Origin of the sequence: Rossellomorea sp. YZS02 (genome assembly GCF_033963925.1) — a bacterium.
Taxonomy (GTDB): domain Bacteria; phylum Bacillota; class Bacilli; order Bacillales; family Bacillaceae_B; genus Rossellomorea.
This window is the reverse complement of record NZ_JAXBLY010000015.1, coordinates 57,672-115,143: the sequence shown is the minus strand read 5'-3', so window position 1 is coordinate 115,143 and position 57,472 is coordinate 57,672. Positions and strand designations below refer to the sequence as shown.

The following is a 57,472-nucleotide window of genomic DNA, read 5'->3' as shown; positions in this document are numbered from 1 at the left end:
GGGTATGTGGTTGAGGTTGAGGTGATTGAGATATGGGAGAGCTTGTGTATTTATGATTTATCTCTCTTATTTTTGAAAATTTGACCTTTAATTTTGTATTAGGAGTTACTTAAGGTCTTTTTTCAATTGAAGATAGAAGATTGATAGAATATGCCCTTACACATGGGGGCAGTTATTTTGTACAAAGCCGGACAGGAAGTCCTAATTGCGTCATAATCCAAAGTAATTGTGTCATATTTTTATTAATTGCGTCAAAATCAGGTTCAATTGCGCATTTTACCCTTTCCATCCAAACAAAAGCCAGACTCCTTCTCAAACGGAGTCCAGCTTCATTCATTTCTTATCCCATAAGCTTCTGCAGCTGCAAATACTGAACCGCATAAGCCGTTTTCGCATCATAAATCCGCTGTTCTTTTATGAGCTGGAGGGCTTCCTCCACTGTCACTTCAATTAATTCGACAAATTCATCCTCATCCGTCTCTCTTGACTCCTGAATGGAATAAAGGTCGCGAGCCACATATAAGTGGACAAGTTCATCGGCAAATCCCGGTGACGTATAAAACGAAATCAAATGTTCAAGATCCCCGCATCCATATCCCGTTTCTTCTTCCAGCTCACGAAGGGCCGTTTTATCAGGTTCTTCCCCCGGCTCAAGCTTCCCTGCAGGAATTTCAATAATGGATTTCTCCAGAGCTTTACGATACTGCTCCACCATCACCAATTTCCCTTCCGGTGTTAACGCAATGACCGCCACGGCCCCAGGATGCTTAATGAGTTCCCTCTTGGATGTTTTCCCATTTGGAAGCTCCACTTCATCCACTTGAAGATCAATGATCTTTCCTTGATAGATACTTTCCGTGTTGAGTGTTTTTTCTTCAAATTTTTTCATCATTCAACTCTCCTTGTTCTGTCATCCACCTTGTCCTCATACATTTTACCATATCCAATTCTAGGATCGAGGTGAAAACCCTTGAAGGTGATCGCTGAAAAAGACCGGATCATCCTGGTAGGTAAAGCTTGGGAAATCAAGGCAAAGCTGAAGCAATATAATCAACACTACGCCACGGTAAAGGAATGGATCGAAGCCAATCGTTGAAGGCAGCCGTTTTCTTTGTTTATTCGTCCCCACTTTCGTTAATATAATAGAGAGTGCTAATGTCGAAAGGACGGATACTATGGAAAAAAGACAAATAGGTAACTCCGCTTTACATGTATCAAAAATGGGGCTCGGCTGTATGTCCCTTGGAACCGAAGAAAGTGCAGCCAAGGACATTGTGAAACATGCTTTAGATAATGGAATCAACTATCTTGATACCGCTGATTTATACGACTTTGGCCAAAATGAGGAAATCGTCGGTAAAGCCATCTCTGAGGTGCGGGGCGATATCATTCTGGCAACTAAAGTCGGGAACCGCTGGGATGACGTGGAAGACGGCTGGCGCTGGGACCCTTCCAAATCGTATATCAAGTCTGCCGTTAAGGACAGTCTTTCCCGCCTGAAAGTCGACTATATTGATCTTTATCAGCTTCACGGAGGGACGATTGAAGACCATTTCGAAGAAACGATCGAAGCTTTTGAAGAATTGAAGAAAGAAGGGCTGATTCGCTATTATGGCATTTCTTCCATCCGGCCGAATGTCATCAAACGTTTCTTGACTTCTGCTTCCATTGAGAGCGTGATGATGCAGTACAGCCTGCTCGATCGCCGACCGGAAGAATGGATGGACCTCCTGGATGAAAATAAGGTGAGCATCGTGGCACGAGGTCCTTTGGCTAAAGGGCTTCTTTCTGAAAAGATGCTTTCCAAAGCATCCGCCAAAATGAAAGAGGATGGCTATCTGGACTATTCTTATCAAGAGCTTGAAGAAACTCTGAAGTCCATCCATGGAAAAATGGGGGACAACCGTTCAATGAACGAACTTGCCCTTCAATATATTCTCGCTCATGAGCCGGTGGCTGCTGTCATCCCTGGAGCAAGTTCTGTTCAACAGCTTCAGGAAAACGTCGATGCTGTCAATTCAGGACCCCTATCTTCCAATGAGCTTGAGATGCTAAAACAATTAACAAAATTATCACGATATGAGCAACACAGAGATTGAATGAAAACTAAGCGGGTCAGGGTTTCTTAATTCCCTGCCCGCTTATTATTTTCATGCCAGCTTAACGCCTTTTTCTCAAGGTCCTTCACAAATTGATCTTTCCCTTGAATGTAGCCCTCCATATCCTGCGGGAACTTCTTTGCAAGCATTGACTTCAGTTCACCATACCGTCGGGCTTCCCCGTCATGCTCTCTTAAATAATCGCGAAACGCTATGTGCCTGATCACATGATGAATTCCATAAGGGAAAATGTGAAGATGGACGGCTCTCTCATTACCTTCTCCCTTATAAAAATAGCGGCGATTCGTGATGCCATTCTCACCTTTCCCCACAAAATCCAGTTGATTGAATTCGTCTGTCAGGTAATCAACACCCTCGAAGTCGGGCACTTCAATTAATATGTCTATGATCGGTTTAGCGGCTAATCCCGGTACGGAAGTCGACCCTATATGATGAATGGCTGCATCGGGAAGAAGCTTAGTCAGGATGCGTTTTTCCTTTTCAAATGTCTCTTTCCAGACAGCTTGATGAGGCACCACTTTTACATCCCTCATCAATCCTTGTAATTCTTCCAATTCATATTGCTTTCATTTAACAACTCTTCAAAGCTTTTATTTTTCTCACGCTGTTTCTTCTCTTCTATTTTCCGGAGTCGCTCTTCTTCCTTCTTCACAGACTCTACCTTTTCAAGCTCTGCTTTCTTTTCTTTCAATTGTTCAAAGAGGTCGCCACTGATTGAGTTTTTTAACGTCATTTCTGCTTCCTGTTTCTTTTTCTTAGACATGTCCTGATTCCCCCTATCTGTCATAGTTATAATTCTTTTTATGATTTTAGTCAAAAGTCAGGCTCAAAAAAAGCCGGTTAAAAGGGGGAATACACCTCCTCCTAACCGGCTGTTTACATCAATAGGCTTCGAGTTTCACATCTTCCCCGATGATCAGCTTGGCATCCGTGGATGATTGGATATCTTCCACCGAGAAGCCGTTTGCCACTTCACGGAGGAGTAATCCTTCCTCCGTTACATCCATCACGGCACGATCCGTGATGATGCGGTGCACAACGCCTTTACCTGTCAATGGCAACGTGCATTCCTTCAGGATCTTGCTCTCACCCGCCTTATTGACATGCTCCATGATGACGATGATACGCTTGGCCCCATGGACGAGATCCATCGCTCCGCCCATTCCTTTAATCATCTTCCCCGGAATCATCCAGTTGGCAAGGTCCCCGTTTTCGGCTACTTCCATTCCTCCGAGGATGGCGATATCGATATGCCCTCCTCGTATCATTCCGAATGACTCAGAGCTATCAAAGTAAGAGGAGCCCGGAATCGCTGTGACAGTCTCTTTTCCGGCGTTGATAAGGTCGGCATCCACTTCGTCTTCCCCCGGATAAGGGCCTATACCGAGTAATCCATTTTCCGATTGAAGGACAACCTGTTTGTTTTCTGTTATATAGTTGGCCACCAGTGTAGGCATCCCGATTCCTAAATTGACATAGAAACCATCTTCAATTTCCTTTTCTGCTCTTCTTGCTATTCTTTCACGCATTTTGGCACGCTCCATTCCGTTCCACTCTCCTTCCTATGCTTGCTTTACTGTTCTTCTTTCAATGCGCTTCTCCTGCTCGGCCTGAATCAGGCGCTGAACATAGATGCTTGGTGTGTGGACTTCATTCGGATTGATGTCACCGATTTCAACAAGCTCCTCGACTTCGGCGATCGTCACTTTCCCGGCAGCTGCAATCATCGGATTAAAGTTTTGAGCCGTTTTGTTATAAATCAGATTCCCCATCTTGTCGGCCTTCCACGCCCGTACAAGCGAGAAGTCTGCCGTATAGGCTTCTTCTAGTAAATATTCTTTCCCATTGAATGTCCGTGTTTCTTTTCCTTCCGCTACCGGCGTCCCGACACCTGCAGGCGTGTAGAAGGCAGGGATCCCTGCACCACCTGCACGGATTTTCTCCGCAAGAGTGCCTTGAGGAACGAGTTCCACCTCAAGCTCTCCCGATAAAACCTGTCTCTCAAATTCTTTGTTTTCCCCGACATATGAACCTATCATTTTATCAATCTGCTTATTTTGCAGTAATAAACCCAGTCCCCAGTCGTCTACACCACAGTTATTTGAAATGACGGTCAGGTTTTTCACACCCTTTTTCACAAGGGCAAGGATGAGCTTTTCAGGGATCCCGCACAGACCGAATCCTCCAACCATTAATGTGGCTCCATCGTGGATGTCTGCCACGGCTTCGTCGTATGACGTGTATACTTCTTTCATTGTATTCCCTCCTCGAATTTGGATTTTTTCAATTTCTTATTTATGAAGTTCAACAACTGTTGCTACTCCCTGTCCACCACCGATACAAAGGGTAGCCAATCCGTTTTGAACGCCTCTTTTTTTCATTTCATGGATCAACGTCACCAGAATTCGTGTTCCACTGGCTCCAATCGGATGACCTAGAGCAATGGCTCCCCCATTCACATTCAGGGCATCTTTCTTGAACTGAAGTTCCTTATCCACGGCTAATGATTGAGCAGCGAATGCTTCATTTGCTTCAATTAATTCCATGTCCTCAATTGTCATCTTTGTTTTTTCCAATACTTTCTTCACCGCGGCCACAGGTCCGATTCCCATGACGCTTGGATCCACACCTGCATTTGCGTTCCCTTTGATCGTCACTAGAGGCGTGATGCCAAGTTCGTCTGCTTTCTTCCTGGACATGACGACAACAGCAGCTGCTCCATCATTGATGCCCGATGCATTGCCGGCTGTCACAGAGCCATCTTTTTTGAAGGCAGCCCGAAGTCCAGATAACTTCTCGGCAGTTGAGCCTTTACGCGGGAACTCATCCTGACTGAACACGATGGGATCCCCTTTTCGTTGCGGAATGGAAACCGGAACGATCTCATCATCGAATCGGCCGGATTCGATGGCAGCAGCAGCTTTCTGCTGACTCCATGCAGCGAATTCGTCCTGTTCTTCTCTTGTCAGAGAGTAACGGTCACATAGATTCTCTGCCGTCACACCCATATGGTAATCATTAAAGGCACACCATAAGCCGTCTGATATCATGCTGTCGACGACTTTCTGGTCCCCCATTTTGTAACCTTCCCTTGCTCCCTGCAGTAAATATGGAGCCTGACTCATATTTTCCATTCCACCTGCAACGATGATGTCAGCATCCCCTGCGAGGATTGCCTGCGTTGCGAGATGAACCGTTTTTAATCCTGATCCACATACTTTATTTATCGTCATGGCAGGTACCTGCTCAGGCAGTCCTGCTTTGATGGATGCTTGACGGGCGGGATTTTGACCCAATCCTGCCTGCAACACATTCCCCATGATCACTTCATCCACATCACTACCGCTTAAACCAGCCTTTTCAAGGGCATCTTTAATCACGATCGCTCCAAGTTCCGGAGCGGAAATACCTTTTAAAGATCCGTTAAAGCTTCCGATGGCTGTGCGTACTGCACTCACAATGACAACTTCATTCGACATCTTTCTTCCTCCCTTTCTCTTCTGACTGATGTGCTTGCCTATTCGTTACTTACTGAAAACAGTTCCACTTTAACTCATTCTATGTAAGCGGTTAAATTCCTCTAAATTTGTCAAAAAATTTTTATATTGATTTATATGTCGAAATTTTCTTAAAATGAAAGAGGGAGGGAAATTATGAATTTACCTAAAAAAGCTACGATTATCGAAGTAGGTCCGAGAGACGGCTTACAAAATGAGAAGAATTTTGTCCCGACGGATGTTAAAAAAGAATTTATCCTTCGTTTGAAACAATCGGGAATCAACGAAATGGAACTGACTTCGTTTGTGTCCCCGAAATGGGTTCCACAAATGCAGGATGCGAGTGACATTGTCGATTCCTGCATGACACTGAATTCACGCGATATGGTACTTGCTCCTAATAAAAAGGGGATGGAACGGGTTTACGAAACAGGCTGCCGGTCTGTCGCAGTGTTTGTTGGCGTGAGCAACACGTTCAATCAAAAAAACATCAATAAGACAACGGATGAAGCCCTTAAAGACCTTGCGCCGCTTATTACTGAGTTAAAAGAAAAGGGCTATTTCGTGAGAGCCTGCATTTCTACCGCTTTCTACTGTCCATATGAAGGGAGGGTCAAGCCTCTTGACACTCTTTCACTTTGTAAGCGATTTGTTTCTTTGGGAGTGGATGAACTGAGCGTCGCCGATACGATCGGCCGTGCCAATCCGTCTGAAGCGTATCATCTTTTTACAAGGTTGAAGCAGGAAATACCTCATACATTACTGACAGCACATTTCCATGACACCCGCAAAATGGCCCTGGCGAATATCCTGGCGTCCCTTCAAGCGGGGATTGACCGCTTCGATACAAGTGCCGGCGGGCTTGGGGGCTGCCCTTTCGCTCCCGGTGCGACCGGAAACGTGGCAACCGAGGATGTTGTGTATATGCTCGAAGACATGGGGATTATCACAGGGATTGATCTGGAGAAGCTTGCACATGCCATCGAAGTCGTTAAACCGCATGTCAGCCGCCCGATCGAAAGCGGTTACTACCGTCTCCATGAATTGAATCATTAATGCATAGGCCCTTTCTCCTTCGAGCATTCTAAAGATGATACCCTCTAAGGAGATGAGTTACATGAGCCAAAAACGCGATAAAGGATTCAGTCAAAAAGGGAAACCGAATGCAGATACGGTTTCAAACACCATGGCGAAAGAAGATCTTGATAAAGCCATCCATCCAACTAAAGGACAAAATGCTAAATCATAAGTCCTGAATTAAACACCGATTAAAAAGAAGTGTCTCTTCCTGAGGCACTTTTTTTCATCCTCAAAAATTCCGCTTATTTCCTTTATTTGCTACAATAAAAATAAACGATATTCCTTTGAGGTGATGACACATGAGAAAAAAATGGGCCATACTCGGCGGCACCCTTTCTTCTATCGGGCTGCTTGGGGTTTATATTACGAATCGATTTATGTATTTACCGAAAAAGGGGGATGACTTCATCCGGGCTCGGGAAACCGAATCGACCCGGCTGATCGAAGAAGAGTATGACTCCCTTCCTAAAGAAGAAGTCCTTATTCCTTCTCGGTACGGTTATGATATTAAAGCGATAATCGTGAAGCCCCACCCTCATAAAAAATTCATGATCTTTTCCCATGGAGTGACGGAAAACAAGTGGAATTCCATCAAGTACATGAACCTTTTCATCAAACAGGGGTTCAACGCCGTCATTTATGACCACAGGCGCCATGGGGAATCAGGGGGGAAGACAACGAGCTATGGATACTTTGAGAAATATGACCTGAAGGCGGTCGTGGATGAACTGATCCGCCGGGAAGGGGACGATGTATTCTTCGGAATCCACGGGGAATCCATGGGGGCTGCGACTCTGCTTCTTTATGCCGGAAGTGTTGAGGACCGGGCTGATTTTTATATTGCCGATTGTCCCTTCTCCGACTTTGGGGAACAGCTTGCCTACCGGATGAGTGCAGAAGTGAAGATGCCTGCAAAATTCCTCCTCCCCCTCGTGGATGGTACGCTGAAGCTGCGACAAGGCTACACATTAAAGGATTTATCACCTATTTCGGTAGTCCAAAACATTCAAAAACCCGTATTATTCATTCACAGCAAGAACGATGATTTCATCCTTCCTCAAATGACCAAGGAGCTTTTTGAGAAGAAACAGGGTCCAAAGGAGCTTTTCCTTGATTTCAGCGGGACCCATGCCCAGTCGTATAATGATAACCCGGAAGAATACGAGGAATTGATCCAACGGTTCTTAGAGCAATTTGTTATAGAGGGAAAGGATGTCGTCTCATGATTCCAACTGATTTCAGGTTAAAAATGCAAACGATGTACGGAGATGCGGGGGATGATTGGATTACGGTAACGGAAGAACTCATGGAGTCATTAAAAAATCGACTCCAGTTAACCTACGGTGATCCTTTTTCACTGAGCTATAACTTCGTGATTCCGGTCCAAATCGGGTGTGAGCGGGACGCCGTGTTAAAGATCGGGTATCCGAACAGTGATTTCTCCAATGAGTTTCATGCTCTGCAGGATTTTCAAGGAAAGGGAATGGTGAAGATGCTCGACTTCAATAAGGAAGAAGGCTGGATTCTTTTAGACCGCCTCATGCCGGGATCTTCCCTCCTCTCTATTAATGATGAAAAAGAGGTGCTCTCTGTCTTCTCCCATACTGCCAAGCGACTTTGGCATAAGCCTGTCAGCAACCACCCCTATCCTACGGTTCAGTCCTGGTCAAAGGGAATTGGAAGGTTACGGGAACGATTTAACGGGGGAACTGGCCCCATTCCTCATGAGCTCGTCGCTAAAGCTGAAGCCCTTTATCCGGAATTGCTGAGTTCTTCCACAGATCTCTATCTTCTTCACGGTGATCTCCATCACGGAAACATTCTCTACTCTGATTCTTCAGGCTGGACAGCCATCGATCCCAAAGGGCTGCTTGGAGAGAGAGAATATGACTGCATTCAGTTCATGTTGAATGAGTGGGAAAAGTGGGATACTCCCATCGAACTGCTTCGGTATAGGACCGGGACCTTGGCTTCCCTTCTTTCCCTCTCCTACGAGCGGTTGATCTCATATGGATTTTGTCATGCAGTTCTATCTGCATGCTGGTCTGTGGAGAGCGATTTGGATGGATGGAAAACCGGGGTTTCTTTGGCGGGGATGTTTGAAGAGCTATTGGAGAAATAACGTTTTTTATTTTACATATAATGGAATTTACTGTTAGGAAAGGAGCAAAAACAGAACATGGAATGGGAGAGGTTCTCTATGAGGGAAATCGCATTGGCCTTTGGAAATATTTTTGGAGGAATTGCGCTTATCGCGATCCTTGCTTCTTTGTGGGGAAGATTTGAGACCTGTTTTCTTCATAGGCTTACTCTCTTCCGCCAACATCTCTTCCTTTTCGCCCTCACCCTTTTCATTGAAGTTCTATCCCTTCTTTTCATCTATATCTTTTTCCACATGGCCATCCAGGATGCCTTGTTCATTTCAAGCGTCTTCTTCCTATTTGTCACTCGGGTGATCCCGTATCACTCCCGTTTTAATATGAATACGGAAATGTTGTTTTTAAAGAAATTCGGCCTATCCTCACCGATTCAGGTTTTCAGACCCGTACTCTCCCCTTTTTTCGTTGGGACCCTCCCGTATTCCACCTGTGGATTCATTATTGCGTTTGGTTGGCGGTATTTTTTTTAAAACAGTGAAAGCCTCCGGTTGGCGCCGACCGGAGGCTTTCACTTCTATTCCCGTGGAAACATCAGAAAGCTCATTCTTCCATTAATGATCTGACCGGGGCTTTTTAATTGAAACGTGTTGCTTTCTTGGGAAAAGTCGATTTTCAACTCTTCATCGAGGAAGACCATCTTTGACTTTTCTACGAGTATCGGGTAGCTGTTCGTTTCTACTTCTATATCTTCACCATCTGCGGGATGCTCGACAAACCATAAAGTAGGAATGCCGCTCACTACACAGCCACAGCCTTCTGTATCATACTTTAGCTTGAGATGACCTTTTTCGTTTTCTATTTTATCCTGGATCTTTCGGATTGCTTCGTTCGTCAGTTCGATTTTCATTTGATGACCTCCTCTGCCCTTTATCCTACCACATTTTATTTGTTCCTTTTAGAATATTGCTTTTTTGCTCTTTTCACCTTACTATCGATAGTGGGGATTCTTTTGTATTTTCTAGAAAGGGTGGTTTTTTATGACAAAAGCTCAAATTAAAGTGAATGATAACGGTTCTTTTCGCGTTAGCGGCGATGTGGAACTGATCGATGCTGATGGGAATGTGTTTCCAACCAAACAAGTGTTTACCCTTTGTCGCTGCGGCTTATCTGCCAACATGCCGTTTTGCGATGCTTCACACAAGGGGAAATTCGATTCCTGCGTTCGTGCTGAAAAGATATTGGACGAAGAGTAGTTTGAATGAAAAGAGAGACTTCGCGCGAAGTCTCTCTTTTCATTCAAAAAAACGAATGTCCACAACGCTTGCCAGTGGAATATAGTGTACCTCTTCAAACCTGTCGACCACGTGCAGCTTGCCTTCCATTGAGTCGACATGGTGAATGGTGCCAATCAATAATTGATGACGGTACTTCACATAATGAGTAATCGACACCAGCTTCGCGAACTCCATCGCTTCCGCCACGACTTCATTCATCCTGTCAAGCTCCTGCTCGTCAAGTTCGATCCTCTTTTCGTGTGTATCTTCCTTGGCCCAATCCCTTAGGAGTTTTACATGCTCCGGGAGCATCATGGATGTCCATTTGATTCTTCCTCGATCGCGGATCAACTCTCTCACCTCCCCATTCTTTACGATTTATGTCCGCCCACCAGGCGGGCACGATGCCTTGCTGTTCCTGCTTCCGTGTAGGAGACGGCGCGGAGAAGGGCCCCTGATCCATATCTATTCCGGATGCGATCCACCACATACCCAAGCTCACGTTTTTCCCAACGGTCAGGCTCAAAAAGGGACACTTGCATCGCTCCGTCCTCCACTATATTTGAAAGAGTGATGTTGATTTTGCGGACGGTTTTTCCATTGTAGTTCTCTTCGAATAGTTCCAGGCACACCCGGTACAAGTCCATGGTGATATTGGTCGGTTCCACTATCGTCCTTGACCGGTGGAAGCCGCCGCCGAATTCTTCGTGGCTGTAGCCTATTCCAAAGCTGACGGTCCTCCCAGCCTTTCGATGGGTCCGGGCGCGTCTCGCGACTTCTTCGCACATTTCTAAAATGACGCGTTTGATTTCCTTTTTCTCCTTATAATCCCTGAGGAGAATCTGACCCTTGCCGAAGCTGATCTGTCCATCCATGATCGGGGCCCCGATTTCGGACAGATCCACTCCCCATGCATGGTGATAGAGCTGGTTCCCCATCACGCCGAACTTCTCCTCAAGCTTCCCGAGGTTATACTTTGCCAACTGCCCGACAGAGAAGATTCCCATCCGATTGAGGGTCTTTTCAAGGCGTCCGCCTATCCCCCACATCTCGCGTAACGGTGACAGGGGCCACAGCTTCTCCGGGACGTCTTCGTATGTCCACTCGGCAATCCCCTCTTTCTTTGCTTCAAGATCCAGGCACAGCTTGGACAGAAGCATGTTGGGGCCGATCCCGATGGCGCATGGAAGTTGGAATTCCCTTTCCATATCGTCTTTGATTTTCCCGGCGATGGTGGTCGCATCCCCCCAGAGATTCGTCGCTCCATCAATCTGGATGAAGCTTTCATCCACGCTGTACGTATGGATGGCATCCTTCGGTACATAACGATGAAACAGACGGGTAAGCTCCGTCGAAATCCGTACATACGTCGCCATTTTCGGCTCTACAAGCCGGATTCGCGAGTCGTTCGGAATTTCAAACATCCGCGAACCCGTTTTGATACCAAAGTCCTTCTTCATCCTGGGCGAGGCAGCCAGCACGATGCTTCCCTGCCGGCTTTTATCCCCCACTACAGCCAGGTGGCATTCAAGAGGATCCAGCCCCTCCATGACAGCCGAACAGCTAGCATAAAAGCTCTTCATATCGATGCACAAAATCTTGTGGTGTGGCAGCACACTGTAATCGACAGTCATATCTTCGCCCTCCATTTTACCTAAAATAGAACAAACGTTCTTATATAGTATAGTTATGATTCTATACGAATATACGTTCCCTTTCAACTTAAATTACTGGAAACGGAGAGAATAATAAGAAAAGCGGAGGCGGCTTGGTCAGGCCCGACAAGCATGAAAGACACACACCTAAGTCAGATCCTGTCGATATTTTTGTTATGAATGACATAGTCACATTTTCCTATATTTGTTAAAATTCAAAAGAACGATCATTGTGAATATAAGGAGGAGTAACATGCCGAAAGTAATTGTGATGTATGAAAAGCCAAAAGATCAGGAAAAGTTCGAAGAGTATTACTTCAACACCCATATGCCGATTGCAGAAAAGGTGCCCAATGTAAGAGAGGCTAGAGTACAACGGGTATTATCGAATCAAAACACTGATTTATCCCTATACTTAATAACAGAAATAGAGTTTGAAAACAAAGGTGCCATGAAAGAAGCATTTGCGTCAGAGCAGTGGAAAGCCGTCGGGGATGACGTGCCAAACTTTATGAAATACTTAGAAAAACCGCCGATTATCACGATCGTAGATTAAACGCTATAATAAAGGCCGGAATCCACCATGATTCCGGCCTTAGTTCATTACCCTTTTCCGGCTTGGAAGCCAGGATATTTCGTCATGCCACCGTCGGCAATGAGAGTCGTTCCCGTAACATAGCTCGCTTGATCGGATGCTAGGAAAGCCGCACAGGAAGCAACCTGCTCGGGTTCTCCGATATAGCCAAGAGGGATAAGTTTCTCCACTCCTTTTTTCTTTTCCGGATCTGAAAATTTTTCCGCATTGATGGGCGTATCGATTGCTCCGGGAGCGATATTGTTCACCCGGATTCCATCGGGCGCGAATTCCAGTGCGAGACTCTCCATTAATAATTTCACTCCACCCTTACTGGCAGCATAGTGAGCAAAATGAGGCCACGGTATGATTTCATGTACGGAAGAAACATTGATGATGGATCCTTTAATACGATGATCAAGCATGTATTTTGCCGCTTCACGGCACCCAAGGAATGTCCCTGTCAGATTCGTATTGATGACCCTTTGCCAATCTTCTATCGGCAGGTTTTCAGATGGGACTTCATTTTCGATTCCAGCGTTATTCACGTAGATATCCAAACTGCCGTAAGTATCATGGGCAAATTGGACAAAGCCTCGGACGTCCTCTTCTTTTGACACATCTCCCTGGATGATGGAGGCTGTTCCCCCTGCTTCTTCAATTTCTTTTACTAATTCTTCAGGGTTCTCTTCATCTTTGAAATAATTAATGACCACCTTACAACCTTCAGACGCGAACCGTTTAGCAATCGCCTTTCCGATACCAGTTGCAGCTCCCGTTATAATGACAACCTTATCTGTCAGATCTGAATACATATCCATTCCTCCTTAATCTTTCGTAAATCCTAATAGCACACCGCCGATAATGATCAGCACACAGCCTGCGATGACGAGAAGGATCTGCTTTTTCGATTTCTTTTCACCCAAGAAAAACAAACCTCCAAGGGTCGAAATGACAATTCCCGTTTGGGAAAGGGAGAAGCTTGTTGCGACTCCGATACGGGGAAGGGCAAGCAACAACCCTAGATTTCCCGAAGCCCACATGAGTCCGGTTAAGATATTCCGGATCGTGTATTTATTGAACGGTTTATGCCTGAAAGTGATGACAACGGCCCCGATGAACATGCCGATTGCCTGAGGTAAAATCGCTTCCCAGCCATCAATATCAAACCATCTTAAAATGACGACATACGCTATGTAACCACAACTTGAAAGAAGGAGAGTCAAAAGGCCTTTTTTAAGTTGAGAGTCTTCATCACCCTCGGATTTTTGAGTGAATGAGGTCAGGACGACACCAATGATAAGAGCTAAAACCGCTCCGCTGCCGAGGAGGATCGTTTCAGTCGTTTTCCATTCTTTGAATACTAAAACACCGAAAAGGGTCGTTCCAATCAGCTGCATCCCCGTTGAAATCGGGACGGTTTTTGAAACGCCGATGAATTTTACACTTGCCAGCTGGTTCACTTGTCCGACCGCCCAGAAGACGCCGGAAATAAACCCGATTCCCCAGACAAATAACGTTAATTCAGGGGATTTAATGAAGAAAACACCAATCGCAAACAGCAGTGAACCAACCGTGATCCCAACCGTTTGGCTATAGGCATTCCCTCCGAGCTTTACACTTACAAACACAAGACTTCCCCACGCAACCGCGGGGATCAGGGCTAAAAGAATCCCTATCATACATCCACATCCTTTTTCCAACAATGATCATAGTTTTCCTCCGAAACAATAATTCTAGCCGTTTCGACTGGAAAAACCCAAAATATTTCCCACTCTCTGATGCATACCCTTCTTTTCTCCGGTATAATCTCGAACAGAGGGAATGCGGACAGAAAGAAGAAAGCGTTGATTCATCATCAACGCTTTCTTCTTTGCTATTTGGTGGAAGTATGTATCGGGACAATGACTCTTTCATTCTCGACATTCACCATGACATGGACATCACGGTCGATGGAAAGGTCTTTAAAACGGAGCGAATATAAGCCGGTAGGATTTTTTTCGATGGATTGGATGACCACCTCTGAAAACCGGGGATCTCTCATGACTAATTGAACGACATTTTCTTCTGTTTTGCTTTGCTCGTCTGTCAGGAACACCAGTTGGTCCGCAGAACCTCTCCTGGGATAGGATTCCTGGAGCTTGCCATTGAAGGTGACATTCACTTTTTTGCCCAGTTCTATATCTTCTTTATGCAGCTTTTTATCTTGATCAGTCAGTAAGACGGTATGTTGATCGAAAGAAAACCAAACATCATTGATCAGTACCTCGTTATTCTCCAACCGGGTCACGAAGCCTATGAAATCGGTACTGCCCTGAGAGTTGACAGACGTTGAAGGCCCGCAGCCGGTACATAATAAACAGAAACAAAGTATCAGAACAGTCAAACATTTTTTCATAGACTCCCCCCTTATAAGATTAGACGATTGAGGACATCATTAAGTTTCACTATTTTTTGAAAAAAAGGTTATTTCCTACTTTTTCTACAAAAGATGGGAATAGCTGATAGATTTTACTGCCCATATTCATCCACCGCGGCAGGTTGATTTCTCTCTTGTTCGTAAAGAGCGCATTCACTACCGTGTCAGCAACATATGCAGGATCAAGCATGAATTTCTCTACATTCTTCACGTACGTTCCGGATTCATCGGCAATGGAAAAGAAGTCCGTGGCGATGGGACCGGGGTTTACCGCGGTCACTTTTACACCATATCTTTTCGCTTCCATCCTTACACTGTTTGTATACCCGAGGACAGCATGCTTGGAGGCTGAGTATGCACTTGATTTCGGGGTGGCAAACTTCCCTGCCTGAGAAGCGATGTTCATAATGTGACCGAAACCTTGTTCACGCATATGGGGAAGGACCTCACCTGTACACGCCATAAGACCAAGCACATTCACATCCATCATTCCTTTCACATCTTGAAAAGAGGTTTCATGGGCTTCTTGAAAAATTCCATACCCCGCATTATTGATCAAGGCATGAATCGCTCCAAAGTCCTCAAGGATGGTGTGGAAGACAGCGGGAATTTGATCATAATCCGTTACGTTTAAAGGATAGACTTCCACCTTACACTTATATTCTGTTTTCAATTTTTCCTTCAATGCCTGGAGCAGATGGACACGTCGTGCAATCAATGCAAGATTCCCGCCGCTCTCTGCAACCTTAATGGCCATCTGTTCGCCGATGCCTCCAGAGGCACCGGTAATGACAATCGTTTTTCCTTTAATTTTATTGTTCATGTAACGTCACATCTTTCTAAACAAAATAATAATAGATTCCTTCATGCTTCTCTTTTTTTATGTAATGAAGGGATTCCAGATAGTCCAATTGCCCGATCGTTTCCGACAGTGTCAGACCAAGCTCCTTTCGATAAACGGAAGGAAATAGTCTTTTGCAAATTTCAAATACGGTCACGCGGTTTCCTCTGATCATCTCGAGCACGCCTTGAGCTCTCTCATCCTGTTTCAAGAGTCTCCTCGGAATTAATCCATGAACATCTTCAATATTGTCTCCATGGCCCGTGTAAGCAAGGGAAATCGGTATGTCCAGAAGTTTTTTCAATGAAGCATTATATTGTAGCAATGGCTTTGAACGCTCCGTTTCCCCCTCGAATGGAGGTTCAATGAGGGGGTTGGGAGATATGGATGCCAGGATGTGATCTCCCGCGATCAGAACGCCGTCACTTTCCCGGTAAAAAGATAAGTGGCTCTGGGCGTGGCCCAGCGTTTCGATTATGGACCAGCCTTCCATTCCAGGCAGTGCATCCCCTTCGCCTATCACCACGTCCAGCTTACGGTTACCCATGAATTTCAAGGGGCTCTTGAATTTCGGGATCGCTGCGAGGTACTCATGGGGCAATCCCGATTCTATGGCCAATTGCATGAAAAAACGGTCGTACACTTCATGGAAGTGATCATCGCGATGAAGCCAGAATCGGTTATATTTGTGACCAAAAACCGTAACGGAGGACGGAAAACGGTCAAGCAGTCCTGCATGATCCGGATGGTGATGAGTCAGGACGATTTGTTCGATATCCCCCGGCGTATATCCTAAAGTGGATAATTGCTCCGTCAGCTGCACCCAGGCCGTATCGGTAAGAGGACCTGCATCAACAAGCGTCAAAGCATCCCCTTTCACTAAATAAACATTCACATCTCCTACGGCAAATGGAGTGGAAAGTGTGATTTTTGCAATATCATTCACTAAAGTTGTCATATTTTCACCACATTCTTCATAATAAAAAGGGTAAAGCAAGCACCGTACCCCCTGCCACTCAAAAAAAATGAATGACCCTTCAGTACCTAGTGTACATTTTTTCGTGTACAATGTCATTTTTAAAATGATTGAATATACTGAAATAAACACTTGACAAACAAGCTCTCTTTCGAAGATAATCACCTATAATATCCATTTGACCTTATTTTTTTTTACATATTCATACATGAAAAGCGATGATAAAGACTAGTAATGAATAGATGATGTCAGAGATCGGAGCCCACCGGCTGAAAGGCACCGTCGTCCCCTCTATTCATGAACCTGCCTTTTGAGCGTCTTAAAGCAGAACGTTCTCCAGCGTTAATGGAATGAGAGTGTGTTCATTTTCTTCATCAATTGAAAATGGACAAAACAAGGTGGTACCACGGAAGACAGACCCTTTCGTCCTTTAAGGATGAGAGGGTCTGTCTTTTTACTATAAAGGGAGGAATGAGGGAATGAAGACATTATTTATCGGGGCAGGATCGATGGCACATGCATTAATGAGCGGCGCATTGAAAGCAGGAGTATTGCGAAGTGAAGAAGTGTATGTAACCAACCGCGCCAACCGGCAGCGTTTAGATGAAATCATGCACGAATTCTGCGTTCGGAGGATGAACCGGGACACACCCTATGATGTCGTCGTTCTTGCCATGAAACCAAAGGACTTTCATGAAGCGGCAGAGTCGATCAGACCCCACCTCTCAGAAGATACGCTAGTCATTTCTGTACTGGCAGGGATCACCTTGGAACATATAAGCGACAGGCTTTCCTTTAACGGGGCCATTGCAAGAGCGATGCCCAATACAAGTGCCGCCCTTGGGAAATCAGCAACGGCTGTATCCTTTAACGGAAACCTCTCACACTCTCAAAAGGTATGGACGAAAATACTCTTTGAATCTGTCGGAATGGCAACAGAGGTAGAGGAAGAGAAGCTTGACCTCATTACGGCACTTTCAGGGAGCGGACCTGCTTATATCTATTATATTGCCGAAATCATGAAGAACGCAGCTGTCGAACTGGGGCTCGAAGAAGAGCTCGCCGAAAGCATGGTGACCCAGACGATTGCAGGAGCGAGTGCCATGCTTTCTGAATCCGGATTAGAAGCCGGTGAATTGAGGAGAAACGTAACGAGTGCAGGTGGAACGACCGAGGCGGGTATTGCAAAGCTTGAACATCACCAGGTAAGGGATGCCTTCTTCCAATGTATCACTTCTGCAAAGGATCGCTCCCTGGTGCTTGGACGTGAATTAAAGAAGCAATCTTTGAAAAAATAAACGTAAAGCCCACCATGATTCGAAAAGATTCCATTACATTGATACAATCAGAGAAAAAGAAGAAGGTCGACACACATGAATCTCCTACTTATCTTCCTTTCTGCTATCCTTGTCGTCTGGATCGTTCTGTCCATCGACGTGTGGAGGGGACTTGGAAAACTCACATCGATCGAAGAATTTCAGTTAACAGCTGACAGACCGCTTCTATCCATCATTGTGCCGGCAAGGGACGAAGAGGAAACCATTTCAGACAGTATTCTGTCACAACTCGATCAGGACTATCACCGGATTGAATGGATTCTCGTAAATGACCGTTCAACAGACAGCACTCAGTGGAAAATGGAAGCTATGGCAAAAAAAGATAAGAGAATCTGCGTACTCCATATCGATTCCCTGGAAGAGGGATGGCTTGGCAAAAATCAGGCATTATACAAAGGGTATAAACGTTCAAAAGGTTCACTCATCCTGTTTACCGATGCAGACGTCCTGTATAAAGATCCTTCGACGCTATCAAGGGCCGTTGGTTTCTTACAATCACAGAAACTCGACCATCTGACCCTGGCACCCGGCATCAAGTCACAAACATTCTGGTTAAAGAGCTTTGTTGCATTCTTTCTATTTGGCTTTTCCTTTTATAAGCGTCCATGGAAAGCAAATGATCCTTCCTCTAAGACCGGGATGGGGGTCGGCGCCTTCAATCTTGTCACCCGTTCAGCATATGAGGAGATCGGAACTCACGAGAAGATCAAGAATATGCCCGATGATGATCTCCAGCTTGGCATCACGATGAAAAAACGGGGTAAAAGCCAGGCGTTCCTCACTGCCTTAAAGTCCCTCGAGGTCGAATGGTACCACTCATTGAAAGAAGCCTTTAAAGGCCTTGAGAAAAATACGTTTGCCGGGCTCCATTATTCGATCCTGCTTGTACTATTTGCCATGATTGGGGTATTCAGTTCCACCGTACTGCCTTTCTTGACGGTATTCTCAAAAGATCCGTCCATTGTCACCGTCAGCCTGCTGATCATCTTCTTCATCGGCATCACCTACGTGAAAGTAATAAAGAAAATGACAAACGAATCTCCCTTCCTCTTTCTTTCACTGCCCGTGACGGCCCTGTTATTCACCTATTCAATCGCACGGGCCACAGTTCTCACCTTCAAACGGGGAGGGGTTGAATGGCGTGGAACGATTTACCCACTGAAGGTCTTGAAGCAAAAAAGAAAGTAAAGCACATTTCTTTTCGGGCCAAAATGTTGTTGATATAATCACTGTGTATAACTGTTTAGAAACCCGAAATAAATTCGTCATGGAAGGTGATCGAAGATGAAAGCAAAATTATTCGAACCATATACGCTTAAAAATGTGGAATTGAAGAACAGAATCGTCATGGCCCCGATGTGCATGTACTCTTCCCACAATGAAGATGGAAAAGTCGAAAACTGGCATCGCACCCACTATACAAGCCGAGCTGTTGGAGGAGTCGGACTCATCATCCTAGAAGCAACGGCGGTAACACCACAGGGAAGAATTTCTCCACAAGATTTGGGTATTTGGGACGATGCACATATTGAAGGCTTAAAAGAATTAGTGGACCTGATGAAGGAGCAAGGGGCAAAGACAGGCATCCAGCTTGCCCATGCAGGAAGAAAAGCCGTCCTTGATGGCGATATTCTTGCACCATCTGCGATTCCCTTTAACGAAGAAATGAAAACGCCTGTTGAAATGTCAGCCAATGATATAGAAAAAACAATCGCGGCCTTTGTAAAGGGAGCAGAAAGAGCGAAGGAAGCGGGCTTTGATGTGATTGAAATTCACGGGGCACACGGATATCTCATCAATGAATTCCTCTCCCCTTTATCGAATAAACGGAATGATGAATATGGCGGACCAGCAGAAAACCGCTACCGGTTCCTACGCGAAATCATTGACGGGATCCAACTGGTGTGGGACGGACCACTCCTCGTCAGGGTTTCTGCCAAGGATTATCACGATGAAGGCTTGGACGTCGAAGACTATGTCGTTTTTGCAAAGTGGATGAAAGAACAAGGTGTCGATTTGATCGACGTCAGCTCAGGTGCCCTAGTACCTGCACGCATCCCTGTATTCCCAGGCTATCAGGTGAAGCTTGCCGAAACGATCAAGAACGGAGCAGGCATCGATACAGGAGCGGTTGGATTGATTACAACCGGCATTCAGGCGGAAGAAATCCTGCAAAATGAACGGGCGGACCTGGTCCTTCTTGCCCGTGAACTCCTGCGGGATCCGTATTGGCCAAGAACGTCTGCGCAAGAGTTGGGTGTGGAGATTGAAGCACCAAAACAGTATGAGCGTGGCTGGTAAAATAAAAGAAGGTAGCGCGGAACCCTAGGTTCCGCGCTACCTTTTATTTATACACTTTCTGCACTTCATACCGGAAACCTAAACACGTGTAACCTTGCTTCTGATACATCAGTCTCGGCGTATCTTCACCGTCCGCCACCAGTATGACATCCCTGTCATGGAACCGGTCCATGACAAACCGCTGAAGCCTGCTGCCGATCCCTTTTTTTTGAAAGGTTTCGTGAACCATCAATCCGTCGATTTCTGCAGCATCTTTTTCAATGATTACATCCACGGAGCCGGCAGGAGTACCCTTATATAAAGCAAGCACCTGCATAATACTCGGATTTTCAAAATTCCGCTTGTGCATGTCCACCTTTTGATCGGCAAAATCAGGGCCAAAGTCCATATCCTGCTCGTACTGAAAGGCAAGGTAATCATCCAGTTCCTTCTTGCCCACTTCTATGACATCTACGTCAGGATTCACTTCCACTAAAGGGAATTGATCTGGTTCTATAGAATACAGTTCATTGAATCCGACGTCATAACCTTCTTGTTTAAAATAGTCCATCAGTTCTTCTGAAGGTTTGTCATCTTGAGGAAAGAGAAATTTCACGTGTTTCTGACCTTTCGCTTGATGGAATCCCCTTAAGAAAAGGGCGGCATCTTTAAACTCTTCAAGTGTTGGCTGCCTCGTGAATGCCAGGAAGTTGCTGTCATACCTCGTCAGCATTTCAGGATAATGAACATGATTATAAAGTGTGTTTTCCCCCACAACATGTCCCGGATAATAAATATGATTAAATGTGTATGTTTTCATTTTGTATCCCCCAATGTCAATTACAATCTATTCTATTCCCAGATACGGCGCACAGAGGCACGCGCCTCTCCTACTTCAACGATATATACATCCGGATTCGAAAGAGCGAATAGCTCGGAGTATCCATAGCTGTCATCAAACAACCTCAACAACAGTGTCGTTAAATTACCGTGGCTAACACAAACGATCCTGTCCTCTTTCTTTCTCAATACCTCATCCACAAATGATCTTGCACGCTCCATCGCCATTTGATTGGACTCCCCGCCAGGCAATGATAGGGAGAAATCGTCGAAGCTATTCTTTAATCTTTCCATCCAGTCGGGAAGGTCTTGATCGCTCAACACCCTTTCCCCCAGTCGGTCATCCTCCTGAACCGTAAGACCGGACCGTTTGGCAAAAGGAGCAATGGTATCCTTTGCCCTTACAAATGGACTGGAATAAATCGCCTGAATGAATCGATTTTCCAAAAAGGCTGCTAATTGGACCGCCTGTTGTTCCCCTTCTTCCGTTAAAGGAGAGTGAAACGGCTGCCCCGCCGCTCTGGCATGACGCACGATATAGATTGTTTTCATCCTTTTCCCCCTATTTCTTTACAGGTATGATGTATTCCATGAAATCATTGGCCATATATGTTTCAGGAAACACTTCTCTCGCTTCCTTCTCAAGCTCCCCCCATGATTCCTTAGCATATCTGGAAGAAATGTGGGTCAGGAAAAGCCTCTTCGCCCCGGCTTGAAGTGCCGTTTCCCCTGCTTGTTTCGTCGTGGAGTGGAAATATTCCCGGGCCATCTCCACTTGATCCCGGTTAAAGGTTGCTTCATGTACCAGCACATCTGCATCCTTCCCAAGCTCCACTGCAGAGGAGCAGACCCTGGTGTCTCCAAGAACCGTGACAACCCTGCCTGGAATGGTAGGACCCAGGAAGTCCATTCCGTCAATTTCCATGCCATCTTCCAAAGTGACCTTTTCTCCCGCTTTCAATTTCTTATAGAGAGGTCCAGGTGGAACACCATTTTCCCGCAAACGGTCTACTTGCAATACTCCGGACTTATCCTTTTCAACCACCCGGTATCCGAATGTCGGCAGTGCGTGATCCAATGCCATTGCTTCTACAATAAAGCCGTCATCCTCAAAAATGACCCCTTCTCCGATTTCCTTCACTTCAAGTGGATATTGAAGATGGGTCCTGCTGACTGAGAGGGACACCTCGATATATTCCTTGATCCCCTTTGGACCATAAACGGTCAATTCTGATTCGCCCCCTTGGAATGAACGGCTCCCAAGTAGCCCCGGCAACCCGTAAATATGATCACCATGCAGGTGGGTAATGAAAATTTTTTCAATTCTTCTTGGTTTCAAGCTTGTATGTAAAATTTGATGCTGTGTCGCTTCTCCGCAATCAAAAAGCCAGACCGCACCACGTTCCTCCAATAATTTCAAGGCGATACTGGTGACGTTACGGAGTTTCGCAGGAACCCCGGCACCCGTACCTAAAAATAATAATTCCACTGTATTCACTCCTCAGTTGAGCTATTCTGTCTCCATTTTAGCATAACCCCCGCCATTTTACCCTTTCACGGAAAATCAGTCATAAGAATGAAAATTAAAGCCAACATAATGACGAAGATGTTTGATGAAATGATAAAACGTTTTCAGGAATTCAGGATGAAAAAGTCCTCAGCATATAATTTGCTAAATGAATCATAAGTCTTTAAAATTAAGTAATTGTATAGGATATTAAATAAGAAGAAACGCATAAATAAGGGTTACAACAAGATAAAGTGAGGTCATGACATTGAATAATTCAACGACACCAACATCTCTGATTACCATCTTTGGAGCAACTGGTGATTTAGCCAAAAGAAAACTATATCCGTCTCTTTATCATTTGTTCCGTAAAGGGAAAATCTCCAAGCGATTTGCCGTTGTAGGTGTAGCGCGACGGGAATGGTCAAATGAAGAATTCCAGGAACACGTCAAAACATCGGTACATAAGGCATTAGGCAACAATGAAAACATCGATGAGTTCGTTTCCCATTTCTATTACCAGCCGAATGATGTTTCGAACAGTGATTCCTACAAAGCATTAAAGAACTTATCCGATGAACTGGACGAAACGTATGAATTGGAAGGCAACCGTGTTTTCTACCTGGCGATGGCGCCTGAATTCTTCGGAACAATCACTGAACAGTTAAAAAATCAAGGATTAACCGATACAAACGGTTTCCAGAGACTGGTGATTGAAAAGCCTTTCGGTCACGATCTTCCTTCGGCTGAAAAACTGAACAGCCAGATCCGTGAATCATTCTCTGAAGACCAAATTTATCGTATTGATCACTACCTCGGGAAAGAAATGGTGCAGAACATCGAAGTCATTCGTTTCTCCAACGCCATGTTCGAACCACTCTGGAACAACCGCTATATTTCTAATATCCAGGTTACTTCATCCGAAGAGCTTGGTGTGGAAGATCGAGGTCGTTATTATGAAAAAAGCGGGGCCCTTCGCGATATGGTTCAAAACCATCTCCTTCAGATGGTCGCCTTACTTGCCATGGAGCCGCCAATCAAATTGACGACGGATGAAATCCGCAGTGAAAAAGTACGTGTGTTACGATCCCTTCGTCCATTTGAACAGGATGAAGTCAAGGACTACTTCGTTCGAGGTCAATACGGTCCCGGTAAAGCAGGAAATGAAGATCTTCCCGGATATCGCGAAGCAGAAAACGTCGATGAACAGTCCAATACGGAAACTTATGTTGCTGGTAAGCTGATGATTGATAATTTCCGTTGGGCAGGTGTTCCATTCTATATCCGCACAGGAAAAAGAATGGAGGCAAAGTCGACGAAAATCGTCATCCAGTTCAAAGATATCCCAATGAACCTGTATTACAACCCGGACAAGCCACTGGCACCGAACCTTCTGGTCATTCACATCCAGCCTGAAGAGGGAATCACCCTTCACCTGAACGTGAAGAAATCCGGACAGAACATCGAAACGACTCCGGTGAAGCTGAACTTTGCAAACAACAGCGTAGATGGCATGAACACACCGGAAGCATATGAAAAACTCTTATTCGATTGTCTGCGTGGCGATGCCACGAATTTCACACACTGGGATGAAGTGAAGCTATCCTGGGCATTTGTCGACAAAATCTCTGAAGTATGGGAACATACTCGTGACGGAGAATTCCCGAACTACGAAGCAGGCTCGATGGGACCGAAAGCCGCTGACAATCTGCTGGCGAAAGACGGCTTCTCCTGGTGGCCGATTGCCAACCTTGATGTAGACCAATGCTGAGAAAGGTGTGGAAACAATGAGAATTTATGACGTAACAGCCCCAATCTTTAACGGTATGCCCGTTTATAAGAACAAACCTGAAAAACAACCAAGTATTGAAACGAATACGAACGGTCATGTGACGGAGTCAAGACTATCAATGGACGTTCATACAGGAACGCACGTCGATGCTCCCCTTCACATGATCAACGACGGAGAGACGATTGAAACGATCGATATCGAGAAGCTTGTCCGCCCAGTTAAAGTTTTTGATTTGACAGAAGTGGATGAAAAAATCAGCTTGAAGGATATTGAAGGATTAGAGATTGAAGAGAATGACTTCATCCTCTTCAAAACAAAGAATTCATGGGATACGGAATTCAACTTTGATTTCATTTATGTAGCGGAAGATGCTGCAGCTTACCTTGCTGAGAAAAAGATTTCAGGTGTGGGGATTGATGCACTTGGAATCGAAAGGGCCCAGGAAGGTCATCCGACACACCGCAGCCTGATGGGAAGCGGCGTCATCATCATGGAAGGCCTTCAGTTAAAAGATATCAAACCCGGCCAGTACTTCATGGTGGCGGCACCACTTAAGATTCAAAACACCGATGCATCACCGGCACGCGTGCTGTTGTTTGATGAAATGATCGGGTAACCATAAAAAGACTCTCTGGCAATATGTCAGAGAGTCTTTTTATTTGGAGGGAAGTCCTTCTACAAACATTTCCTTTGAACCCACTTAAATCGTGGCAGGATTAAAACAAGCTGTTTTTTGAAAGATGAGGAAACTTCCAGCAAAACTTGCGCCACCTTCGAGAAAACTTGTGCACTTCCTATTAAACTTGTGTCAAATGGTAAATGAAAAAGTATGTAACGATTCATAATGGTTGTTCTTAAGGCTTAGAATACATACATAAAGCCTGAGGATGACTTCCTCAGGCTTTATTATCTTTCCTCAACGTTGGTTTTGTAAGCTTACAATCCGGATAGTGAATGGCAGGAGCATAATAAGAAAGCTTCTTCATGAAATAACAGGCTTCAGGAAAGTGATGTTCAAGAAATCGGAGTGTAGAATTATTAAGTACTTCATCATTCACATAAAGGCTTAATACTTCCTCTACTAATTGAGTAAAGGCGACTACCTGAATCGAAACATCTTCGGCGAATCGTATTTGAGCGGGGAAACCTGATTGAGTAAAATGCAAGTATCCCTTAAACATATCATTTTTTACCATAAATTGAGAGAACTGGATCATTAACGCACTTGCCCTTTCAATTAAATCAATTTCTGCGCTATCCAATATATCTACGAGCAATGCTGCATGCCCCCGTTGGTCATCAAGCCACAAATCCATTAAATCCACTAGTGGGAGTAATGGATACTCCTCACCTTTCGTATAGCTTTGTAAAATTCTTAGGTACTCCCTGTTTTCTGCCAAAGTTCCATTCAAATAGCTTGGTGATAAATTTAAGTTCACCTGATTGTACAGCCGTAAATGTAGAAGATGCCCTTCAAATGAGTAATATTGATACGAAACCTCCTGAGCCCATTCTGAAAGCTGAATCATTTCAGGAGCTGAAACCGGAAGATCTGTAGGAATTTCCCTCATCTCTTTCTCAACATTTTGAAACCACTCAATGTAGTACTCTGCTTGTTTGACCCACTTCATTTCTGTCGGGCTTAAATAATCCCTAATAAAATAAGCATGGTCTTTCAGGATCCCTAACCAGAATTCATGTTCTTGCCAGGCTGCTATCTTCTCAAATCCCATCATCGCTCCTCCTCCATCTTTCTTCTTCTTAACCTTATTAAGAGAATGAAGGCTTCATGCTTAGAATAGAAAAGTCTTTTTAGGAAAAAATAGCACAAACTGCAATTAAAGAGGGTTCAGTATGGGATTACTATCATTCGTAAAAAAAATGACTTTAAAAGAGGAGACCTTATCAGCTCATAAACATCCAATATCTTCGTCTGAAATTGACATACATCCACTGGACTTCAGCCATGTAGTAGAACAATTTCAACACTGCGAGGATTTACGATACCGTCACTTTAAAGAGCTAGGCATTCAACTTATTTATTTTGACAACCTTGTAGATAAACAGATCCTTAACGAAGGGATATTGGACTGGATCAACAAAGGAAAAACCCGGGAATTACACCGTGAAATAGATTCATTCGGGCTCAAGGAAGTCTCATCAAATAAGCAAGCGGTGATTGACGTTCTCAATGGGGATGTCGTTCTTTCGTTTGAAGATCGAATGTTTTCTTTACAAGCTGGCGGTGCTGAGAACCGGAGCATAGAAGAATCTGAAACAGAGTCTATTATTTTAGGACCACACGAATCCTTTATTGAATCGGCGGATGTGAATATCGCTCTCATTCGAAAACGATTGAAAAGTTCTCATTTAAAAACCATAAGCTTATCTGCAGGGGAAATTACGAAAACCTCGATCACAATCATGTATCTAGAAGATATTGCGCCTAAAGAGGAATTGGAATACTTAAAGAAACGCATCAACGATATTGAATATAGTGGAATTCTCGACACGAACATTCTCGTACAGATGATTGATGATCAGCCTCTCTCTCCTTTTCCCCAGTTTTTCACAACAGAACGGCCAGATGTAAGTGCTTCTAAATTGTTGTCAGGGAAAATGGTCGGTATCGTGGATGGAAGTCCTTATGTTTTTTGTGCACCTGTCAGTTTCTTTGACTTCTTTCAGTCCGTGGATGATTACAGTCAAAGATGGATAACAGGGACCTTTATACGATTACTGAGGATGTTCGCTTTCGTCATAACGGTTGCTTTTACAGCCATTTATGTTTCCGTTACGACTTTTCATTATGAAATGGTGCCTCAGGAATTACTTCCAAGTCTGATTGAATCACGTAGCAAAGTACCGTTTCCGCCGTTAATTGAAGCGATCTTTCTTGAATTGGTCATTGAGCTACTAAGAGAGGCGGGAGCCCGCCTCCCTACTAAGATTGGGCAAACGATCGGGATTGTAGGGGGGATTGTCATCGGACAGGCAGCTGTAGAAGCTGGCATAACAAGTAACATCCTTATTATCGCTGTTGCTGTTTCTGCTATCTCTTCTTTTGTCATCCCAAGCTATGTGATGAGTGCTTCCATCAGGATCGTCCGTTTCTCTTTCATATTACTGGCTGGATTCTGGGGAAACATGGGCTTGGTATTCGGACTCGGATTGTTGGTCATTCACCTGACTACATTAACATCACTTAAAACACCTTACATGATTCCATTTTCTCCAACCTTCTTTAACGATTGGCTCGACACAATCATCAGGGCACCTTACATGCTTATCAAGGATCGCCCGGAACAAATCAAAACCAGAAATGAAACGATTAATAAGATGAAAAAGTAGGCGATGCAATATGAAAGAAAAGCTCCATCCCTTTCAAGTAGCTTTACTCATATACATGATTCAATCAGGCGTTACACTATTCAGCATTCCCAGACTATCCGCTGAAGCCTTTGGAACCAACGGATGGATCGGAATCGTCATTCTATTTGGAATTGTCACCTTAAATATATTATTGATTGGATTAGTAAACAAATATGGGAATGGCCAATCGCTCTTTATGATCATTGAAAATATTTTTCCAAAGTGGCTGTTCGTTCCTTTTTATCTTTTTTTAAGTATTATCTTTACCCTTCTCGCGACCCTGGTTACGAAAAAGTATATTTTGCTATTACAAATGTTATTTTTCAGGGATACCCCTTCCATCATTTTTGTGGGCATGTTTTTTATTCTCAGCTTCTTTTTGTTAAAAGGATGCATTTATGAAATAGGAAAAGCGACTGTCATCTTATTCTTCATGACGATTTGGACCATGCTCTTACTTACCTTTCATCTTTCTGAATTCAGTTTTACACGAATGACAACATTCATGATGAAGGGAGATAAAGATCTATTTTCAGGAGGCTTAAATGTTTTTTCAGCCTTTCTCGGCTACGAACTGAGCATATTTCTCATTCCATATGTCCGAAAGAATTTTACAAAAGGAGTTTTCTTTGGAAATGCCATCACTTCGTTCATCTACATCTCCGTCAGTTTTGTTTGTTATGGATTCTTCAGCTTTGAATACATCCTCCATGATCTATATCCTGTTATCTCATTAATCGAATATGTGAAGTTTCCCTTTGTAGAAAGAGTGGAGAATCTCATATTCACCCTATTTGCTTTAAAGGTCTTGATTACCGTGGTCATGTATTTATGGGCAAGCAAAGAGTTGATTTCACACTCGTTTCAGAAGCTCCGCCCAAATTTCATCAGTTTACTTCTATTAACGGTCGGAACACTCATTTCCTTCATTCCGGATATTATCAGAGAGGTTGATCAATGGCTCACAATGTTAACTTATTTTGATATTGGAATCGCATTTTTATTGCCGATTTTTTTACTCCTTTTGATAGGGCTGAATAAGGTGAAGCAGAAAAAGGTGACATTATGAAGTTTTTGTATGTGCTGATTTTACTTCTATGCTTACTTTCAGGTTGTGAAAAAAATATTATCGATAAATTAGGCATGCTGGATGCAGTCGGATATGATCTTTCAGATGATAAGGAGAAGCCGCTGATGGTGACTATTAACTACCCAAATGTAACGAAGCAGGGAGTGTATCAAAACAAGATCCTCACAGTGGATGCCAAATCCAGTAAAGATTCAAGAATACGCTTCAACCATCGTTCGAACCTCAAAATTGTAAGTGGTCAGATTAATGTAGCCTTATTTGGTTCCGATTTAGCAAAGATAGGGGTTAAAGAAATTTTAGATACTTATATGCGGGATCCGAGTCTCGGTACAAGGGTATACCTTGCCGTCGCAGAAGGAACGGCTCGAGAGATATTGGAGTTTAAGCCTGTTGAAGACACAAACAGCTCACTATATTTGCGCACATTTTTAGAAAAACTGGACAATGAAAATGAAAGAATAAACTATAATACCTACCAGTTTAACAGGGACTACTTTGATGATGGCATCGATCCGATTATGCCCTATTACATAATCAAGGATCAAAATATCAACATTGATGGATATGCTCTATTTAATGATGACCAATTTGTTCATCACCTCTCTCCTACTCTTTCTGGCGTTCTTTTCACCTTGCGGAAAGAAACACCAAAAGGAACGTTCAGCTTTGAAATCGCTCCACCAGATGACAAGCATGTCTTTCCTTACCAATTAATGTTTGATTATCGAAAAACGAGATGGGATATCGATGTTGAAATAAAGGATCACAAGCCAATTTCTGTAAATATGGCTATTGAGCTTAGAGGAAGCGTCCTGGAGTACACCAAGGATGAACTGACAGATTCTGAAAAAACACAAAAGAAGATGGAAAAAGAAATCAATGAATATTTAATGAGAAAATCCAAGGAATTACTGAAGCTCACCCAGGAGCTTGGAGTAGATCCCATTGGAATAGGCAGCTACGTACGAAACAAACTTTCCTATGAGGATTGGCAGAAATTAAATTGGGATGAGGTTTATCCTACTATTAAAACCAACGTGGATATTAAAATGCAATTAGTAAATACAGGACAAACAAAGTAAAGAGAGCATGATAAAGAAGATAAGCACCCTGGCTCTCAGGGTGCTTTAAATAAATCATCTTTCTTTCAAAACCAGTCTCATTTCAATATCATTTTCAGTTTGTTCAATTTTTGTAAATCCCACTTTTTCATAAACATGAATGGCCGCTTTATTTTGTGCGTTTACCACTAATTTTACGACGTCATGTTTACAGTGATAATATTGGACGCCGAACTCTATCCCATCCCGCACAAATGTTGCTCCTAATCCTTTACCTATGAATGAAGGTTTTAAAGCTAACCCAATCTCCAAAGTGCTTCCATCTGAATTGAACTCGAATAATCCAGCCGTGTCATTATCCAATATGGCTGCAAACCCTTCGCAACCACCTGGACCTATCAACCTCCCCGTTTTATTGAATGAGTCAAAATAGGCCGTCATAGATACTTCTTCTATGTATCCCTCATAATTCCACGAGTCGATTTCTTTTAAATAGAACATATTGATTGATTCAAATGTAAAAAGCACTCTATCTTCTCCTCTATGGACCATAATCGTCGTAATTGGTCTAGTTTTTTTGTTAAACAGATCATCCGGAACATAAAAGGATCAATTCAGTTAAATAGATGATTGAGCTATTTTTGTTTTTTTGTTTTATTTTCCGATTTCTTTTCATTCTCAGCCACCCTGAATTTTAAAATCTCCTGAATCAATTCATAGGGCATGGGCTTATCTAAAGGAAATTGCACAGTCGCTTTTGAGGTCTTATACTCCGTCATCCTATCTTTAAACGCATTGATTCCACTGGGAGTAGGGTAGAATCCGATGTGATTTTGATAAGCCGCAAAGTGCACCAGATTTCCATGCAGGGCGAAGGTAGGCATTTGATAGCTGATCTTCTCCTGTGCATCAGGGACTGTCTCTCTAATTACTTCTCTTAAGGATTGCAAGCGTTCCTGGACGTCTTCCGGGAATTGTGAAATATATTCATCAACGGTCGTGAACCCTTCCATCATAAAGTCTCCTTTCCAAACAATAAGTATGTTCTAAAACCGAGGAATACTTCATTCATTTTATCGTAAGAAATCCGTTGATGCTATCTCACCAACGGATTTTTAAAGGCTATCTAAAAATTCCTTAAATAGCTGCAATTCTTTATTGGTGAATGATTTCCCACCGTAGCGAACTTTTTCATAAAGTGGTATGACCTCTGTTGGTCCTTTTATCCTCTTGAACCACTCTTGGATGGTTTCGTGGTTCTTTTTTCTATTTAAGATGCTTAAATGAGCCTCCCAGTCTTTCATCATCTGACGAATTTCGTTCAACTGCTCCTCTGTGAGGATAATGGACTGCCCCTCTACAAGTCCTGATTGATTAGGTTTAAAGGTATAGGGGGTGTTTGATGTTTCTGGAATTTCTTCTTTTTTCTTATTCTTTTTCTTTCGGCGAAGGTACCAGATGAGGCAAGCTGCCGTTAAGACCACGAAGAAACCGTATTTCTTAGCTACACCAAGAAATCCTTTACCACTGCTTCCATCTTCACCGGAAAAAGGATCCATAAACCAGGGTAAAGGCTCCTCCACAGCGACAGGCTCATCAAGGCGCTCGTCAGAAATCGTCCTGCCTTCTTTCCCTGGGTCTAGACTCATATGACTCTCTCCATCGGTGTTCTCTACGAAATAAAATCCCTTAATCTTATCAGTCGTTTCATCAAGAACTTCCATCAATGCAAGGCTCGTACCTGTACAGATCAGAATAAACAACGTGATGATTCCTGCTTTTCTCAAATGAAAACTTCCCCCTTCTGCACCACTCATTCACATTTTGATGTGCAAAAGCTCATCACGCCTCGTTGGCTCAGGCGGAGTTCCGATGATCAATCCGAGTGACTTATTGTCTTTAGCCTTGAGTGACAGTTGATAGAAGCGTTCTGTTGAAAGGAATCTCCCATTTGGGTTGATGAGAGCAAGCGTTTCGATCAACTTCCTTAGTCGGGTGCGGTCAAGATCATTCTTTAGGCGCATGATCTCATGATGTTCTGTCGTGTAATTCACCCACAGTTCAACCTTGCAGCCCTCTTTAATCAAATACAGGCAAACTGACACGGTGTATTCGATCAGTTCCTCCATATCCTTTCTGAGATGGAAGTGGCCAGCTCCGACCATATTGAGGAAAATGGAATAGACATCCCCGTGGACCTTCTGATATTTCTTTGCAAGAAGCTTGCTCTCCTTGGCGGTCGCCAGCCAGTGGATATGTCTGAAGCTCTCATTCTCATAATCTTTCGTCCCTATGATGCTCGTCTCATCAAGGAACAAGGAATAATTGGTCTGTTTATATCCCTGAAGCATGGATTTAAGCTTCATATCAGCGATCTTCCCTATACGGGGAAGGATCTTGAATGACGGGAGCCCTGTGTCCCCGTACTCCACACGATCTGTTTGCAGGGACAATGGATCTCGAAGTGCGAACTCAAGATTACTCCAAGTATGAATCCCCCTGCTTTTACCTTTCATTGTTATGGGGATCGTCATTTGTGATTTAGGCGGTAAATCCATGGTCACTGAGTAAATGCTGTTCTCACCCTCCCCGTCTATAAACACAAGTTCACGGTCACTCCAGGTCTCTATGTTCATTTTGAGGCGATACATAGGGAAGACTGAATCATTCCTTAACTCGATGTAACAGGTGATGGTTTCGTCGATGCTTGTTGCGTCATGATACTTTTTTACACTCCAAGAGATTTTTTCGTGCAGTACGTTCAAGTAACTTCTTGAGAATAAGGCGAGCGCGTAAATCAAAAAGAAAAGAAATACGAGGAAGTCATAACCAGCGAAGCTGCTGATGATGATCAGAATCCCATTCAAGACCAATACAAGCGGTGCGAAAATAAAAGGTGGCTCCTTATGAAAAGTCATGGTGTTTCGACCGGAACTGGAACAAGGTCAAGGATTTCGTGTATGATCGCTTCTTTGGAGGTCTTCACTTCACCTTCCACATTCAAGGAAATTCTGTGAGCCAATAGAGGCAGCGCCAGTTCCTTCACATCCTCCGGGGTGCTGAAATCTCTTCCATACAGGAAAGCCCTTGACTGGATCGCCCTCATATAGGCAAGGGATCCACGGGGACTCACCCCTACGTCCACATATTGATGCAGTCTCGTCTTTTGGACGATGCCCATCATATAATCCTCTATTGCTTCAGAGACCAGAACATCTTTTACACTCTGCTTTAACTGGAGAATCTCATCAATGGAGATGACACTCTCGATGATTTCAAGGGGATTGGAAGAACGGAATCTCCTTAACATCATTTTTTCTTTTTCTGGCGTAGGGTACCCCTGCCTGATGGTGAGGAGAAAGCGGTCGAGCTGCGCATCCGGTAATGGGAAGGTGCCAATGGAGTCATATGGATTTTGTGTAGCGATGACACAAAAGGGCTTGGGCAAATGATACGTCGTCCCACCAAGCGTGACATGCTTCTCTTCCATCAGTTCAAGTAGCGCGGACTGAGTCCTTGGAACCGCACGATTGATTTCATCGATGAGGAGAACATTATTGAATACAGGGCCTTTTCGAACTTTGAAGTCGCTCGTTTTCACGTCGAAGTATTCCTGTCCCACGATGTCCGACGGCAGGGTATCAGGAGTAAACTGGAGACGATTGAACGACCCGTCTATGCTTTTTGAAAAGCACTTCGCCATTGTGGTCTTCCCCGTTCCAGGGACATCTTCCAGTAATATGTGACCGTCACTCAATAGAGCAATGATCATTAACTCGATTTCTTTCTCTTTATCAATCATGACTTTGGCTATATTCTCTTTCATACTTTGTAGCATCTCGCCACCCCCATTTTACATATGTAATATTATGGTAACATATTCTGTTTCATGAGAATGTGATATTTTTGAAAATTAAGTAGATTCCACACACAAAAAAAGCCCCTTTCCCATCAAACAGGAAAAGGGCCATTGTACTCTATTATTTCATCCACTCGGTATGGAAAATGCCTTCTTTATCTACACGTTCATAGGTGTGTGCACCGAAGTAATCCCTTTGAGCCTGGATCAGGTTCGCAGGAAGCGTTTCAGTCCGGTAGCTGTCGAAATACGAAAGGGCGCTTGAGAAGCCTGGTACCGGTACGCCATTTTGAACGGCTACACTGATGACTTCACGAAGTGCGTATTGGTAACTTTCAACGATTTCTTTAAAGTAAGAATCTAGTAAAAGGTTTGTCAAATTGGATTCACGGTCATACGCTTCTTTGATCTTTTGAAGGAACTGTGCACGGATAATGCAGCCTCCGCGGAAGATCATAGCAATATCACCGTACTGAAGATCCCAATTGTACTCATCAGAAGCAGAACGCATTTGGGCAAATCCTTGAGCATACGAACAAATCTTACTCATGTAGAGGGCTTTGCGGATTGATTCTACCAATGCTTGTTTATCGCCTTCAAACGGTTTCGCGTCGGGACCTTTCAGCATTTTGCTCGCTTTCACACGCTCATCTTTAATGGCAGAGATGAAACGGGCGAAGACAGACTCCGTAATGATCGGCAACGAAACGCCAAGATCTAAAGCACTTTGGCTTGTCCATTTACCTGTCCCTTTTTGACCAGCTTTATCAAGGATGACGTCCACCATCGGCTTTCCGGTTTCTTCGTCTTTTTTCGTAAAGATATCTGCAGTGATCTCGATCAGATAGCTGTCAAGCTCTCCTTTATTCCAGTCAGCAAACACTTCATGCAGTTCGTCGGCACTTAAACCCAGGACATTCTTCATCAGGAAGTATGACTCTGCAATCAGTTGCATATCTCCGTACTCGATGCCATTGTGCACCATTTTCACATAGTGACCTGCTCCATCGGGACCGATGTACGTGGTACATGGATCTCCGTCTACCTTCGCTGCGATATCTTTCAGGATAGGAGCGACAAGATCATATGCTTCCTTCTGTCCCCCAGGCATGATGGATGGACCGGTAAGAGCACCTTCTTCCCCTCCGGATACACCTGTACCGATGAAATGAATGCCTAGTTCGCTTAATTCCTGATTACGTCGACGAGTATCTTCGAAGAACGTATTCCCTCCATCGATGAGGATGTCCCCTTTTTCAAGGAAAGGCTTTAATTGTTCGATTGTCGCATCTGTCGGATTTCCCGCTTTCACCATCAACATAATCTTACGAGGTTTTTCCAGAGAATTGACAAATTCCTCAATCGTATATGTAGGAACAACATTCTTGCCTTTCGATTCATTCATCATTTCGTCCGTTTTTTCACGGGAACGATTGTATACAGACACAGGATATCCTCTGCTTTCAATGTTCCATGCTAAATTTTTCCCCATTACGGCTAAGCCGATAACACCAATTTCCTGAGGCATAGTCAACGTCCTTTCATCTATAGAATTATGATTAAACACTTTCATTATTTCATCAAATGAATGACTAAAGTCTATTTCAATCTAACAAGAATGGTGAACACATGCAAATAATCCGTTTGAGGAGTCTGTCTTCTATAATAAGATACCCCGTCACTCCCTTAAAAAATCTTTGTTAAAGCTAGTGTCCTGTTTCGGATCAAAGGATTTCTTCTTATTCTTCCCTTTAACCCCTTGAGAGATGGAGTTTTTTCCGAACTTGTCCTGTAGCTTTGATAAGACATTGTAAAGAGGTTCCTTTTCGGCGACCTTTTTATAAGAAAACAAGTCCAGCTGCTCCGTTGCTTCACTCTTCTCCACGACATCCTGGGCAGTCACACCTAAAAGCCTAACAGGGTCTCCGTTCCAATGGTTTAAAAACAGGTCTTTCGCATGATGATAAAGGTCTTCTGTTTTATAAATCGGATTTTCCACCTTTTTGCTTCTAGTGATGGTTTTCCTGAATTTATCACGGATCATCAACTGAATAGTCGTTCCCAACACGTCTTTTTGATGAAGGCGCGAGGATACCTTCCCGCATAATTTCTCTACCACTGTCAGAAGCTCATGCTGATTTGTCGTATCCTTTGGCAGCGTTGTGGAATTTCCCACGCTCTTATAATCATAAATGGATTCTGGGTCGACATTTCTTCTGTCTATCCCGCTGGCACGTTCCTTCAGTCGTATTCCATTGATCCCAAGCAGGGATTTTAACTGGATATCATTGGCATGAGCTAGATCTCCGCACGTATGGATGCCAATTGAATTCAGCTTCTCGGCGGTCTTCTGACCGATCCCGTGCATTTCGATAACTGGAAGCGGCCAAAGTTTATCAGGGATATCACGTTTGCGTAAAACGGTGATTCCCATCGGTTTTTTCATATCTGAAGCCGTTTTAGCAAGAAATTTATTGGGGGCCACCCCTATGCTGCAAGGCAGATCCAATTGCCCTTTGATCTGAGCCTGAATGTCTGAGGCAATTTGTAGCGGGGTCCCTTTTTCAAAGGAGTCCGTGATATCGACGTACCCTTCATCGATGGAGACCGGTTCAACCAATTCAGAGTACTCTCTCAGAATATCAAATATTCCTTTGGAGGCTGCACGGTAGCGGTCGAAGTTCGGGGTCATGATAATCAGCTTCGGACACAGTTTTTTGGCTTCCCAGAGAGGCATCGTTGTTTTAACGCCAAAGCTTCTCGCTTCATAACTGCATGTCACGATGATGCCTCTCCTTTCTTCCGGGTTACCTGCTATAGCCAACGGCTTACCCCTCAAGGTCGGATCGTAAGCCATTTCTACAGATGCATAGAAACTATTCATATCAACATGAAGGATCACTCGTCCATTTTTCGGGTAGTGTGGATTCATTTCAATCGCGGCTTTCTTTGTCTAATTTTGATGCGCTTTTTGATCGTTCACATAATCCTTAATTTCTTTAATGCTTTCTAGGCTTTCTACTAAAACGTCCGCATCGATCTGGGTTATCATCTTATCTTCAAGATTAATGATACCAGAAAAATAGTTGGTCTTCGAATAGGCCAGTAACCCAACGTTAGTGATGGATTCATCAGACACTTCAAGAATTTCCTTCGCTTCCTTTACAACCAAACCGATCTGCAGCGTTTTAGTTTGAACGACTAATAGAAACATTCCTGTTTCGGTGGCCGCAGATGTGCCATAAAGGATGTTCCCTAAATCCAAAACCGGTATCATTTCTTCCCTTACCTTAATAATCCCCATGACAAACTGGGGTAAATGAGGAATGGGCCTTATTTCTTCCACCTTCTCTATCGACAGTACGTTTTCAATAGGCAGAGCATATTCTTCTTTTCCAGCATGAAATACAACTACTTTCGGCATCTTACTAACGTCCCCTCTCAAACTATAGATATGTATACTACTAATGTACCATAATTTAGAAAGGATCGGTGCTGGTTTAAAAGAAGAAAATGTCCACGAACGAAGGGGCACCCTGTTGTTCGTGGACATTTGAATGTATTATGCTTGTCAGGCCTGAAACAAGCCGCTCCGCTTTTCTTTGTCCAGCTACGCCGGCTAGGCCCTCGAGGTCATAAGCTAAATCGACCAAAAAGGCAAAGAGCGCCTTTCCGGTCGATTCATCTTATGCTTGTCGGGCCTGAACAAGCCGCCTCCGCTTTTCTTTTGTCCAGCTACGGGGCTTAGAGGCTCGAGGTCATAAGCTAAATCGACCAAAAAGGCAAAGAACGCCTTTCCGGTCGATTCATCTTATGCTTGTCGGGCCTGAACAAGCCGCCTCCGCTTTTCTTTGTCCAGCTACACCGGCTAGGCCCTCGAGGTCATAAGCTAAATCGACCAAAAAGGCAAAGAGCGCCTTTCCGGTCGATTCATCTTATGCTTGTCGGGCCTGAACAAGCCGCCTCCGCTTTTCTTTTGTCCAGCTACGGGGCTTAGAGGCTCGAGGTCATAAGTTAAACCTACCAAAAAGGCAAAGAACACCTTTCCGGTAGGTTCACCTTATGCTTGTCGCCTCTTTTCAAAGCCCCTCCGCTTTTCTATTCCCCAGCGACTTCCTGGATGATGGCTACTACCATTTCAGAAAGCTTGTTTAGTTCTTCTACAGGCATTCTTTCACTCTTGGTATGGATTTCTTCGTATCCAACCGCAAGGTTAACGGTTGGCACCCCAAATCCCGCAATGACGTTGGCGTCACTTCCGCCACCGCTTGTTAAAAGTTCGCTAGGGCGACCGATTTTCTTTGCAGCACGCTTCGCCACTTCCACTACTTCGTCACCGTCTTTGAACTTGAAGCCAGGATACATCACTTGTACTTCCACTTCGGCTTTTCCGCCCATTTCTTCGGCAACAGATGTGAAGGCTGTTTTCATTTTTTCCACTTGTGCCTCCATTTTCTCAGGGACAAGTGAACGGGCTTCTGCTAAGATATCCGCTTGCTCGCATACGATATTCGTTGCTTTTCCGCCTTCAAAACGGCCGATGTTCGCAGTCGTCTCTTCATCGATGCGGCCAAGAGGCATTTTTGAAATGGCTTTCGCTGCAATTGTGATGGCAGATACGCCTTTTTCAGGCGCAACGCCTGCATGGGCGGTTTTCCCGTAAATCGTCGCTTTTACTTTAGCCTGTGTCGGGGCAGCCACGATGATGTTTCCTACTTTCCCATCACTATCAAGGGCAAAACCATATTTCGCTTTAACCAGGGATGAATCAAGCGCTTTCGCTCCAACAAGACCAGATTCTTCCCCTACAGTGATGATGAATTGAATGTCTCCGTGGGAAATATTATTTTCCTTGAGAACACGTACTGACTCAAGCATCGTGGCAAGACCTGCTTTGTCATCGGCACCGAGTATGGTTGTTCCGTCAGAATAGATATAGCCATCTTCTTTAAGAGTAGGCTTAACCCCTTTTGCAGGAACAACAGTATCCATATGAGAGGTAAAGTAAATGGTATCGACACCTTCCTTATTCCCCTTCAACGTACAGATCAGGTTTCCGGCACCATGTCCCGTTTCCCCCATCGTGTCATCTTCGAATACTTCTACTCCAAGATCAGAGAATTTCTTAGTTAATACTTTTGCGATTTCCGCTTCTTCTTTCGTTTCGGAATCGATCTGAACCAATTCCAGGAATTCATTTAATAAACGCTCTTGATTAATCATTTAGTAGACCTCCACAAATATGTATTCACTCCTATAGTATAGCGTGAATAGTCAAGGACAACAAATGGTACCACTTACAGCGGGATATTGCCGTGCTTTTTCTTAGGCCGTTCTTCCCGCTTGTTTCTCATCATCTCAAGCCCCTGGATCAATTTGATACGGGTTTCCCGTGGGTCGATGACGTCATCGACCATTCCACGTGAGGCTGCCACATAAGGATTTGCAAATTTTTCGCGGTATTCCTCAATTTTTTGTTCACGGAGCTCTTCGGGGTTTTCACTGCCTGCGATTTCCCTGGCGAAGATGATATTCGCTGCCCCTTGAGGTCCCATGACGGCGATTTCGGCATTCGGCCATGCAAATACTAAATCGGCACCGATCGATTTACTGTTGAGTGCCACGTAAGCTCCCCCATAGGCTTTTCTTAGAATGACTGTCATCTTCGGAACCGTCGCTTCAGAATAAGCATAAAGGATTTTAGCACCGTGACGGATGATTCCTCCATGTTCCTGCTTGATACCAGGGAAGAATCCTGTCACATCCTCGAATGTGATCAACGGAATATTAAAGGAATCACAGAACCTGATGAAACGGGCCGCTTTGTCAGAAGAATCGATATCCAGCCCCCCTGCCATGAATTTCGGCTGGTTGCACACGAGGCCGACGACTTCACCTTTAATGCGTGCTAATCCAACTACGATGTTCTTCGCAAATTCTTTTTGAACCTCCATGAAGCTTCCTTCGTCGACGATTTCATTGATGACCGTTCGGACGTCGTACGGACGGATGGCATCGAATGGGATAAGATCTGTTAAGTTGGCACGGTAATCTTCTTCTTCGTTCACTTCTAAGCGAGGAGGCTTTTCTTCATTATTTTGAGGTAAATAAGTTAACAGTCTTCGAACCTCCTGTAGCACTTCTTCCTCGGTCTTTCCCCTGAAGTGGGCATTGCCGCTTATGGAGTTATGAACCTTTGCTCCACCAAGATCTTCTGAGCTGATTTTTTCACCTGTCACGGTTTCGATGACTTTAGGACCGGTGATGAACATTTGACTTGTATCATCCACCATGAAGACGAAATCAGTGATGGCAGGAGAATAGACCGCACCACCGGCACAAGGCCCCATGATGACGGATATTTGTGGAATCACCCCAGAATAGACGGCGTTCCGGTAGAAGATATGTCCATAGCCATCCAGGGAGACGACCCCTTCCTGGATCCTTGCTCCTCCTGAGTCATTCAATCCGATGAACGGAGCACCATTTTTGACAGCAAGATCCATCACATGGGAAATCTTCTTTGCGTGCATCTCTCCCAATGCCCCTCCGAACACAGTGAAATCCTGTGAGAATAAGTAAATCGGCTTACCGTTCACTTTTCCATATCCTGTCACGACCCCGTCTCCGGGACCCTGCATCCCGTCCAGTCCAAAGTCTGAGCACCTGTGTTCGATGAATGGGTTCAGTTCCACAAAGCTTCCCGGATCGACTAACAGATCAATTCGTTCCCTTGCTGTCAACTTTCCTTTCTCATGCTGTTTGTCTATTTTTTTATCGCCGCCGCCAAGCTCGACTTCTCTTCTGCGATCGTATAATTCGTTAATTTTTTCATAAATATCCATTCCTGTTACTCCCCTTTGATGTTAGTTTTATCACAGAGTTCATATAACACACCGTGTGCCGATTTCGGATGCAAAAAAGCTACGGAAGCCCCGCCCGCACCCGTCTTCGGAGTATCATTGATCATTCGTACCCCTTTGGTTTGAAGTTCCTCGATTCGTTCCTGGATCCCTTCGACCCCAAAGGCTATATGATGGATTCCTTCTCCCTTTTTTTCAATGAAAGACGCAATCGGACTTTCTTTATGTAGTGGCTCCAGTAACTCAAGCTTGAGATTCCCGCCATCCAGGAATGCTACCTTTACACCTTGATTCCCCACTTCTTCAATCTTGAGTAGTGTAAGACCTAGAGTACCTTCGTAAAATGCGAGAACATTGTCTATTGATGATACTGCTATTCCGATATGATCTACCTTTTTCATCCCTATCATCCCCCTGTTGTTTGCATGCTCCACCCTTATAGTATTCCATACATGCTGTCGGATTTCCTCCTATTTCGGCGAATAATTAAAGCGTTTTCTTTTAAACCGGTGGTTGTCTTCTATCACCATTCACGATAAAATAAAGTTGAAAATTATCTCATACATATGTGGGAGAATGGAGCGATACAATGGGTAATAAAAAAGTTCAAAAGATCGTAGTATTAGTCATGCTGTTTGCGATGATTGCATCGACGATCATGGCAGGGCTGACATTCTTATTATAGAAAATAAAAGGATCTGCTTTTCGACTAGTCGAAAAGCAGATCCTTCTTTATCTTAATGCCCCATATTCTTTTCCAAGCTGTTCAAAGCTTCTCTTTGTTTTGACGACGAGTACCCTGGTGCCAATGGGGACTTTATCGAACAGATATTCAACATTGTTATTGTGCATCCGGATGCAGCCGTTGGAAATATACTTTCCTATACTCGAGGGCTGATTCGTCCCGTGTATCCCATATATCCTACCGTCCGTCCCTTCGGCGTCAAAGCCAATCCATCTTGATCCGAGAGGGTTTCTTGGATCACCTCCGGGAATGTTCTTTTTACGATAATACGGATTTTTCGCTTTGACCGTGACATTGAATAAGCCTTCAGGAGTAAGCTCAGTGTTCTTCCCAGTAGCTACTGGGAAGGTGCCCTGGATCTCACCGTCTGATATGAATGCCAATTGGTTGTTTTCCTTGTTCACGATGACAAACGGATCACCGGGTATCGGGTTTCTCCCCAAGGGCCAGATGGGAGAAGCAAACAAAATGATGGCAAGTAGTAATCGCATCCTATCACCTTTTTCATATTTTAGGTGTAGTTTGCTTCACTTTCATGCTTTTTTATTCCTTTAAACGAGCTTTTCAGGAGGAGGTACTGCTCCATCTCCTGAACAAACTGATAAAGGGCGGCCCGTGTTTCGAACTCTTCCCTCGTTTTGGGTAATTCCATCTGCTCGAATTCGACTTTCATATCGTACAGTTTTTTCAAGTAAAAGAGAGCCGTGTTACCAGGATGAATATGATCGCTCAGTTCTTCCAGGAATTCCGCAATTCGATGTCCCTGCTCCACCGTTAACGATATGGATGTGGCAATTGGCAGGATACGCTGGAGGATTTCAAATTGCTTCTCCCTCATTTTAAAGTATAAATAGTATAAGTTCTCATCTCTTAGAAAGTGGTTTTCCACATCTTTGAAGGCAATCGTCTTCGCCTCATTAAGCAATTTCTCCGTTTCCGTGATTTCTTTACCGTCCCAATCGCTGTCATTAGTCTTTAAGTAATTGATCATTTCGCAAAAAATCTTATAGAAGTTTGCTTCGATTTTCTCCTGATAATCGATCATCTGTTTGTCAACGCTTGGCATATACAGGTTCATCAGGAGGGCAATCCCGATCCCGATCACGATGATTCCCAATTCATTTTCAAACAACCCAAGGGTGACGTGTCCCGCTGAGTAAACATGAAGGATGATGACGGAACTTGTGACAATCCCCTCTTTTATGTTCAGTTGGACCGTAATAGGAATGAACACGAGGAGCAGCAAACCGATGACCGCCGGGTGATACGCAAAGAGTTCAAAAAATCCGGCAGAAAAAACCATTGCTATGACGCAAGCCAAAAAGCGGCTCCATGAGGCGTTCACCGATTTTTTCTTCGTATTTTGAATGCACAGGATCGTCAATATCCCTGCTGAAACGAAGTTATCCAGGTGGAACCACTGGGCGATGCTGATGGCTGCCGCGGTGCCGATTCCTGTCTTAAGTGTCCGATATCCGATTCGAAACATTCATCTTTCTCCTAACTACTTCATTTTTTAGCTTCTTTAGAATACCATAAACACGTTTGAACATAAAAAGAAGGATTAACGACGGATACCGTTAATCCTTCTCGCCTACAATATTTTTTCAAGGAATTCTTTTCCCCTTTCACTTCTTGGGTTGGAGAAAAAGTCATGGGGCTCTCCTTCTTCGATGATCTTTCCATCATCCATGAACAGGATCCTGTCAGCCACTTCTCTTGCAAAACCCATTTCATGTGTGACGATGATCATCGTCATACCGGTTTCTGCAAGAGATTTCATGACATCGAGAACCTCTTTCACCATTTCAGGATCAAGGGCAGATGTCGGTTCGTCAAATAACATGACCTTTGGCTCCATGGCAAGTGCCCTGGCAATCGCAACACGCTGCTTCTGCCCACCCGATAAACGGTTCGGATATTCGTCGCTTTTTTCTTTCAAACCGACTTTTGTCAAGAGGTCCGTCCCCAGTTTAATTGCTTCTGCTTTGGTCATGCCTTTCACTTTCAATGGAGCGTAAATGACATTTTCCAAAACGGTCATATGAGGGAAGAGATGAAAATGTTGAAATACCATCCCGACGTCCTGTCTGACCTTGATAATCCTTTTTCCCTTTACGAGGGCATTTTCAAAGTAGATCGACCCTGACGTTGGTTCTTCCAGATGATTGAGGCATCTCAATAAAGTGGATTTCCCTGAACCGGAGGGACCGATCAACGCAACGACTTCCCCTTTCTCAACCGAGAAGTCAATCCCTTTTAATACTTTCAATTTCCCAAACGATTTGGTAATATTTTCTCCGTTAATCATTGCGAAGTCTCCTTTCCAGCACTTTTCCGAGTAGAGTCAGAATCATGACCAACACATAGTAGATCAGTCCAGCGAATAATAAAGGTTCAAAGAAGGAGTATAAGTCACTTCCCACCATATAAGAACGTCTCATCACATCTGCTGCACCGATGACGGTGACAATGGCGGATTCTTTGGTAAGAGTGATGAATTCGTTCATCAACGCAGGCAGGATATTCTTTATCGCCTGCGGCAAGATCACATCTTTCATCATCAAACGATAAGGGACTCCCAGAGCCATCGCAGCTTCCTTTTGCCCTTTATCCACTGCATTGATCCCGGCTCGTATGATTTCTGAAATATAGGCAGCCGAATTCAGTGAAAACGCCAGGATTGCAGCTGAGTATGGTTCAATTTGTGTCCCGAACAGCTGGGGCGAACCATAAAAAATGATCATCAGCTGAAGAACGAGAGGTGTCCCCCTGAAGATGGACGTATAAAGGTCGGCAAGCAGTGTTAAGGGCTTGATTGAACTTATTTTGCATAGGGCAAGAAGGATACCGAACGTAAACCCAAGTACCCCTGATAACGCGACAATCTTAAGCGTGACCTTCAATCCTTCCAGAATAAAAGGAATGGAAGGAATCAATTGTTCAAAATCTAGCGGCATGAAAATCTCCTCCAAATATGTGTTGTGCTTTTAATAAGGAAGGGCTAACCGGATTAGAGGTTAGCCCTAAATCAATCTACTGTTCTCCGTTAAACCATTTTTCAGCCAATTTATCCAATTCTCCCTCGTCTTTAAGCTTCTTCAATGCATCATTGAATTCACTTGTAAGCTCGCTGTCCTTTGGAAGTGCAACAGCCGAACCGGCCTCTTCTTCACTAACATTCATTGTATTTCCTTGAAGCTCATCGTTCTTGTCCAGATAGCCATTTGCTACCGTATTTTCAATGATGATCGCATCAAATCGTCCGTTTTGCAGATCCTGGATCAATTCGGGAATGCGGTCACGTGTATCGACTTTCAACTTGATCTTTTTAGAAAGCTCCTCTGCAGCATCCTGTTGGATGGAGCCAAGCTGAACGCCAACTGTTTTGCCCTCAAGATCTTTTTCACTTTGTATTCCGCTATTTTTGGTGGAGATGATCATATCCTTCGCCGTATAGTAAACGTCACTGAAGTCAACGTTCTTTTGTCGTTCGGGCGTTGGAGTCATGGCAGAGAGCACGAAATCCACTTGGCCTGTTTTCAAGGCTGAAATTAATCCGCTGAATTCCATATCCTTGATTTCAATTTCATAACCCATTTCATCTGCGAGCATATTGGCTAGATCAATATCGTATCCGATGATTTTATCGCTATTGGCGGTATCTACGTATTCAAACGGTTTATAGTCAGCCGACGTCCCCATGATCAGTTTATCCGATTCACCTGATGCAGCCTTCTCTCCCTCTGAACCGCATGCTGCTAGAGTAGTAGATAGAATTAAAAATGATACTAGAAATAATAGCTTTTTCATTGTGATTCCCCCTTGGATGTTTTGTATAAATATAATAAATAATGTATATTAATTACTATATTCGTATTGTATCAGAGATTAATTTTTATGCAATAGTATTTATAATCATAAATAAATGTTTATATTTTCTGAAAATTAAAGATGATACTACCAACATTTTACATAGTAGATGAATTCTAAAGGGATGGATAATATTCAAATTCTATGCATTATCGGGAGAATTGAGTGTGGGGGAAGATTTTTGTAGATTTAGTTGACGTTTCACCCTTCATTGAGAGAAAAAGTGTATGGATTGGATAAGGGAGAGGCACTTATAATGGACATGTTGTTGAGGATACACCTATCTGGAATCTCAAGTGGCCAGATCCTGCTTTCATATACCTTCAGATATTGGTTTTTGATGGGAATTGCGTCATTTTAGGGGGGAATTCCGTCAGTTTTAAATTTATTGCGTCATTTTCATAAAGAATTGCGTTTTTCAGTAAAAAAAGGAAATCGTATTCAATCCCCTTTCCCAAAATAAAAAACCCGTCAAGCTTCTCACATTACCTGCGAGAAACCTGACGGGCTTTTTCAACTTCCTTATACTTCTTCACAATACTGATCGAAATAGGATTGAAGTTTATTCACAACGGACATTGGATCATGCCCTTCAATCTCGTGTCTTTCGACCATCGTTAACAGCTTTCCGTCTTTAAGCAGGGCGAAAGACGGTGAGGAAGGCGGGTAACCTGTAAAGTAACTGCGTGCTTTCGCAGTCGCTTCTTTATCCTGACCTGCAAAAACCGTTACCAATTGATCCGGTCTCTTATCAAAGTGAATGGAATGGGCAGCTGCCGGACGGGCGATTCCACCTGCACAACCACAAACGGAGTTGATCATCACGAGGGTTGTACCTTCCTTTGAAAATGCTTGATCCACGTCTTCTTCTGTTGTCAGTTGCGTATATCCTGCCGTTTCGATTTCCTGACGGGCCTGACGGACTACGTCGTTCATTAATAAATTGAAATCTATATCCATGCTAAACTCTCCTTTTATCACTATCTTAATCATCATTCCACTAAAAACGAAGGGATTTGATTTACCCTTATCATAACAATTTCAAACCATATCTTTCAATTAAAATTAACTATTCATATGGATTATGCCAGCTTTGTATTGTTTCAACAACACTTCCACGGCTTGTGAAGTTGTGTAATCCCCCGTTTTCACCCGTTCTTCCATGTCGGGGAGTGAGGACTTGATGCTTTTTTGAAAGAAGAAGTCTGACAGAATTCTTTCTTTCAGCATGGTATGGAACCATTCCTGTCTTTGACCAAGCCTTCTTTCTTCGAACACACCCTGTTCTTTTGTCTGCTCTTCAAATTGACGGATGACTTCCCAAAGCTCGATCAATCCTTCATTTTTCAACGCTGAACAAGTATAGGCCTTTGAACTCCAACCTCTTGTTGCAGGAATGAGGAAGTGAAGGATCTGATTGAGTTCCCTCTTCGTTTTTTCGGCGAGAGGTTTATTTTCCCCGTCGGCTTTATTAACTAGCAGCGCGTCAGCAAGCTCCATGATTCCTTTTTTCATTCCTTGAAGCTCATCACCGGCACCGGTAATGACAAGTAATAAGAAGAAATCCACCATTTGCCTTACCATCACTTCACTTTGCCCGACTCCCACGGTTTCAATAATGATAAAATCGTATCCTGCAGCTTCACATAAGAGGAGGGTTTCATTGGTCTTGCGATGAACCCCCCCTAAGGTACCTGCAGTAGGGGATGGCCTGACAAAGGCACGGGGGTTCTTCGAGAGCTGCTCCATTCTGGTTTTATCCCCCAATATGCTTCCACCGGAAATGGAGGAGCTTGGGTCGATGGCAAGGACGGCGACACGTAACCCTTCGTTACATAACATCTCCCCGAATTGTTCGATGAATGTACTTTTCCCTGCTCCCGGGACACCTGTTATGCCGATCCGAAAACTTTTACCCGTATGAGGTAGTAACTCCTGCAAAAGTTCCTGTCCCACTGCATAATGCTCTTCCGCATTGCTCTCGATCAACGTGATGGCCTTCGCTAAATGGCTCCTGTCCCCATTCAGGATTCCGGTTTTCAATTCTGTTACTGAAACGGGATCCTTCTTCCTTTTCACAAACCGCTTCTTTCGACCAGACTGATGCTCTGTCATTATTCAGCCACTTCCTCATATCCGAGCACTTCATAAATTTCTTTGATCACCTTCTGTGCAGCGACCGGAATGATCGTGCCAGGACCGAAGACGGCAGATGCCCCATTGCTTAAAAGGAAGTCATAGTCCTTTGCCGGGATCACGCCACCGATGACGACAAGGATATCTTCCCTGCCGAGTTTCTTCAGTTCCGCTACTAATTGAGGAAGAAGTGTTTTATGACCGGCAGCCAACGAGCTTACACCTATGACATGCACATCGTTTTCAACCGCCTGCAGAGCTGTTTCTTCAGGGGTCTGGAACAATGGTCCGATATCCACATCGAATCCAAGGTCGGCAAATGCCGTGCTGATGACTTTCGCCCCCCTGTCATGACCATCCTGTCCCATCTTGGCGATAAGGATTCGGGGTCTTCTTCCTTCGTTGTCCAGAAATTCTTCCGTCATCTCTTTCACGATGTTGATTTCCTGTTCATTCGAGAAATTCGAGCTGTACACCCCGCTAATGCTCCGGATCGTTGCTTTATGTCTTCCTGATACTTTTTCGATTGCATCAGAGATTTCTCCTAATGTAGCTCTTGCCCTTGCAGCTTCAACGGCTTTTTCGAGAAGATTTCCTTCTCCTGTCTCTGCGGCATGAGACAATGCTTCAAGAGTTTCAATGACTTTCTCTTCATTTCGCTCATCTTTCAGCTTTTGAATCCGGTCAACCTGCTTTTGCCTAACAACCGTATTATCGATGTCAAGCGTTTCAATCGGATCTTCCTTCTCAAGGCGATATTTATTCACCCCGATGATGGACTCATCCCCTGAATCGATCATCGCTTGTCTTCTTGCAGCCGCTTCTTCAATTCGCATCTTCGGTAATCCGGTCTCGATGGCCTTCGTCATGCCGCCAAGCTCTTCGATTTCTTCAATATGCTCCCACGCTTTTTCCATCAGCTGATGAGTCAGGGTCTCTACATAATGTGAACCTGCCCATGGATCGATCACTTTCGTAATACCGGTCTCTTCTTGAAGAAACAGCTGTGTATTACGGGCGATTCTTGCCGAAAAATCCGTCGGCAGGGCAATCGCTTCGTCGAGTGCATTGGTGTGAAGGGATTGCGTATGACCCATGGCTGCTGCATGTGCCTCAAGTAATGTACGAACGACGTTATTATAAGGATCCTGCTCCGTTAAACTCCACCCGGATGTTTGGGAGTGGGTCCTTAGCGCCATCGATTTAGGATTCTGAGGATTGAATGTCTTCATCATCTTTGCCCAAATTCTCCGTGCCGCCCTCATTTTGGCCACTTCCATGAAATAGTTCATGCCGATTGCCCAGAAAAATGAGAGTCTTGGAGCGAAGGAATCGATATCAATTCCCGCTTTCAAGCCGGTCCGGACGTATTCAAGTCCATCCGCCAGAGTATATGCAAGCTCAATATCGGCAGGTGCACCCGCCTCCTGCATGTGATACCCTGAAATACTGATGCTATTGAACTTTGGCATATGTTTCGATGTGTATTCAAAAATATCAGCAATGATTTTCATGGACGTTTCAGGTGGATAAATGTATGTGTTCCTTACCATGTATTCTTTCAATATATCATTTTGAATAGTACCGGACAGTTTATCCTGTGAAACTCCCTGTTCTTCCGCCGTTACGATATAAAACGCAAGGATCGGAAGCACCGCACCGTTCATCGTCATGGACACAGACATTTGATCAAGGGGGATGCCGTCAAACAGAATCTTCATATCTAATATCGAATCAATGGCTACCCCCGCTTTCCCTACATCTCCTACAACCCTTGGATGATCAGAATCATAGCCGCGATGAGTGGCCAGGTCGAACGCCACAGACAAACCTTTTTGCCCCATGCTTAAATTTCTACGATAAAAAGCATTGCTCTCTTCTGCCGTAGAAAACCCTGCATACTGCCTGACCGTCCAAGGACGGTTCACATACATCGTCGGGTACGGCCCCCTAGTGTATGGAGCAAGACCAGGAAGATCCCCTCCATGAGTAATATTTTTTGTGTCTTCCCTTGAATAAAGTGGTTTAATTGAGATTTTTTCATTCGTCTCATACGATTTGTCCGAAGGGGAAACCTTACTCGTCGCTCCTTCATTTGCATATGGGTTGATTTGTTGCCAATCAGGCTTCCTCACTGTCATTTCCCTCCTCCCAGATGGTTAAAAGCTCATCCACTTTTTTAAGTATGTTCTGTTTATTATAGATGGACCCGTTCAATCCCATACGTTCCCACTTATTTCTCTTTTCATCAGGTATTTTTCCTGCTATGTCTATCACAATGTCTGCATCTATTACATGGATCGATTCAACGATCATTGGTAATTGATCATGATATGCTTCATCTTTCCCACATACTACATAGTACGGATACCGGGTTTCTTCTACAAAATGAAGGATATCTTCCTTTGACATGCACTCTTTACTCTGATGTGCATGAATGCCTCCCGTGGCTAAAAACCCTTTCACAAAGTCTGCACGGGACTTATGGGTCTTCAACTCTCCCAATCCAATCAGACCAGCCACCGGTTTCCTTGGGGACTTCTGTGCCCGACTCCTCAATCCTTCAAAAGGAAGGGACAGTCGTTCTCCCGAAGTGGACGGTGGATCCGTCATGGCCTCTTCCAGGTTGGCATAGATATTCGTCCCGATCATTGAATTCTTTCGGGTGGCTAAATCATGAATCCGGGCGTCTCTCACTCTATTCATTTGATTTTCAATAGAACCATCTTTCAGGGAGACAAGCATTCCCCCTTTTGCATCAATTTGTTGAAATTCCTTCCACGCTAGCTTGCCGACCTCTTCTGATAGCCATTCCACATAGTAAGAGCCGCCTCCTGGATCGATGACTTTATCCAGGTGCGCTTCTTCTCCGAGGATGAGTTGAGTATTTCTTGCGATTCTTTCAGAGAATGAATTTACATTCCCACTCACTTCATTGAATGGAGCAACAACCAAATAATCAACCCCTGCGAGAATGGCAGAAAAAGCTTCTCCGCCACTGCGAAGCATATTCACATATGGATCTAAAGTAGATTTATTAAATCGGGACGTTTCTGCACTGATGGTGATAGCACGGGATGTCAGGTCCCGAGCTATCCCATAAGAAGACAAGACCTCTTGCCACAATTTCTTAAATGCCCTGATTTTCGCAATTTCCATAAAGAAATGACTGCCTATTGAAAAGTGGAAATGCATTTTTTCAGTTGCTTTCTCAAGAGTCCAGCCTTTTTCTAGAAGTGTCTCAATATAAGTGACACCCTCACTCAGTGCAAAGGCCAACTCCTGGGTGGCACTTGCGCCTTTGTTATGAAATGGTGCAGAATTGACGATTATGGTCTTCACTTCAGGAAGGCACTTATCAGCTTCTTCCACAACCTTCATCCATTCTTCTAATCTACCTTCATCTAACCATTCTCCCTCTGAAAGGGGATCGTACCCAACGATTCCATGCATCCCCTTTAGTTCATGTGCCTCTCCCATTCCAACGATGGCTAAAGATGTCTTTTGATCCAGTATAAAGACCGGAGTATCGGAACCTATCATTTCTTTCAAGAATGGATAGAAATGCTCTTCATGTTTTAGATTCCCAATGGAAAATGAAAGACAGTTCTGTCCCCGTGATAATGCATCCTTCACAGCTATTGTCAGTTCTTCCCATGAATCTCTTTTTATTGACTGAGCGATAAACCACTTAGAAGCGCGTTCCAACTTAACTTCAACATTTGGAATATAATCCTTCACTCTATCCCGATTGGGGACATCCTCTTCTGTATATAACGGCTTAAGATCAATATTTTCATAAGTGTTCGTATGTAAAGAATGTACACCTTTTCCCTTTAACGCCTTTTCAGCAGCTTCCTGCCACTCTGTAAGTGTGCGACGACTGAATGATTGACCTTTCATATCACTAAGCTTCATAATACCCCTCTTTCACACTGCATTTTTGAAATCGTTTACATTAAACCTGAAAAAAATCCCCTAAATTTTCTAAATGTTTATACTAATACTATTTTAGTATATAAAAAAAATCAGCATTCTTCAATCTCTCTGGAGAATGCGCTCAAAAAAGAAGAAGAGCTGGCGATACCAACTCTTCTTCCATCATGCTTATTTCTTTGTATTGATATACAATTTACCTTCTGCACGCTCCGTCGTGACATTTCCAAAATCATCGGAGATCTTCACTTCAATCACAGCTCCCGGGGCCTTCACATTTGAAGTGGCCGTATAGTAACCTTCGTAGTGCCCTTCTGATGTTTCCATCATCGGAAGTTCAGTTGCATTCGTTACTTGACCTGCATTTGTTAGAGGCATGTGAATGACAAATGTCGCATCCAGCCCAGGTTCACTGTCAAATTCGATCTTGACGGATTCACCCTTCTTCAGTTCCTTATCTTCTGCAGGAAGAAGATTTTCAATCTCAATGTCCCCAAATTTCGCGAAAACCGTTACCACTTGTTTCTTTTTGTTTCCTGCTTTATCTTTCGCTACTACCTGGATCACATTTTCTCCTTCATTCAGGAGAATTCGATGACTGAACTTGCCGTCATTGACAGATGCTTTCTCTCCATTCACTTTCACCCAAGCAAGATTTTCTTCTGCAATCGTCCCTTCCACTGTTAGGGCTTCACGATTTGTTTTCATGCCATCTTCCGGTGAAGTGATGGCGAGTTCAGGTTTAACCTGATCAAGTATGACGGTCACTGAATCCGATGGACCCGTCATTCCCTGTTCCGTCGCTGCCTTGGCGGTTAACACATTCTCACCTTCGTGCAGAGAGACGTCGGCAGAGAATGTTCCATCCTCACCTGTGTCGGCTGTCGCTACCTCTTCCTCTCCATTAAAGAGATGAACGGTCGTCGTCGGGGCAGAAGTCCCTTCAACCGTAACGGAATCTTTATTCGTAAATGAACCATCTTTCGGGGATGTGATGATCGGTGCAGTCACTTCATAATTCACGGTTGCGCGAATCATGTAATTCCCCTCGTCTTCCGGTGCTTGCGACCAGGCGCCACCGACGAACTGCCAGCTTCTCGCTGCATACTCACCATCTTCATCTGTTCCAAGACCAGGTGCATTCGGATTTGGAGCAGATTGGATGTACACCATATAGAAATCTCCTTCGACCATGATACCATGCTGACTAAGATCTACATGCGTCCATTCTCCGTTACGCAACGCGGTTCCATCGAACGGACCAGCGATTTTCTTCCCTGGTGCCCCGTCCGGTCCAGTTGCATCATATACGGCGACCTGGAATTCAGTTCCTCCCGGTACCGGCCATTCAGTATCCCAGAAACGGAATAGTCCACCCGTTACGAGTGCGGTGTCATTTCCTTCTTCAAGAGACATTTTTACGGCCCAGCCGTTGCCCGCATCATAGAATGCACGTGCATTTTCTGCAGTACCATCATCGTAACCAATTTCACCAGGATAACCGATGAATGGTTCTAAGCTTACATCAGCTGTTGTAGCTTCCCCACCTTCAACTGTGACGCTCATTTCCTTACTGTAATAGTAAGGGGCTACTACTTTAAGGGTGTAATCCCCTTCGTAAGCTTCTAGTTCATATTCTCCATCTTCACTTGTAACAACGGGCTCTACAACAGCATCTTCCAGTAAGAAGACCGTCGCTCCCTCAACCGGCTCTCCTGACATTTCGTTTGTCACTGTTCCGGTGATATTCCCTTGAGGGATTTCTTCAAGGGTGAAGTTGGCTGTAGATGTTTGATCGGCTTCAATCGTAACATTCTGCGTTTCCGACCTGTAACCGTATGTGGATGCCTGCAGTGTGAATTCACCTGCTGCATGAGTCATCTCGTATGATCCATTGGCTGGATTCGTATAAACCGAACGGCCTGTTTCCAGTACGCTTACTTCCGCTTGTAACGGAAGTAGTACAGGGGCTGGACCAGATCCATCCATCTGTTCATCTTTCTTCACTTCATTTTTCACTGTGATTTCATTAGGATTTACACTTGGCTTTTTCGAAACAGAAGATGATTTCTCATCCTTCGATTTCAATCCAAGATTCATTTTCTTGGCAGGAAGATTGGATTCTGTACTCAATTTCACATCATCCAGGTACCAGCCTTGCTTCACAACACTTCCGTCCGTTGTAACATTGAACGCAACGTAAACGCGCTGACCTGCATATTCACTCAGATCTACCTCTCCGTCAATCCATCCTCCAGTATCACCATTGACCCTTAGTGCCTGTGTCCACTCTTCTCCATCGATGGATACGAATACGTGACCATAATCATAGTTCCGTTCAAGCTCATGCCACTGTTTGAATTGTAAGAAGCTCTCTCCTTCAGGTAAATCGATCGGAGGCATTTGAAGTGACATGTTCGCACTGTTGTCATACGTACCGCCAAGATTTGTGGCATAAACATTTTCCCCTGAAGTAGCCACTCCCGGACCACTCTCCGGAACTCCACGCTCCCAGCTGTTTCCTGGACCATAGGAAGTCCACCCGGTTGCAGAGGATTCAAAGTCCTGCTCATACCCCACTGTGATTCCCGGCAGAAGATTAACCGTATACGTGTCAGACTCGACTTCGTTTCCACCGAAATCCAAAGCCGACCATTTATACGTGACTCCATCTCCTGTGAGGACCTCCCCAGGTATAACTGCTTCATACGTTCCTGATGTGTAGTTTCCTGACGTTCTTGCTGCATCAACCTGCACCCAGGCACCATCTTGATTCTGATAATGCAGGGCTACACTCGTCACACTTACATTATCACTTGCTTCTGCCTCTAACGGCAGATTCATTTCTTTAAATGCTTCTTGTGGTGCATTATGAGAGATGACAGGAGCTTCCGTATCATCTCCTTCTTTTGAAACCTGCCCTTTCACTTTTCCAATCCCACTCATCACGGATGAAACGGCATCAAACGCATTGACCAGGCCGTGTCCGTACCCGTTATTCGGTGACTCAGGAAATGTACCGTCAGTTAACGGGACAGCGGTCGACATAAGGATTTCTTCAATTTCTTCGACCGTCAGGCTAGCATCCACTTGACGCAATAGGGCAGCTACAGCGGAAACATGTGGCCCGGCCATCGATGTTCCGTTCCATCCGCCTTCATAATTGCCTCCTGGAACGGAAGAACGAATATTTACACCCGGTGCTGCAATTTCAGGCTTAATTTCATCATAAGGTGAAGGTCCCTGTAAGGAGAAGCTTCCCAATTGATCATTGATATCCGTTGCACCTGTAGCGAATGACTCAGGGTAGTTGGCCGGATTCGCGATCGATCCAGGTCCTCCCGGATTAAATAACGTGGTATTTCCTGCAGAGAATTCAGGGAAGATTTCAGCTGCTCTCCACGCACTCACCATATCCCTGTACCATTCATCAAGTCCTGCTCCACCGCCCCAAGAGTTGTTGACGACATCCGGAGCCATTTCAGGATGTGGATTTCCTTCAGCATCTTTCGGTGCCAGAATCCATTCACCTGCTTCCAGTAAATCTACGTCTGTTCCACCATCTGCCGTGAACGCTTTGACTGCGATCCACTTGGCACCCGGTGCCACACCGATTTGATTGCTGCCATCAGGCTCAGAGCCGACCATTGTACCGACAGTGTGCGTTCCATGTCCTTGATCATCATAAGGTGCACCCTGTCCTGCTGTTGCATCAAACCAGTTGAATTCATGGTCTGGAGATTCAGGATTTTGAGGATCATATCCTCTATATTTTTCTTTTAATGCCGGGTGATCCCATTGTACTCCAGTGTCAATGGAAGCAATGACCGTTCCCGCTCCATTGATTCCCATTTCCCATACCGCAGGTGCACCGACCCGGTCAATATTCCACTCAATCGATGCAGGGGTATTTGGAGCTTCTTTATCCAATACTGCTGAAGAAGAAGCCTTTGCCTTCGCAGGTTGGATAATTTGTCTCGTTTCATTCGGGAGAATTTTCTCTACTTCAGCAAAGGTTGAGATTTTTTCCATGACTTTCTTTGTACTAGTGACGGCCATCCCGTTCACAACGTAAAAGTCTTTGATTTCCTTCACTGCACCTGACTTCTTCTCTTTCTGTAAGTATTCTTTCACTTGTGCTTGAGATTCAAGGGCGGTTGCCCGAAGCTCGGAGACGACCATATTTCGTTTTAATAGTTTTTTACTATTAGCAGATAGTTTCTGCTTTTTCGCTTTTTCAGTCGCCTTCTTCGCTACTGACTCAGTATCCACCTGATCCTTGAATTTCACTAAGTATGTGACATGCTTCTCTTTCTTGAACTGTTCCTGTAGTTGAGACGTGATCTTTGATTGTGGGTTTACTTTTGCTGATTCTTTCACTGAAGTGGATGGTCTTTCTTTCGCTAAAGATGCTTGTGAGGTATTCGCCGCCCCTGCATTAAATGGAAACATCAAGGGGACAAACATGACTAAGGTGAGTACAATGGATAACCATCTTGCCTTACGTTTTCTTCCTGACATCAAATTCCCTCCCAATCATTTTTGGCTCCTTCTGTAAACCCAGCACCTCCCTTGAACACCTTTTATGGAAAATTGTAGGTGTAGAACCAAAGATAACCAATCGCGGATGAGGAATGTTGTAAATTGATGTCGAAATAAATCTGAATATTCAGTATTTAATAGAAAAGTCACGAACCTTTTTATTTTCAATGAGCATTTAGTCACCCCTGAATTATAACCACAGGAATATTTTCGGTTTTACTGAGTTTGTAACAGGGTATTAGGTGCCGGTATTCCACTTTTCTTATTTGAACGAAGTTAGAAATGATCGGGAAGTTGCAGAGGGTATTTTCATGGGATTAGGAAGCAGTAAATCGAACTACTGGTATAGAGCTAACTTACTTTAGAATATTCTTCCAGTTATAAACGATAAGCTTTTCCCGAATCTCCACAATCTGGAGACCACATTTCACAGGACATTTTATCTAGATGAAAAATAAAACAAGGACCAACCTCCCAGGGTCAGTCCTTTGTTTTCATTAATAAACAGATGTATTTTCTTTTGATGTGTTTTCCAGAATTTCTTTTACTCGTTGTAAAAATCTTCCACATACCAATCCGTCTAGAACGCGATGATCAAGTGACATACAGAGATTCACCATATCACGAACGGCAATCATTCCGTTGTTCATGACAACAGGACGTTTCACGATCGATTCCACCTGAAGGATCGCTGCTTGCGGGTAATTGATGATTCCCATCGATTGTACCGAACCAAATGACCCAGTATTATTAACCGTAAACGTTCCTCCCTGCATATCTTGAGAAGTCAATTTACCACTGCGTACTTTTCCGGCAAGCTCTGTGATTTCTCTTGCGATTCCTTTGATCGTTTTTTCATCTGCATTCTTGATCACAGGAACATACAAAGCATCGTCTGTCGCTACAGCAATGGAGAGGTTGATGTCTTTCTTCTGTACAATCTTGTCCCCAGCCCACATAGAGTTGATTTGTGGATACTCCTTAAGAGCCTGGGCCACAGCTTTCACGAAGAAAGCGAAGAATGTCAGATTAAAACCTTCACGCTGCTTGAATTCTGTCTTGAGTGAATTTCTGTAGTCAACCAGGTTGGTTACATCCACTTCCATCATCGTCCAAGCATGTGGCGCTTCATGTTTACTGCGGACCATGTTGGAGGCAATCGCTTTGCGGATACCTGAAACCGGGATTTCAATATCGCCAGGTACAACAGGAATATTCGCGGAAGGTGCTGCCTGCTTAGCTGGTTGTGCCGGAGCCGTTTCCTTCACAGGCGCCTGTTGTGGAGCCGAAGCTTCAGCCTTAGGTGCCGGAGCATCTCCTGCCTTCGGAATAGAACCTGATTCAATGATTTTCTTTAGATCCTTACGAGTGATCCGGCCGCCGTTTCCAGTGCCCTCCACTTGATCTAAATCAATATCATGCTCTTGAGACAATTTTAATACTGCAGGAGAATATCTGGCTTTATTTCCGCTATCTTTCGCAGGAGCTTTTGATTTAGGTGCAGCCGGTGCTTCTGCTGTCTTTTTAGGCTCTTCTTTCGGAGCTTCTTCAGCTGGAGCTGAAGCTCCACCCTCAATCTCGATTGAACAAATGATTTCCCCTACTTCAAGAGTATCTCCCTCTTCGGCAATCAATTCTTTGATAGTACCTGTAAAGGAAGATGGAACTTCTGCATTCACTTTATCCGTTTGCACTTCTGCAATC

58 protein-coding genes (1 of these 58 running past the window's edge) are annotated in these 57,472 nt (G+C 44.1%); 18 read left to right on the top strand and 40 right to left on the bottom strand.

Going from position 1 to position 57,472, the window contains the following annotated elements; translation table 11 throughout:
• Window positions 1-340: 340 nt before the first annotated feature.
• Complete coding sequence (locus SLH55_RS15585) at window positions 341-889, bottom strand: NUDIX hydrolase (protein WP_219168620.1); 549 nt, start codon at window positions 887-889, stop codon at window positions 341-343.
• An 81-nt stretch (window positions 890-970) separates the two neighbouring features.
• Here SLH55_RS15585 and mciZ point away from each other — a divergent pair, with 81 nt between their 5' ends.
• Both mciZ and SLH55_RS15575 read left to right on the top strand, forming a co-directional pair.
• Window positions 971-1,096: a Z-ring formation inhibitor MciZ gene (gene mciZ / locus SLH55_RS15580; protein WP_219168413.1), complete on the top strand. Its 126-nt coding sequence runs from the start codon at window positions 971-973 to the stop codon at window positions 1,094-1,096.
• Between the two features lie 79 nt (window positions 1,097-1,175).
• Window positions 1,176-2,099, top strand: a complete 924-nt coding sequence (locus SLH55_RS15575; protein WP_219168414.1) for an aldo/keto reductase — start codon at window positions 1,176-1,178, stop codon at window positions 2,097-2,099.
• A gap of 26 nt (window positions 2,100-2,125) precedes the next feature.
• Here the strand turns inward: SLH55_RS15575 and SLH55_RS15570 are convergent, their stop codons facing one another.
• The 5 genes from SLH55_RS15570 to SLH55_RS15550 form a co-directional block, all read right to left on the bottom strand.
• Window positions 2,126-2,674 (bottom strand): GrpB family protein, encoded by a 549-nt coding sequence (locus tag SLH55_RS15570; RefSeq protein ID WP_257475085.1) that lies wholly within the window; start codon window positions 2,672-2,674, stop codon window positions 2,126-2,128.
• Complete coding sequence (locus SLH55_RS15565) at window positions 2,653-2,883, bottom strand: YqkE family protein (RefSeq protein ID WP_219168415.1); 231 nt, start codon at window positions 2,881-2,883, stop codon at window positions 2,653-2,655. The genes SLH55_RS15570 and SLH55_RS15565 overlap by 22 nt, the downstream gene beginning before the upstream one ends.
• Before the next feature lie 118 nt (window positions 2,884-3,001).
• Window positions 3,002-3,664: a CoA transferase subunit B gene (locus tag SLH55_RS15560; protein ID WP_219168416.1), complete on the bottom strand. Its 663-nt coding sequence runs from the start codon at window positions 3,662-3,664 to the stop codon at window positions 3,002-3,004.
• 18 nt (window positions 3,665-3,682) lie between these two features.
• Complete coding sequence (locus SLH55_RS15555; RefSeq protein ID WP_219168417.1) at window positions 3,683-4,375, bottom strand: CoA transferase subunit A; 693 nt, start codon at window positions 4,373-4,375, stop codon at window positions 3,683-3,685.
• Window positions 4,376-4,411: 36 nt separating this feature from the next.
• Window positions 4,412-5,599, bottom strand: a complete 1,188-nt coding sequence (locus tag SLH55_RS15550) for an acetyl-CoA C-acetyltransferase (protein WP_219168418.1) — start codon at window positions 5,597-5,599, stop codon at window positions 4,412-4,414.
• A gap of 174 nt (window positions 5,600-5,773) precedes the next feature.
• Between SLH55_RS15550 and SLH55_RS15545 the strand changes: the two genes are divergently transcribed.
• The 5 genes from SLH55_RS15545 (at window position 5,774) to SLH55_RS15525 (ending at window position 9,326) form a co-directional block, all read left to right on the top strand.
• Window positions 5,774-6,673, top strand: a complete 900-nt coding sequence (locus tag SLH55_RS15545; RefSeq protein WP_320323903.1) for a hydroxymethylglutaryl-CoA lyase — start codon at window positions 5,774-5,776, stop codon at window positions 6,671-6,673.
• 61 nt (window positions 6,674-6,734) lie between these two features.
• A complete protein-coding gene (locus tag SLH55_RS15540) occupies window positions 6,735-6,866 on the top strand; it encodes a hypothetical protein (RefSeq protein WP_257475086.1) in 132 nt (43 codons plus the stop codon).
• A gap of 130 nt (window positions 6,867-6,996) precedes the next feature.
• Entirely contained in the window at window positions 6,997-7,923 is a 927-nt protein-coding gene (locus SLH55_RS15535; RefSeq protein ID WP_219168420.1) for an alpha/beta hydrolase, read from the top strand.
• Complete coding sequence (locus SLH55_RS15530) at window positions 7,920-8,819, top strand: aminoglycoside phosphotransferase family protein (RefSeq protein ID WP_320323902.1); 900 nt, start codon at window positions 7,920-7,922, stop codon at window positions 8,817-8,819. Before SLH55_RS15535 ends, SLH55_RS15530 begins: the two co-directional genes overlap by 4 nt.
• Window positions 8,820-8,897: 78 nt before the next feature.
• The gene (locus SLH55_RS15525; RefSeq protein WP_320323901.1) at window positions 8,898-9,326 is read left to right on the top strand and encodes a hypothetical protein; all 429 of its coding nucleotides are present in this window, start codon (window positions 8,898-8,900) and stop codon (window positions 9,324-9,326) included.
• A 44-nt stretch (window positions 9,327-9,370) separates the two neighbouring features.
• Here the strand turns inward: SLH55_RS15525 and SLH55_RS15520 are convergent, their stop codons facing one another.
• A complete protein-coding gene (locus SLH55_RS15520) occupies window positions 9,371-9,703 on the bottom strand; it encodes an iron-sulfur cluster biosynthesis family protein (protein WP_219168423.1) in 333 nt (110 codons plus the stop codon).
• 130 nt (window positions 9,704-9,833) lie between these two features.
• On the opposite strand from SLH55_RS15520, the gene SLH55_RS15515 reads away from it, so the two are divergent.
• Window positions 9,834-10,049 carry a CDGSH iron-sulfur domain-containing protein gene (locus SLH55_RS15515; protein ID WP_219168424.1) on the top strand — a complete coding sequence of 72 codons (216 nt, stop codon included), beginning with the start codon at window positions 9,834-9,836 and terminating at the stop codon, window positions 10,047-10,049.
• 39 nt (window positions 10,050-10,088) lie between these two features.
• On the opposite strand, the gene SLH55_RS15510 is transcribed toward SLH55_RS15515, so the two are convergent.
• Together SLH55_RS15510 and SLH55_RS15505 are read right to left on the bottom strand one after the other, a co-directional pair.
• On the bottom strand, window positions 10,089-10,421 hold the full coding sequence (locus tag SLH55_RS15510; protein ID WP_219168425.1) for a YolD-like family protein: 333 nt from the start codon (window positions 10,419-10,421) through the stop codon (window positions 10,089-10,091).
• Between the two features lie 20 nt (window positions 10,422-10,441).
• Window positions 10,442-11,704, bottom strand: a complete 1,263-nt coding sequence (locus SLH55_RS15505; protein WP_219168426.1) for a DNA polymerase thumb domain-containing protein — start codon at window positions 11,702-11,704, stop codon at window positions 10,442-10,444.
• 274 nt (window positions 11,705-11,978) lie between these two features.
• Between SLH55_RS15505 and SLH55_RS15500 the strand changes: the two genes are divergently transcribed.
• A complete protein-coding gene (locus SLH55_RS15500) occupies window positions 11,979-12,281 on the top strand; it encodes an EthD family reductase (RefSeq protein ID WP_219168427.1) in 303 nt (100 codons plus the stop codon).
• Window positions 12,282-12,328: 47 nt separating this feature from the next.
• Here the strand turns inward: SLH55_RS15500 and SLH55_RS15495 are convergent, their stop codons facing one another.
• The 5 genes from SLH55_RS15495 to SLH55_RS15475 all read right to left on the bottom strand — a co-directional run bounded on the left by SLH55_RS15495 (window position 12,329) and on the right by SLH55_RS15475 (window position 16,556).
• Entirely contained in the window at window positions 12,329-13,114 is a 786-nt protein-coding gene (locus SLH55_RS15495) for a glucose-1-dehydrogenase (RefSeq protein WP_219168428.1), read from the bottom strand.
• Between the two features lie 12 nt (window positions 13,115-13,126).
• Entirely contained in the window at window positions 13,127-13,978 is an 852-nt protein-coding gene (locus SLH55_RS15490) for a GRP family sugar transporter (protein ID WP_219168622.1), read from the bottom strand.
• 197 nt (window positions 13,979-14,175) lie between these two features.
• Window positions 14,176-14,697: a DUF3221 domain-containing protein gene (locus tag SLH55_RS15485; RefSeq protein ID WP_219168429.1), complete on the bottom strand. Its 522-nt coding sequence runs from the start codon at window positions 14,695-14,697 to the stop codon at window positions 14,176-14,178.
• Window positions 14,698-14,746: 49 nt separating this feature from the next.
• Window positions 14,747-15,541, bottom strand: a complete 795-nt coding sequence (locus tag SLH55_RS15480; RefSeq protein WP_320323900.1) for an SDR family oxidoreductase — start codon at window positions 15,539-15,541, stop codon at window positions 14,747-14,749.
• Window positions 15,542-15,557: 16 nt separating this feature from the next.
• A complete protein-coding gene (locus SLH55_RS15475; protein WP_320323899.1) occupies window positions 15,558-16,556 on the bottom strand; it encodes an MBL fold metallo-hydrolase in 999 nt (332 codons plus the stop codon).
• Window positions 16,557-17,014: 458 nt separating this feature from the next.
• Here SLH55_RS15475 and proC point away from each other — a divergent pair, with 458 nt between their 5' ends.
• The 3 genes from proC to namA all read left to right on the top strand — a co-directional run bounded on the left by proC (window position 17,015) and on the right by namA (window position 20,173).
• Window positions 17,015-17,833, top strand: coding sequence for a pyrroline-5-carboxylate reductase (proC, locus tag SLH55_RS15470; protein ID WP_320323898.1), 819 nt, complete (start codon window positions 17,015-17,017; stop codon window positions 17,831-17,833).
• Between the two features lie 75 nt (window positions 17,834-17,908).
• Window positions 17,909-19,060, top strand: a complete 1,152-nt coding sequence (locus SLH55_RS15465; RefSeq protein WP_320323897.1) for a glycosyltransferase — start codon at window positions 17,909-17,911, stop codon at window positions 19,058-19,060.
• A 96-nt stretch (window positions 19,061-19,156) separates the two neighbouring features.
• A complete protein-coding gene (gene namA / locus SLH55_RS15460; protein WP_219168434.1) occupies window positions 19,157-20,173 on the top strand; it encodes an NADPH dehydrogenase NamA in 1,017 nt (338 codons plus the stop codon).
• A gap of 43 nt (window positions 20,174-20,216) precedes the next feature.
• On the opposite strand, the gene SLH55_RS15455 is transcribed toward namA, so the two are convergent.
• Genes SLH55_RS15455 through rnz form a run of 3 tightly spaced genes read right to left on the bottom strand, consistent with a single transcriptional unit; the run spans window position 20,217 to window position 22,481 of the window.
• On the bottom strand, window positions 20,217-20,972 hold the full coding sequence (locus SLH55_RS15455; RefSeq protein WP_320323896.1) for a GNAT family N-acetyltransferase: 756 nt from the start codon (window positions 20,970-20,972) through the stop codon (window positions 20,217-20,219).
• Between the two features lie 32 nt (window positions 20,973-21,004).
• Complete coding sequence (locus SLH55_RS15450; protein WP_219168436.1) at window positions 21,005-21,544, bottom strand: histidine phosphatase family protein; 540 nt, start codon at window positions 21,542-21,544, stop codon at window positions 21,005-21,007.
• A gap of 10 nt (window positions 21,545-21,554) precedes the next feature.
• The gene (gene rnz / locus SLH55_RS15445; RefSeq protein WP_219168437.1) at window positions 21,555-22,481 is read right to left on the bottom strand and encodes a ribonuclease Z; all 927 of its coding nucleotides are present in this window, start codon (window positions 22,479-22,481) and stop codon (window positions 21,555-21,557) included.
• Window positions 22,482-22,767: 286 nt separating this feature from the next.
• Here rnz and zwf point away from each other — a divergent pair, with 286 nt between their 5' ends.
• Both zwf and SLH55_RS15435 read left to right on the top strand, forming a co-directional pair.
• Window positions 22,768-24,270 carry a glucose-6-phosphate dehydrogenase gene (gene zwf, locus SLH55_RS15440; RefSeq protein WP_219168438.1) on the top strand — a complete coding sequence of 501 codons (1,503 nt, stop codon included), beginning with the start codon at window positions 22,768-22,770 and terminating at the stop codon, window positions 24,268-24,270.
• Between the two features lie 16 nt (window positions 24,271-24,286).
• Window positions 24,287-24,907, top strand: a complete 621-nt coding sequence (locus SLH55_RS15435) for a cyclase family protein (RefSeq protein WP_219168439.1) — start codon at window positions 24,287-24,289, stop codon at window positions 24,905-24,907.
• A gap of 280 nt (window positions 24,908-25,187) precedes the next feature.
• Here the strand turns inward: SLH55_RS15435 and SLH55_RS15430 are convergent, their stop codons facing one another.
• Window positions 25,188-26,024 (bottom strand): DUF2935 domain-containing protein, encoded by an 837-nt coding sequence (locus SLH55_RS15430; RefSeq protein ID WP_320323895.1) that lies wholly within the window; start codon window positions 26,022-26,024, stop codon window positions 25,188-25,190.
• Between the two features lie 121 nt (window positions 26,025-26,145).
• Here SLH55_RS15430 and SLH55_RS15425 point away from each other — a divergent pair, with 121 nt between their 5' ends.
• The 3 genes from SLH55_RS15425 to SLH55_RS15415 are packed head-to-tail and all read left to right on the top strand — an operon-like array spanning window position 26,146 to window position 29,835.
• Window positions 26,146-27,642 carry a spore germination protein gene (locus SLH55_RS15425; protein ID WP_257475088.1) on the top strand — a complete coding sequence of 499 codons (1,497 nt, stop codon included), beginning with the start codon at window positions 26,146-26,148 and terminating at the stop codon, window positions 27,640-27,642.
• Window positions 27,643-27,652: 10 nt separating this feature from the next.
• A complete protein-coding gene (locus SLH55_RS15420) occupies window positions 27,653-28,732 on the top strand; it encodes a GerAB/ArcD/ProY family transporter (protein ID WP_219168441.1) in 1,080 nt (359 codons plus the stop codon).
• The gene (locus tag SLH55_RS15415) at window positions 28,729-29,835 is read left to right on the top strand and encodes a Ger(x)C family spore germination protein (protein ID WP_320323894.1); all 1,107 of its coding nucleotides are present in this window, start codon (window positions 28,729-28,731) and stop codon (window positions 29,833-29,835) included. The genes SLH55_RS15420 and SLH55_RS15415 overlap by 4 nt, the downstream gene beginning before the upstream one ends.
• Before the next feature lie 54 nt (window positions 29,836-29,889).
• On the opposite strand, the gene SLH55_RS15410 is transcribed toward SLH55_RS15415, so the two are convergent.
• The 11 genes from SLH55_RS15410 to mce form a co-directional block, all read right to left on the bottom strand.
• Window positions 29,890-30,342, bottom strand: coding sequence for a GNAT family N-acetyltransferase (locus tag SLH55_RS15410; protein WP_320323893.1), 453 nt, complete (start codon window positions 30,340-30,342; stop codon window positions 29,890-29,892).
• A 107-nt stretch (window positions 30,343-30,449) separates the two neighbouring features.
• Window positions 30,450-30,827, bottom strand: a complete 378-nt coding sequence (locus SLH55_RS15405; RefSeq protein WP_219168624.1) for an iron chaperone — start codon at window positions 30,825-30,827, stop codon at window positions 30,450-30,452.
• A 102-nt stretch (window positions 30,828-30,929) separates the two neighbouring features.
• On the bottom strand, window positions 30,930-31,601 hold the full coding sequence (locus SLH55_RS15400) for a hypothetical protein (RefSeq protein ID WP_219168444.1): 672 nt from the start codon (window positions 31,599-31,601) through the stop codon (window positions 30,930-30,932).
• 30 nt (window positions 31,602-31,631) lie between these two features.
• Window positions 31,632-32,732, bottom strand: a complete 1,101-nt coding sequence (locus SLH55_RS15395) for a DUF58 domain-containing protein (RefSeq protein WP_320323892.1) — start codon at window positions 32,730-32,732, stop codon at window positions 31,632-31,634.
• The gene (locus tag SLH55_RS15390; RefSeq protein WP_219168446.1) at window positions 32,729-33,652 is read right to left on the bottom strand and encodes an AAA family ATPase; all 924 of its coding nucleotides are present in this window, start codon (window positions 33,650-33,652) and stop codon (window positions 32,729-32,731) included. The genes SLH55_RS15395 and SLH55_RS15390 overlap by 4 nt, the downstream gene beginning before the upstream one ends.
• A 142-nt stretch (window positions 33,653-33,794) precedes the next feature.
• Complete coding sequence (gndA, locus tag SLH55_RS15385; RefSeq protein ID WP_219168447.1) at window positions 33,795-35,201, bottom strand: NADP-dependent phosphogluconate dehydrogenase; 1,407 nt, start codon at window positions 35,199-35,201, stop codon at window positions 33,795-33,797.
• A gap of 150 nt (window positions 35,202-35,351) precedes the next feature.
• Window positions 35,352-36,605 (bottom strand): DNA polymerase IV, encoded by a 1,254-nt coding sequence (locus SLH55_RS15380; protein WP_320323891.1) that lies wholly within the window; start codon window positions 36,603-36,605, stop codon window positions 35,352-35,354.
• A gap of 21 nt (window positions 36,606-36,626) precedes the next feature.
• Window positions 36,627-37,097, bottom strand: a complete 471-nt coding sequence (locus tag SLH55_RS15375; RefSeq protein ID WP_320323890.1) for a chemotaxis protein CheW — start codon at window positions 37,095-37,097, stop codon at window positions 36,627-36,629.
• A gap of 674 nt (window positions 37,098-37,771) precedes the next feature.
• Window positions 37,772-38,896 carry a tripeptidase T gene (locus tag SLH55_RS15370; RefSeq protein ID WP_219168450.1) on the bottom strand — a complete coding sequence of 375 codons (1,125 nt, stop codon included), beginning with the start codon at window positions 38,894-38,896 and terminating at the stop codon, window positions 37,772-37,774.
• Between the two features lie 74 nt (window positions 38,897-38,970).
• Window positions 38,971-40,518, bottom strand: a complete 1,548-nt coding sequence (locus SLH55_RS15365; RefSeq protein WP_219168451.1) for an acyl-CoA carboxylase subunit beta — start codon at window positions 40,516-40,518, stop codon at window positions 38,971-38,973.
• 5 nt (window positions 40,519-40,523) lie between these two features.
• On the bottom strand, window positions 40,524-40,937 hold the full coding sequence (gene mce, locus SLH55_RS15360) for a methylmalonyl-CoA epimerase (RefSeq protein WP_320323889.1): 414 nt from the start codon (window positions 40,935-40,937) through the stop codon (window positions 40,524-40,526).
• Between the two features lie 188 nt (window positions 40,938-41,125).
• Here mce and prli42 point away from each other — a divergent pair, with 188 nt between their 5' ends.
• A complete protein-coding gene (gene prli42, locus SLH55_RS15355) occupies window positions 41,126-41,221 on the top strand; it encodes a stressosome-associated protein Prli42 (RefSeq protein WP_171050731.1) in 96 nt (31 codons plus the stop codon).
• A gap of 47 nt (window positions 41,222-41,268) precedes the next feature.
• Here the strand turns inward: prli42 and SLH55_RS15350 are convergent, their stop codons facing one another.
• The 11 genes from SLH55_RS15350 to SLH55_RS15300 all read right to left on the bottom strand — a co-directional run.
• The gene (locus SLH55_RS15350; RefSeq protein WP_219168453.1) at window positions 41,269-41,772 is read right to left on the bottom strand and encodes a L,D-transpeptidase; all 504 of its coding nucleotides are present in this window, start codon (window positions 41,770-41,772) and stop codon (window positions 41,269-41,271) included.
• Window positions 41,773-41,792: 20 nt separating this feature from the next.
• Window positions 41,793-42,770, bottom strand: a complete 978-nt coding sequence (locus SLH55_RS15345; RefSeq protein ID WP_219168454.1) for an aromatic acid exporter family protein — start codon at window positions 42,768-42,770, stop codon at window positions 41,793-41,795.
• Between the two features lie 105 nt (window positions 42,771-42,875).
• On the bottom strand, window positions 42,876-43,592 hold the full coding sequence (locus SLH55_RS15340) for an amino acid ABC transporter ATP-binding protein (RefSeq protein WP_320323888.1): 717 nt from the start codon (window positions 43,590-43,592) through the stop codon (window positions 42,876-42,878).
• On the bottom strand, window positions 43,585-44,241 hold the full coding sequence (locus tag SLH55_RS15335; RefSeq protein WP_320323887.1) for an amino acid ABC transporter permease: 657 nt from the start codon (window positions 44,239-44,241) through the stop codon (window positions 43,585-43,587). Before SLH55_RS15335 ends, SLH55_RS15340 begins: the two co-directional genes overlap by 8 nt.
• A gap of 76 nt (window positions 44,242-44,317) precedes the next feature.
• Window positions 44,318-45,094, bottom strand: coding sequence for a transporter substrate-binding domain-containing protein (locus tag SLH55_RS15330; RefSeq protein WP_320323886.1), 777 nt, complete (start codon window positions 45,092-45,094; stop codon window positions 44,318-44,320).
• 582 nt (window positions 45,095-45,676) lie between these two features.
• Window positions 45,677-46,114, bottom strand: a complete 438-nt coding sequence (locus SLH55_RS15325; RefSeq protein WP_219168458.1) for a BrxA/BrxB family bacilliredoxin — start codon at window positions 46,112-46,114, stop codon at window positions 45,677-45,679.
• 105 nt (window positions 46,115-46,219) lie between these two features.
• Window positions 46,220-47,269 (bottom strand): methylmalonyl Co-A mutase-associated GTPase MeaB, encoded by a 1,050-nt coding sequence (gene meaB, locus SLH55_RS15320; RefSeq protein WP_219168459.1) that lies wholly within the window; start codon window positions 47,267-47,269, stop codon window positions 46,220-46,222.
• Window positions 47,269-49,431: a methylmalonyl-CoA mutase gene (scpA, locus tag SLH55_RS15315; protein ID WP_219168460.1), complete on the bottom strand. Its 2,163-nt coding sequence runs from the start codon at window positions 49,429-49,431 to the stop codon at window positions 47,269-47,271. The genes meaB and scpA overlap by 1 nt, the downstream gene beginning before the upstream one ends.
• Window positions 49,412-51,208, bottom strand: coding sequence for a methylmalonyl-CoA mutase family protein (locus SLH55_RS15310; RefSeq protein WP_320323885.1), 1,797 nt, complete (start codon window positions 51,206-51,208; stop codon window positions 49,412-49,414). The genes scpA and SLH55_RS15310 overlap by 20 nt, the downstream gene beginning before the upstream one ends.
• A gap of 189 nt (window positions 51,209-51,397) precedes the next feature.
• A complete protein-coding gene (locus SLH55_RS15305) occupies window positions 51,398-55,747 on the bottom strand; it encodes a S8 family serine peptidase (RefSeq protein WP_320323884.1) in 4,350 nt (1,449 codons plus the stop codon).
• Between the two features lie 518 nt (window positions 55,748-56,265).
• Window positions 56,266-57,472, bottom strand: partial view of a dihydrolipoamide acetyltransferase family protein gene (locus SLH55_RS15300; RefSeq protein WP_320323883.1) — the 3' portion only. The gene runs 107 nt beyond the window's last position; the window shows 1,207 of its 1,314 coding nt (coding positions 108-1,314); its start codon lies off the right edge, out of view — the gene reads right to left on this strand; the stop codon is at window positions 56,266-56,268.

Excerpts from the sequence above, each read along its gene's own strand:
- prli42 (WP_171050731.1), top strand. The coding sequence starts at position 41,126 with ATGGGTAATAAAAAAGTTCAAAAGATCGTAGTATTAGTCATGCTGTTT.
- SLH55_RS15420 (WP_219168441.1), top strand. The coding sequence starts at position 27,653 with ATGAAAGAAAAGCTCCATCCCTTTCAAGTAGCTTTACTCATATACATG.
- proC (WP_320323898.1), top strand. The coding sequence starts at position 17,015 with ATGAAGACATTATTTATCGGGGCAGGATCGATGGCACATGCATTAATG.
- SLH55_RS15335 (WP_320323887.1), bottom strand. The coding sequence starts at position 44,241 with ATGCCGCTAGATTTTGAACAATTGATTCCTTCCATTCCTTTTATTCTG.
- SLH55_RS15485 (WP_219168429.1), bottom strand. The coding sequence starts at position 14,697 with ATGAAAAAATGTTTGACTGTTCTGATACTTTGTTTCTGTTTATTATGT.
- mce (WP_320323889.1), bottom strand. The coding sequence starts at position 40,937 with ATGAAAAAGGTAGATCATATCGGAATAGCAGTATCATCAATAGACAAT.
- SLH55_RS15550 (WP_219168418.1), bottom strand. The coding sequence starts at position 5,599 with ATGTCGAATGAAGTTGTCATTGTGAGTGCAGTACGCACAGCCATCGGA.
- SLH55_RS15435 (WP_219168439.1), top strand. The coding sequence starts at position 24,287 with ATGAGAATTTATGACGTAACAGCCCCAATCTTTAACGGTATGCCCGTT.
- SLH55_RS15465 (WP_320323897.1), top strand. The coding sequence starts at position 17,909 with ATGAATCTCCTACTTATCTTCCTTTCTGCTATCCTTGTCGTCTGGATC.
- SLH55_RS15430 (WP_320323895.1), bottom strand. The coding sequence starts at position 26,024 with ATGGGATTTGAGAAGATAGCAGCCTGGCAAGAACATGAATTCTGGTTA.
- SLH55_RS15495 (WP_219168428.1), bottom strand. The coding sequence starts at position 13,114 with ATGTATTCAGATCTGACAGATAAGGTTGTCATTATAACGGGAGCTGCA.
- SLH55_RS15350 (WP_219168453.1), bottom strand. The coding sequence starts at position 41,772 with ATGCGATTACTACTTGCCATCATTTTGTTTGCTTCTCCCATCTGGCCC.
- SLH55_RS15480 (WP_320323900.1), bottom strand. The coding sequence starts at position 15,541 with ATGAACAATAAAATTAAAGGAAAAACGATTGTCATTACCGGTGCCTCT.
- SLH55_RS15375 (WP_320323890.1), bottom strand. The coding sequence starts at position 37,097 with ATGCCGAAAGTAGTTGTATTTCATGCTGGAAAAGAAGAATATGCTCTG.
- SLH55_RS15565 (WP_219168415.1), bottom strand. The coding sequence starts at position 2,883 with ATGTCTAAGAAAAAGAAACAGGAAGCAGAAATGACGTTAAAAAACTCA.
- SLH55_RS15520 (WP_219168423.1), bottom strand. The coding sequence starts at position 9,703 with ATGAAAATCGAACTGACGAACGAAGCAATCCGAAAGATCCAGGATAAA.
- SLH55_RS15525 (WP_320323901.1), top strand. The coding sequence starts at position 8,898 with ATGAGGGAAATCGCATTGGCCTTTGGAAATATTTTTGGAGGAATTGCG.
- gndA (WP_219168447.1), bottom strand. The coding sequence starts at position 35,201 with ATGCCTCAGGAAATTGGTGTTATCGGCTTAGCCGTAATGGGGAAAAAT.
- SLH55_RS15500 (WP_219168427.1), top strand. The coding sequence starts at position 11,979 with ATGCCGAAAGTAATTGTGATGTATGAAAAGCCAAAAGATCAGGAAAAG.
- SLH55_RS15545 (WP_320323903.1), top strand. The coding sequence starts at position 5,774 with ATGAATTTACCTAAAAAAGCTACGATTATCGAAGTAGGTCCGAGAGAC.
- SLH55_RS15540 (WP_257475086.1), top strand. The coding sequence starts at position 6,735 with ATGAGCCAAAAACGCGATAAAGGATTCAGTCAAAAAGGGAAACCGAAT.
- SLH55_RS15380 (WP_320323891.1), bottom strand. The coding sequence starts at position 36,605 with ATGAATCCACACTACCCGAAAAATGGACGAGTGATCCTTCATGTTGAT.
- SLH55_RS15530 (WP_320323902.1), top strand. The coding sequence starts at position 7,920 with ATGATTCCAACTGATTTCAGGTTAAAAATGCAAACGATGTACGGAGAT.
- SLH55_RS15575 (WP_219168414.1), top strand. The coding sequence starts at position 1,176 with ATGGAAAAAAGACAAATAGGTAACTCCGCTTTACATGTATCAAAAATG.
- SLH55_RS15345 (WP_219168454.1), bottom strand. The coding sequence starts at position 42,770 with ATGTTTCGAATCGGATATCGGACACTTAAGACAGGAATCGGCACCGCG.
- SLH55_RS15450 (WP_219168436.1), bottom strand. The coding sequence starts at position 21,544 with ATGAAAACAATCTATATCGTGCGTCATGCCAGAGCGGCGGGGCAGCCG.
- meaB (WP_219168459.1), bottom strand. The coding sequence starts at position 47,269 with ATGACAGAGCATCAGTCTGGTCGAAAGAAGCGGTTTGTGAAAAGGAAG.
- SLH55_RS15455 (WP_320323896.1), bottom strand. The coding sequence starts at position 20,972 with ATGAAAACATACACATTTAATCATATTTATTATCCGGGACATGTTGTG.
- SLH55_RS15395 (WP_320323892.1), bottom strand. The coding sequence starts at position 32,732 with ATGACTTTTCATAAGGAGCCACCTTTTATTTTCGCACCGCTTGTATTG.
- SLH55_RS15505 (WP_219168426.1), bottom strand. The coding sequence starts at position 11,704 with ATGACTGTCGATTACAGTGTGCTGCCACACCACAAGATTTTGTGCATC.
- SLH55_RS15310 (WP_320323885.1), bottom strand. The coding sequence starts at position 51,208 with ATGAAGCTTAGTGATATGAAAGGTCAATCATTCAGTCGTCGCACACTT.
- SLH55_RS15365 (WP_219168451.1), bottom strand. The coding sequence starts at position 40,518 with ATGGATATTTATGAAAAAATTAACGAATTATACGATCGCAGAAGAGAA.
- SLH55_RS15370 (WP_219168450.1), bottom strand. The coding sequence starts at position 38,896 with ATGATTAATCAAGAGCGTTTATTAAATGAATTCCTGGAATTGGTTCAG.
- SLH55_RS15330 (WP_320323886.1), bottom strand. The coding sequence starts at position 45,094 with ATGAAAAAGCTATTATTTCTAGTATCATTTTTAATTCTATCTACTACT.
- SLH55_RS15515 (WP_219168424.1), top strand. The coding sequence starts at position 9,834 with ATGACAAAAGCTCAAATTAAAGTGAATGATAACGGTTCTTTTCGCGTT.
- namA (WP_219168434.1), top strand. The coding sequence starts at position 19,157 with ATGAAAGCAAAATTATTCGAACCATATACGCTTAAAAATGTGGAATTG.
- SLH55_RS15405 (WP_219168624.1), bottom strand. The coding sequence starts at position 30,827 with ATGGAAGGGTTCACGACCGTTGATGAATATATTTCACAATTCCCGGAA.
- SLH55_RS15325 (WP_219168458.1), bottom strand. The coding sequence starts at position 46,114 with ATGGATATAGATTTCAATTTATTAATGAACGACGTAGTCCGTCAGGCC.
- SLH55_RS15415 (WP_320323894.1), top strand. The coding sequence starts at position 28,729 with ATGAAGTTTTTGTATGTGCTGATTTTACTTCTATGCTTACTTTCAGGT.
- SLH55_RS15555 (WP_219168417.1), bottom strand. The coding sequence starts at position 4,375 with ATGAAAGAAGTATACACGTCATACGACGAAGCCGTGGCAGACATCCAC.
- SLH55_RS15390 (WP_219168446.1), bottom strand. The coding sequence starts at position 33,652 with ATGCTACAAAGTATGAAAGAGAATATAGCCAAAGTCATGATTGATAAA.
- SLH55_RS15425 (WP_257475088.1), top strand. The coding sequence starts at position 26,146 with ATGGGATTACTATCATTCGTAAAAAAAATGACTTTAAAAGAGGAGACC.
- SLH55_RS15340 (WP_320323888.1), bottom strand. The coding sequence starts at position 43,592 with ATGATTAACGGAGAAAATATTACCAAATCGTTTGGGAAATTGAAAGTA.
- scpA (WP_219168460.1), bottom strand. The coding sequence starts at position 49,431 with ATGACAGTGAGGAAGCCTGATTGGCAACAAATCAACCCATATGCAAAT.
- SLH55_RS15585 (WP_219168620.1), bottom strand. The coding sequence starts at position 889 with ATGAAAAAATTTGAAGAAAAAACACTCAACACGGAAAGTATCTATCAA.
- SLH55_RS15560 (WP_219168416.1), bottom strand. The coding sequence starts at position 3,664 with ATGGAGCGTGCCAAAATGCGTGAAAGAATAGCAAGAAGAGCAGAAAAG.
- SLH55_RS15305 (WP_320323884.1), bottom strand. The coding sequence starts at position 55,747 with ATGTCAGGAAGAAAACGTAAGGCAAGATGGTTATCCATTGTACTCACC.
- SLH55_RS15535 (WP_219168420.1), top strand. The coding sequence starts at position 6,997 with ATGAGAAAAAAATGGGCCATACTCGGCGGCACCCTTTCTTCTATCGGG.